The organism is Streptomyces vietnamensis (assembly GCF_000830005.1).
Taxonomy (GTDB): domain Bacteria; phylum Actinomycetota; class Actinomycetes; order Streptomycetales; family Streptomycetaceae; genus Streptomyces; species Streptomyces vietnamensis.
The window spans coordinates 1,455,001-1,512,187 of the sequence record NZ_CP010407.1 but is presented as its reverse complement, the minus strand read 5'-3'; the positions used below and the strand labels follow the sequence as shown (position 1 = coordinate 1,512,187).

Genomic DNA, 57,187 nt, shown 5'->3' with positions numbered 1-57,187 from the left:
CCCCGAGGGCTTCCACTGGCTCTGGATCCCGATGCGCTTCGAGGACCGCTTCCTCATGGTCATCGCCCAGGAGGACGCCGACGGCTACCGCACCCTCAACGAGGCCCTGCTCGTACGGAACGGCCACCGCGACACCCAACTCGGCTGGCCCCGCACCGACATCACGTACCGGCCCGGCACCCGCCACCCCGAGAGGGCGTCCGTCCACCTCGCCGACCCGGCCGGGAAACCCCTGGAGATCGGCGTCGAGATCCTCGCCTCCTCCCCGCTCGCCGTCGGCTCCGGCTATCCGCCCGCCACCGACTGGCAGCACGGCACCTGGCAGGGCCGCGGCTGGACCGACCGCCGCGTCTACGACCTCTCCGACCCGGCCGCCCACCCCATGGCCGCCTACGGCGTCACCGACCACGCCGCCCGCTTCACCCTCGACGGTCGCACCGGCTACGGCATCTTCGAGCACGGCTCCTTCGGCCGCCACGACCCCAGCGGCTTCGCCGACCACACCTCGACAGCCAACTGAGGAGCGTCCTTTGGCCACCGCGCCCCGCCCCCGCACCACCACCCGTGACCCCGAGGAGCTCGGCCGGCGGCTCACCGCCTGGCTGGACCGGTACCTGCCCGGAGCCGGGGTCACCGACCTCGCCGTCCCCGGTTCCAACGGCATGTCCAGCGAGACCCTGCTCTTCGACCTGGACCACCCGGACGCCCCCGTACGCGGCTGCGCCCTGCGGCTCGCCGCCGACCCCGCCGCGTACACCGTCTTCCCCGTCTACGACATGGCGCGCCAGCACCGCGTGATGCGCCTCGTCGGCGAGCACACCGACGTCCCCGTGCCGCGCGTGCTCTGGCTGGAGGAGGACCCGGAACCCCTCGGCGCCCCCTTCTTCGTGATGGCCCGCGCCGAGGGTCGCGTCCCGCCGGACGTCATGCCCTACACGTACGAGGGGAACTGGCTGCACGCCGCCACCGACGCCGAACGCGCCCACCTGGAGGCCGAGTCCGTCGCCGTACTGGCCAGGCTGCACGACCAGTTCCCCGCGAAGGAGGCCGAGTTCCTGCTGCCCGAAGGCACCGGGAGCCCGCTGCGGCGTCACGTCGACGCCCAACGCGCCTACTACGCCTGGGTGGTGGAGGGACTCGCGCCCTCGCCGCTCATCGAGTCGGCCTTCGACTGGCTCGAGGAGCACTGGCCGGCCGACGAGGGCCCCGCCGTCCTCGGCTGGGGCGACGCCCGCATCGGGAACATCGTCTACGACGGATTCACGCCCGCCGCCGTCCTCGACTGGGAGATGGCGGCGTACGTCCCCCGCGAGGTCGACCTCGGCTGGACCGTCTACCTGCACCGTTTCTTCCAGGACCTGACCGTGGGCTTCGGCCAGCCCGGACTCCCCGGCTTCCTGCGGCGCGACGCGATCGAGCGGCGGTACGCCGAACTGACCGGGCACACCCCGCGCGACATGGAGTTCCACACGCTCTACGCGGCGCTGCGGCACGCGATCGTGATGCTCAGGATCGCGTACCGCCAGGCCCACTTCGGCGAGGTCGAGGTGCCCGGTGACCCCGACGGCCTGATCCTGCACCACGCCACGCTCGCGGCGATGGTGCGGGGAAGCTACTGGTAGCCGGAAGGCTCAGGGCCTGTCCGGCGGATCGGGGTCGGACAGGCTCCTAGGCCGCGCGCCGCATCTGCGGCACCCGGATCGGACGCGAGCCCGGACCGCCGACGTGCGAGAAGGGCTGCGTGCGCCAGTCGAGTCCCTGGGGGAGCGTCAGGAGCAGTGCGGTGTCCTGCTCCTGGACCCCCAGGACGTCGTCGGCGGGGCGGGCCTCGGAGGCCGAGAGCCCCGTGCCCGGGCAGACCGTCAGGACGAAGGGGTTCCACGGCGTCGGGCAGAGGGCGTGCTCCGGCAGCGCGTCCTCGTCCGCGAGCAGCGCGATGGGCTGCACGCACTCCGGGCAGACCACCCGGAACATCTCAAAGGTGTCGTACGCGTCGAGCTCGTCGGACGTGTCGACCGATTCAACAGGCTCCTGCATTGGGATTCTCCCCCTCGGCTGGGTCGGCCGGATCTGTGCGGCCTCGACCACAGCAAGCACTTCCCATGCGGAACTCCGCATAACCGTGAGGCGGTGGTCCAGGCCGGGCGCAAACCTGTGGCGTTCGTCACATGCCCGTCGCAGGTGCCCCGTGACAGCCCATAGCGCCCTATACGGAGCGCCCCCGGCTGTGCCCGAGTCGCTCCGGGGCCATAGGGTCACCGCATGGAGGAGCTGGATCGTCAGATCGTGGAGTTGCTCGTCAAGGACGGGCGCATGAGCTACACCGACCTGGGCAAGGCCACCGGCCTGTCCACGTCGGCGGTGCATCAGCGCGTCCGCCGTCTGGAGCAGCGCGGTGTCATCCGCGGCTATGCCGCCGTCGTCGACCCGGAGGCCGTGGGCCTGCCGCTCACCGCGTTCATCTCGGTCAAACCCTTCGATCCCAGCGCCCCCGACGACACCCCCGACCGGCTCGCCGACATCCCGGAGATCGAGGCCTGCCACAGCGTCGCGGGCGACGAGAACTACATCCTCAAGGTCCGGGTCGCCACCCCGCTGGAGCTGGAGCACCTGCTCAGCCGCATCCGCTCCCAGGCGGGGGTCTCCAGCCGCACGACCGTCGTCCTGTCCACCCCGTACGAGGCCAGGCCGCCGCGCATCTGACGCACCCGGCCCACCGAAGGGGGGACCTGCCGGACAAACCGGGTTCCGGCAGGTCCTAGCCTGGTGGGCATGAGCGAGTCCATGCCTCCTGCGTCTCCCGGCGACCACCGCACCGTGCTGCTGCGCGGTGGAGAAGTCCACAGCCCCGCCGACCCCTTCGCCACCGCCATGGTGGTGGAGCGCGGTCACGTCGCCTGGGTGGGCTCCGAAGGCGCGGCCGACGCCTTCGCGTCCGGCGTGGACGAGGTCGTCGACCTGGAGGGCGCGCTCGTCACCCCGGCGTTCGTCGACGCGCACGTGCACACCACCGCCACCGGCTTCGCCCTCACCGGGCTCGACCTGTCCTCCGCCGCCTCGCTCGCCGAGGCCGCCGAGCTGATCCGGGCCCACGCCGCCGCCCGCCCCGAGGACCGCATCCTCATCGGCCACGGCTGGGACGCCTCCCGCTGGCCCGAGCGCCGCCCGCTCGCCCGCGCCGAGCTCGACGAACTCACCGGCGGCCGCCCGCTCTACCTGACCCGGATCGACGTCCACTCGGCCGTCGTCACCACCGCCCTCCTCGACCTCGTGCCCGGCGTCCGTGACCTGGACGGCTTCCACGACGGGCAGCGGCCGCTCACCGGGGACGCCCACCACGCCGTGCGCGCCGCCGCCTTCGCGGCGGTCTCTCCCGGCCAGCGCACCGAGGCCCAGCGCGCCGCCCGCGCCCACGCCGCCTCCCTCGGCATCGGCACCCTCCACGAGTGCGGCGGACCGCAGATCTCCTCCGAGGAGGACTTCACCGGCCTCCTGGACCTCGCGCGCGAGGAGGCCGGGCCCCGGGTCGTCGGCTACTGGGCCGACCTCGACGTCGAGCGGGCGCGGGCCCTGGGCGCCCTCGGCGCGGCCGGCGACCTGTTCGCCGACGGCTCCCTCGGTTCCCACACGGCCTGCCTCCACGAGCCGTACGCCGACCACACCGGGCACCGCGGCTCGGCCCACCTGGACGCGGCCACCATCGCCCTGCACGTCGTCGCCTGCACCGAGGCGGGTCTCCAGGCCGGCTTCCACGCCATCGGGGACGCGGCGGTGACCGCGGTCGTCGAGGGCGTCAGGGCCGCCGCCGAGAAGCTCGGCCTGGCCCGGATCCGGGCCGCCCGGCACCGCGTCGAGCACGTCGAGATGCTCACCCCCGAGACGATCGCCGCCTTCGCCGAGCTGGGACTCACCGCCTCCGTGCAGCCCGCCTTCGACGCCCTCTGGGGCGGCGAGGACGGCATGTACGCCGACCGGCTCGGCGCCGAGCGGGCCCGCACCCTCAACCCGTACGCGGCACTGCTGCGCGCCGGCGTGCCGCTGGCCTTCGGCTCCGACAGCCCGGTCACCCCGCTCGACCCCTGGGGCACCGTCCGCGCCGCCGCCTTCCACCGGACCCCCGAGCACCGGATCTCCGCCCGCGCCGCCTTCACCGCCCACACCCGGGGGGGCTGGCGGGCCGTGGGCCGGGACGACGCCGGGACGCTGGTCCCCGGCGCCCCCGCCGACTATGCGGTCTGGCGCACCGAGGAGCTCGTCGTCCAGGCGCCCGACGACCGGGTCGCCCGCTGGTCCACCGACCCCCGTTCCGGAACGCCCGGTCTGCCCGATCTGTCGCCCGGCGTCGACCTCCCCGTCTGTCTGCGCACGGTGGTGTACGGGCAGACGGTCTTCGAGCGACCGAACGAGTGATATAGGGACATTTCGCACCCTGGACCGTCGCCCCGCACGCTTGTCCCCGACCTGCGGATCTTCCCCTCCGGCCTGGCCTTTTGAGGAGTCTTCGCAGGTCAAGCGGGTGTTGACAGTCGCCGGTCGGTGGCGGGTAGGTTCACCGCGTCCACCACAGGACGTCCGACCGGACCGCACCCCCACGTCGTAGCCGAACGCCGCCCGCGCCTCGGTCGCGAGGGAAGGTTTCTCCGGCGGAAGGTGCGACCCGGGTGGGGCCCGGACGTTCAGTAGACAACGGCTCTCGGGCGATCCGCAGCCAGCGGATCCCGGGTCGGACCGAAGGACGCCCGGCCCCGCACCGCACGTCACCCGTCCCGGTGGTCCCTTCCGTCCGGTCTGTCACCCGGGCCACTCGACCCGCCACGCCGGAGCACCCCGGGGACCTCGCTATGGTGGGGTCCTGCGTATGTATCCGAAGGGGCAGTAGTGAACGACGGTGGCCAGAGGCGTTACGGTCCGCTCGGCAAGGCCTTGGTGATCATTCCGACCTACAACGAGGCGGAGAACATCAAGCCGATCGTCGCGCGGGTGAGGGAGGCCGTACCCGAGGCGCACATCCTCGTCGCCGACGACAACAGCCCCGACGGCACGGGCAAGTTCGCGGACGAGATCGCGTCCGAGGACGACCATGTGCACGTGCTGCACCGCAAGGGCAAGGAGGGGCTCGGTGCCGCCTACCTCGCCGGCTTCCGGTGGGGCATCGAGCAGGGCTACGGCGTCCTCGTCGAGATGGACGCCGACGGCTCCCACCAGCCGGAGGAGCTCCCGCGGCTGCTCACCGCCCTCAAGGGCGCGGACCTGGTCCTCGGCTCCCGCTGGGTGCCGGGCGGCCGGATCGTGAACTGGCCGAAGTCCCGCGAGTTCATCTCCCGGGGCGGCAGCCTCTACTCGCGCGTGATGCTCGACGTCCCGATCCGCGACGTCACCGGCGGCTACCGGGCCTTCCGCAAGGAGACCCTGGAGGGCCTGGGGCTCGAGGACGTGGCCTCGGCGGGCTACTGCTTCCAGGTCGACCTGGCCCGTCGCGCGATCGCCGCCGGCTTCCACGTCGTCGAGGTCCCGATCACCTTCGTGGAGCGCGAGATCGGCGACTCGAAGATGAGCCGCAACATCGTCGTCGAGGCGCTGTGGCGGGTCACCGGCTGGGGTCTGACGGCCCGTGCGGAGAAGGTCGGCAAGCTGCTCGGCCGCAAGTCCTCCTGACGTCCGGCCGACTTCCGTACCGATCCTTCGCACTGATCCTTCCTTTACGACGTTCCGGCGGGGCGCCAGGCACACTGGGGACCATGACGACCGGCGCACCGCCTCCCCTCGCCCCGAAGCGCTCACGCGCGCGTACGTTCCTTCCGCTCGGCGTCGCCGCCTGGCTGGTCCTGGAGATCTGGCTGCTCACGGTGGTGGCGAACGCGGTGGGCGGACTGACCGTCCTCCTCCTGCTCGTCGGCGGTGCCGTGCTCGGCGCCGCCGTCGTCAAGCGGGCGGGCCGCCGCGCCTTCCGCAACCTCACCTCGACCTTCCAGCAGGCCCAGGCGGCCGCACAGGGCGGCGTGGCGCCCTCGCCCGCCGACCGGGCCGGCGCGGACGACCGCAACGGCTTCCTGATGCTGGGCGGCCTGCTCCTGATGATTCCCGGCTTCCTCTCGGACGCGGCCGGTCTGCTCCTGCTGATCCCGCAGGTCCGCTCGTTCCTCGGGCGGTACGCGGAGAAGGCCGTCGAGCGCCGGATGAGCGCCGCGCCTCCCGGCAGCCTCCAGGACGCCTTCCAGCAGGCCCGTATCCACCGGCCGGACGGGAAGGTGGTCCAGGGCGAGGTCATCCGCGAGGACGCGCCCCAGGGCCCTCGCCGGCCCGAGGAGCCCCGCCCGCCGCTGATGCCCTGATCCGTACGCGCGCCACGGGCGCGCGCGAACGCCGCGGGGCCCGGTACACGATTTGTGTACCGGGCCCCGCGGCGTTGTGCTCTTGCGGCGGTCCGCTAGGCGGACTTGCGGCTGTCGCGCGGATGCACGGCGATGTTCATGGCGCCGGAACGCAGGACGGCCAGCCTCTCGGCGAGGACCTCCTCCAGCTCCTCGCGGGTGCGACGCTCCATGAGCATGTCCCAGTGCGTACGCGCAGGCTTGCCCTTCTTCTCCTCAGGTCCGTCCCCGTCCACCAGGAGTGCCTGGATTCCGCAGACCTTGCACTCCCACTCCGGCGGAATCTCCGCCTCGACCGAGAAGGGCATCTCAAAACGATGTCCCTTCTCGCATGCGTACTCCACCGCCTGGCGCGGGGCCAGATCGATGCCGCGGTCGGTCTCGTAGCTCGTCACCACGAGGCGCGTGCCGCGAAGAGCTCGCTCACTCATGAATCGTGCCTCCCGGGCTTGTCGCCCACAGGACAGGTGTCGCTGTCGTCGTTATCCGGTCAACGTCCGGTCGGCGGTAAAGATTCCCGTGCCGGGTCATGCGTCGCCCGTCGTGCCGCCCCTTGTTGTACCCACCAGTGCCCGTTTTGTCACATCTGACGGCAGATGTGACCCGGTGTCTTCACCAAAGCAGCACGCAGTAACGGTCCGCCTGGCAGGCCAAACGCGTACACTACCGCCCTTTCACCGCCACGTCTAAATACGGTCGGGTATCGGGTTCCCCGCGGCCGCCACCGCACGCCGGACCGGGACCCGGGCGAGCAGCGTGAAACCGACGGCGAAGAAGATCACCAGGGAGATGATGGCATCCCGATAGCTTCCGGTCAGCTGATACGCGAGACCGAACACCAGCGGACCCAGCCAGCTGAGCCCGCGGTCGCTCATCTCGTACGCCGAGAAGTACTCCGCCTCCTTGCCGCGCGGTATCAGATGCGAGAACAGCGAGCGCGACAACGCCTGGCTGCCGCCCATGACCAGGCCGATGGCGGCCGCCAGCCAGTAGAAGAACACCGGCGAGTTCGCCGGCAGGAAGTAGCCCGCCGCCAGGATCAGCGTCCAGACCGCCAGCGAGCCCAGAATCGTCCGCTTGGCGCCGTACACCCGGGCGAGTCGTCCCATCCCGAGGGCGCCCGCCACCGCGAGCACCTGGACGAGCAGGACCGCCGTGATGAGCGTCGTCTGGTCGAGCTTCAGCTCCTCGGAGCCGTAGATCGAGGCCTGCGAGATCACCGTCTGGATGCCGTCGTTGTAGATCAGGTACGCGAGGAGGAAGGAGAGCGTCAGCGGATGCCGGCGCATGTCCTTCAGGGTCGCCCGCAGCTGGCCCCAGCCGCTGCCGACCGCGCCCTCGCCGGACCGCCCGGCTCCCTCCGGGCGGACCTGCCGGTCGCGCAGCCGGCGCAGCGGCACGAGCGTGAAGGCGCCCCACCACAGACCGGCCGAGGCCAGGCAGATGCGGACCGCCTCGCCCTCCGAGAGGCCGAAGGAGTCGTGCCCCGAGTAGAGGACCAGGTTCAGGACGAGGACCAGCGCGCCGGACGTGTACCCGAAGGCCCAGCCGCGCGAGGAGACCGCGTCCCGCTCGTCCGGCTCGGCGATCTGCGGCAGATAGGCGTTGTAGAGCACCATCGAGACCGACAGCGAGGCGTTCGCCACGATCAACAGGAAGGTGCCGAGCAGGTAGTGCTCGCCCGCCAGGAAGAACATCCCCGTCGTGGCCGCCGCTCCCAGGTACGCCGACGCCGCGAGCAGCGGCTTCTTCCGGCCCGCACGGTCCGCCACCGCGCCCACCAGCGGCATCACCACGACCGCGACCACGATCGAGGCGGACACGGCGTACGCGAAGAGCGAGCCCGCCCGCACCGGGATCCCCAGCGGGTGCACGTACCCGTGGGCGTCGGCGGCCGCCTCGGCCACCGAGGTCAGGTACGGCCCCAGGAACACGGTGAGCACGCTCGTCGAGTACACCGAGCACGCGAAGTCGTAGAAGTACCAGCCCCGCTGCTCGCGCTTCCGCTCGGCGGGATCGGAGGCGTACTCCTCCGGCTCGATGGTGTCTGCGGTCAAGGCCACGCCCCCCTCGTTCGTTCCCGTGGCCGGGACGCGGCTCAGATCCACGCTCCCCGGTCGGTGAGCACGCCGCGCAGCGTCTCCAGGTGATCGGTCATGATGCCATCGACCCCCAGGTCGAGGAGAGAGTTCATCCGGGCCGGATCGTTCACGGTCCACACGTGGACCTGGAGCCCGCGCGCGTGCGCCTCCCGTACGAACCGCCGGTCGACCACCGGGACCCCTGCCTGGCGCTCCGGGACCTGCGCCGCCACGGCGCCCGCCCGCAGCGCCGCCGGGATCCCCCAGGAGCGCAGCCGCAGCCCGACCACGCCGCGCACCCCGTACGAGGTGGCGAGCCGGGGACCGGCCAGGCGCTGGGCCCGCGCGATCCGGGACTCGGTGAAGGAGCCCACGCAGACCCGGTCCCAGGCGCCCGTCCTGCGGATCAGGTCGACCAGCGGGGCCAGGGCCGACTCGGCCTTGAGGTCCACGTTCCAGCGGGCCTCGGGGAACTCCTCCAGGAGGTCCGCGAAGAGCGGCAGGGGCTCGGAGCCGGCCACGCGGGCCTCCCGTACGGCCGCCCACGGCAGGTCGCCGATCCGGCCCGAGGTGTCCGTCACCCGGTCGAGGGTCGCGTCGTGGAAGGCGACGAGCACCCCGTCGGACGTCGTGTGCACATCGGTCTCGAAATAGCGGTAGCCCGCCGCGGCGGCCCGGCGGAAGGCGGCCGCGGTGTTCTCCAGGCCGTTCGCCGTGCCGCCGCGATGGGCGAACGCGAGGGGGGAGGGGTGGTCGAGGTAGGGGTGGCGTACGCGAGTCACGGGCGCAGTATGGCGCCTTCCGGTGTCCGCGTGGCGACCGAGGAGGGGACGGAGTCCGGCTCGGGGGTTTCGGGGGCCGCCTCCGGGACGGCGAACCAGCGCAGGAAGAACTGGGCGAGCGGACCTATCGCGAGGGCGTAGAGGACGGTGCCGACGCCGACCGAGCCGCCGAGCAGGAAGCCGGTGGCGACCACCACCACCTCGATCGCCGTCCGCACGAGCCGGATGGACCGGCCGGTCAGCCGGTGCAGACCGGTCATCAGGCCGTCGCGCGGGCCGGGGCCCAACCGCGCCGCGATGTACAGGCCGGTCGCGACCCCGTTGAGGACGATGCCGAGCAGGAGCAGCGGCACCTGCCCGGCCAGACCGTCGACGTCCGGGACCAGGGCCAGGGTGCCGTCCGTCGCCAGACCGATCGCGAACACGTTGGAGACCGTGCCGAGGCCGGGCCGCTGCCGGATCGGGACCCACAGCAGCAGCACCACCGCACCGACGATGATCGACACCACGCCGATGGTGAGCCCGGTCTTCTCGGCGAGACCCTGGTGGAGGACGCCCCAGGGCTCCAGGCCGAGCCCGCTGCGCACGAGCAGCGCCGAGCTGACCCCGTACAGCGTCAGCCCGACGTACAGCTGGACGAGCCGGCGGGTGAGGTGCCGGCCGTGGAGACCGGAGGCGATGGACAAGGAACTGCCCCCCAAGGTGGTGGTAGTGGACTGACTCATGACACTCTGTGGCGGGGGATCGGATGTCAACCATGGCCAATTCGAGGAAGGTGGACTGATTTCCATGGCTCAGTGGACTTCGGCGGTGGGACCGGCTCAGCTCGCCCGGCAGCTCCAGGCGCAGCAGCCCCGGCCCGCCGGACCCGGCGCCCGCAAGCCGCCCGCCTACCGCGCCCTGGCCGACGGCATCCGGCTGCTCGTCCTGGAGGGCCGCGTCCCGGTCGCCGCCCGTCTGCCCGCCGAGCGGGAACTCGCCCTCGCGCTCACCGTCAGCCGCACGACGGTCGCCGCCGCCTACGAGGCGCTGCGCACCGAGGGCTTCCTGGAGTCCCGGCGCGGCGCCGGCAGCTGGACCGCCGTGCCCGCCGGGAACCCGCTGCCCGCACGCGGCCTCGAACCGCTGCCCCCCGAGGCCCTCGGCTCGATGATCGACCTCGGCTGCGCCGCCCTGCCCGCGCCCGAGCCCTGGCTCACCCGGGGCGTCCAGGGCGCCCTGGAGGAGCTGCCGCCGTACGCCCACACGCACGGGGACTACCCGGCCGGGCTGCCCGCGCTGCGGCAGATGCTCGCCGACCGGTACACCGCGCGCGGGATCCCCACCATGCCCGAGCAGATCATGGTCACGACCGGCGCCATGGGCGCCATCGACGCCATCTGCCACCTCTTCGCGGGGCGCGGCGAGCGGATCGCCGTCGAGTCGCCCTCCTACGCCAACATCCTCCAGCTGATGCGCTCGGCGGGCGCCCGGCTCGTGCCCGTCGCCATGGCCGAGGGCCTCGGCAGCTGGGACCTGCCGCGCTGGCGGCAGGTGCTGCGGGACGCGGCGCCCCGCCTCGCGTACGTCGTCGCCGACTTCCACAACCCGACCGGCGCGCTCGCCGACGAGGACCAGCGGCGGCAGCTCGTCGAGGCGGCCCGCTCGGCCGGCACGGTGCTCGTCGTCGACGAGACCATGGCCGAGCTGCACCTGGACGAGGGCCTGGAGATGCCCCGGCCGGTCTGCGCCTTCGACCCGGCGGGCGCCACCGTCCTCACCGTCGGCTCGGCCAGCAAGGCCTTCTGGGCGGGCATGCGGATCGGCTGGGTCCGGGCCGCGCCCGACGTCATCCGTTCCCTGGTGGCCGCGCGCGCGTACGCCGACCTCGGCACCCCCGTCCTGGAGCAGCTCGGCGTGAACTGGCTCATGCGGACGGGCGGCTGGGAGGAGGCCGTGAGCCTCCGCCGCGAGCAGGCCAGGGAGAACCGGGACGCGCTCGTCGCCGCGGTCCGCCGGGAGCTCCCGGACTGGGAGTTCTCGGTCCCGCGCGGCGGTCTGACCCTCTGGGTCCGCACCGGCGGCCTCTCCGGCTCCCGGCTCGCCGAGGCGGGGGAACGGGTCGGCGTCCGCGTCCCCTCCGGGCCCCGCTTCGGCGTCGACGGCGCCTTCGAGGGCTTCGTCCGGCTGCCCTTCACGGTCGGCGGCCCGGTCGCCGACGAGGCGGCCGCCCGCCTCGCCGCCGCGGCCCGCCTGGTCGAGTCCGGCCTCGGCAGCGGGGGAGCGGAACCGCCGAGGTCGTTCGTGGCGTAGCCCGGTCACGCGCATGTACGGAGGGTCCCCACGCGCGCGCGGGGACCCTCCGTACATGCGCGGCCGGTCTCAGCCCTCCGCGGGGACCGGGGTGTGGAACGGGGCCGGGCCGGGCTCCGGTTCGGCACGGGGCGCCGGGGCCGGTTCGGGGGCCGAGCCGGGGGCCGCCTCGACCGCGGCGACCGGGAGCGCGACCGTGTCCGGGGCGGTGAGCGCGGCCGTGTCCGGGGCGGTGACGGCGACCGGGGCCGGGGTCTTGACGGTGACCGTGTCCGAGGCGGTGACGGTGGCCGGGGCGGTGACCGGACTCTTGACCGTGATCGCCGGCGGGGTGGTGACCGGGGTCTCGACCGTGATCGCCGGCGGGGTCGTGGGTGCGGCCGGGGCCGTGATCGCCGGGCGCTCCGGGAGGAGCTCGAGGACCGCCCGGCGGTGCGCCTCGCTCGTCGCGTCGTCGTACGGGTCGGGCGTCGCCGGCACCTGGAGCCGCAGGACCGGACCGGTGCCCAGGCGCGCGTAGCCGCGGCCCGCCGGGACCTCGGGCGTCGGCGTGGTGTGCGGCTGGGCGCCGAGGACGGCCGTGATCTGCTCCGCGGTGGCGGGGCCGAGGACGATCCGGGCCCGGGTGTGGGTCCGTACCGCCTCGCTCAGCGTGTCCACGCTGTCGAACTGCTCGGCCACCACCACCGTGACGTGCGCCGCGCGCCCGTGCCGCAGCGGCACCTGGAGCAGCTCCTGCGGGTCGGGGCGGCCGTCGGCGGCGGCCAGGTGGCCGAGGACGCCCGGCCGGTCGAGCAGGATCCACAGCGGGCGGCGGGTGTCCTCCGGCGCGGGCAGGCCGGCCTGCCGGGCCCGGTTCGCGGCGATCAGCCGCCGCTCCGTCTCGTGCGCCGCCCACTCCAGGGTGGCGAGGGCGCCGGAGAGCCCGCACTCGACCGCGAGGACGCCGGCGCGGCCGGTCAGGCACGCGTACTCGCCGGTGCCGCCGCCCTCGACGATCAGCACGTCGCCGTGGGGGAGGGCCTGGAGGGCGATCGAGCGCAGCAGCGAGGTGGTGCCGCTGCCGGGCTGGCCGACGGCGAGCAGATGCGGCTCGGTGGAGCGGGGGCCGGTGCGCCAGACGACGGCCGGCGCGTCCTCCGTGCCGTCCGCCGAGACGACGGGCACGGTCCGCTGCACGGCGTCGGCGTCGGTGAAGCCGAGGACGGTCTCGCCCGGCACCGTGACGAAGCGCTGGGCGGCGATGGTGGTGGGCAGGGCGGGCAGCACGCTCATGACGAGCAGGTTGCCCTCCTCGTCCCAGTCGAAGAGGTACTCGCGGCCGCGCCCCGACTTGGCGTGCAGCAGCTGCTCGATGCGCGCGCGTGCGGCGGGCTCGCCGTCGGTGAAGTAGGGGGGATAGGCGATCCGCAGCCGGGTGAGCCGGCCGTCCTCGTCGAAGGCGTACTCGGTGAAGGCACCGCTCCAGTCGCCGCCGTGGGCGAACAGCGGGGAGGGGTCGTCGGGGACGGAGAAATACGGCACGAGGGCCTCGTACAGGCCCTTGAGCCGGGCGATCTCCGCGTCGTCGGGCCCGGTCTTCACGACCGGGCGTTCACGTCCCTTCCACGCGGCCGCGGCCATGAGCAGGACGAGCGCGAGGAGCGGCCCGTACGGCATGAGGGCGACGACCAGGACGCAGGCCGCGACCAGGAGCAGCGTGGGACCACGCCGCTCCTTCGGGGTCGCGGCCCACTTGGCGCGCGCGGTCGCGGCCAGTTTCCGCAGACCACGGGAGATCGTGATCAGGGGATGGAGCACGTCGGTGGCGCTGTCGGCGGCCGAGCGCGCGATCTCTCGACTGCGAGCGATCTGTGCGCTGCCGCTGCTCAGAATGCGGGGGAGTGGTCGCCGGGCCACGAAGTACTCCTGAATCGGTGGAAGGGACTGAAGGGCGTCAGAACTTGATCCCGCCCAGGAGGCCGGCGAGGCTCTGGCCACCCGCCGTGATGCTCGGGGCGATGGCGGTGCCCGCGAGGTAGAAGCCGAACAGCGCGCTGACGAGGGCGTGCGAGGCCTTCATCCCGTCCTTCTTGAAGAACAGGAAGCAGATGATGCCGAGCAGGACCACGCCTGAGATGGACAGGATCATTGGTTGTTCTCCTGGTTGAGGGGACAGTCACCATGAGTCCTTCCAAGTTCACAGCAAGTATCTATGTGACTAAAGGTGCATTCGGGTGAAAAACGGGTGATTTCACTTGACCGGCGGACGCCGAACGCCGCGCCGGGTGGCGAAAAACCCGGCGTGCGCTAGAGGCGGGTCCCCGGGCGGGATGACGTGATCTTTGCCTCGGCCGGGCGCGGTCATGTCGCCGGACGGGCAGTACCCTGTCGATTCACTCGTACGGCCGCGCTTGCCGTGCACAGGCCAACAACGCAGGAGAGAGGCGGTCCACCCGATGAGCGAGACTCCGGACCCCGAGGTCATCGAGCTGGCGTCCAAGGTCTTCGACCTCGCACGCACGGGTGACGCCGACGCCCTGGCCGCCTACCTCGACGCGGGCGTCCCCGCGAACCTCACCAACGACAAGGGCGACACCCTCGTCATGCTCGCCGCCTACCACGGCCACGCCGCCGCGGTCACCGCCCTCCTGGAGCGCGGCGCCGAGGCCGACCGCGCCAACGACCGCGGCCAGACCCCGCTCGCCGGCGCCGTCTTCAAGGGCGAGGACGCCGTCGTCCGCGCCCTCCTCGCCGCCGGCGCAAATCCGGAGGCAGGGACTCCGTCCGCGCTCGACACCGCCCGCATGTTCGGCAAGACCGAACTCCTGGAGCTCTTCGGCGCCAGGTGAACGGCGGTTGAACCCCAGGTGGGAGCGGGGTCGTAAATGTGGTCGCGGTGGCGAAATGGGTGGGTCATCATGACGTCGGGCCCGGCAAAACGGGCCACCGACGAGAGGCTGAGGAAGATGGTCACTGGCAGGCGAATCACGACGACGGGCGGCCCCGAATGTTGCCGCACGGCCTAGGCGTACGGGCGATGTACCGCCCGACCGGGCTCTCCCCGGTATCCCCCGGTCGTGTCGACAGCTTGATGTGAGGCGTCTTCCATGTTCGATCCAGTCATAGCGCCGAGCGGCACCCTGCTCGGCCTGCTGCAGCGGGGCCGCGGCGACGGCACCCTGCACGCCCTCGCCGCGCCACGCGCCGAGGCCCTCGCGGCCCTCAACCACTGCGTTCTCGACGACCCCCGCCACGACTGGCAGGTCGAGAACCGCTCCCTCTACTACGCCCGTCTCTACCTGGACCTCCACGGAGGCCTGGAGCAGATCGAGGCGCACCTCTTCGATGCCGAGGACCACCTCGACACCGAGGAGTCCAGGACCGGGCTCGCGCTCGCCGTCCTCGGGCACCTCGCGTCCTACGGACGCCAGGACGCCCTGCTGCTGCTCCGGCGGTACGCGGCGACCGGCGCCAACTGGGCCTGGGCCCTCGACGAGCTCGCCCTCCGCGACGACGACGCCGGACTCCGCGCGCTCGCCCTGCCCGTACTGGCCCGCTTCCCGGCCGACGCGGAGGGCGAAGCCGAGCTGGCGCGCACCGTCCGCGACGCCTTCGAGCCCCGCCCCTGGCGGCTGTGGGCCGAGGACCCGCGCGAGGCCGTCGGCGCCCGCGTCAGGGCCGCCGGGGAACAGGGCTCCTTCGACCGCTGGCAGCGCCAGATGCGCCCCACCGGGCCCCGCCCCGGCTGGAGCGTCAAGGCCGTCCTCGACTGGGCGCAGGAGGGGTACGAGCGCGGAGCCGTGCTGTACGGCCCCGCCGCCCGCTGCCTGACCGCCGTCGCCGGGCCCGAGGACCGGCCCGAGCTCCTCGCCGCCGCCCGGTACGGCGCGCCGGGAGCCCGCGGCGCCGCCCTGCACCACCTCGCCGAGTCACGGGACCCCGCCGTCCTCGACCTCGTCGAGGCCGCGGCCGACGGCGACTCCCGCGAGGTCGCCGACGCCGCCGTCGCCGCCTACCGGCGGATGTGCGGCGACGACGCCGTCGCCCGCGCCCGCGCGTGGGTCCGGCGCACCGACGCCCTCGGGACCGCCGCCGCCGAGGTCCTCGCCTGCCGCGGCACCGCCCAGGACGCCCCCCTCGTCCTCGGCGCCCTGCGCGGCACCGTGCGCTCCGCGGGCCCCGACGCCCCCGAGCTCGCCTGCCTCGTCGACGGCGCCGGACGCCTCGGCATCGCCTGCGCGGCCCCCGTGCTGCGCCACGTCTACCGCGAGACGACCTCCTCCCAGCTGCGCGGCCGCGTGGCGTGCGCCCTCGCCACCACCGACCCCACCTTCGCGACCGGCTTCGCCGTCGAATGCCTCTGGGACTGCGAGGAGACCACCCGCGAGGTCGCGGCCCAGCACGCCGAGACCGGTGACGTGCGCGTCGCCGAACGATTGCGCCGCCTCGCCGCGGACCCCGCCGAAGAGGTCGAGGTCCAGACGGCGGTACGCAACCGGATAGGGCCGGACCTCCAGGTCTGACCCCGGCTCCGGGGCGGCGACAGGTCCGGCCAACCCCTCCCGGCCCGACCTCGCACCCCCCAGCCACCCGCCACCCGGCCCCCGGGACGGCGCGGCCTGCGGCGGAAACCCCGCCGACCGTGGCCCCGCCCCGGGGGCCGGTGCGTTTCCCGGCTCCACCGGCGTGCTTCCCGGCTTCACCGGTGTGTTTTCCCGGCTTCACCGGTGTGTTCTCCCGGCTCCAGGGGAAACGCTCATGGGACGTTCCCTCCCCCTTCAGATCCACGTCGGCAGGTACACGCCGGACGCGACGACAACACCCGTATGCGTGTCGTCATCGTCACCGAATCCTTCCCTCCCGACGTCAACGGTGTGGCGCACTGCGCCCTGCAGACCGCGCGCCACCTCGTCCGGCGGGGGCACACCCCGCTCGTCATCGCCCCCGCCGTCGCCGACCCGGCCGCGGACGCCGACGCCCCCTGCGCCGTCGTCCGGGTGCCCTCCCTGCCCCTGCCCGGCTATCCGCAGGTACGGGTCGCCCTGCCCAGCCGCCGGGTCGCCGCCGCCATCGCCGCCCACCGCGCCGACCTCGTCCACCTCGCCGGACCGTTCGTCCTCGGCGTCCGGGGGATGACCGCCGCCGCCCGGCTCGGCATACCCGCCGTCGCCGTCTACCAGACCGACCTCGCCGGCTACGCGCGCACGTACGTCGGGACCGGCGAGGGCGCCGCCTGGCGCCGCCTCCGGGCCGTGCACGGCGCCGCCGACCGCACCCTCGCCCCGTCCTCCGCCGCCGTACGCGACCTGGAGGCCCACGGCATCGGCCGCATCCGGCTCTGGGGACGCGGCGTGGACACCGTCCGCTTCCGCCCCGAGCTGCGCGACACCGCCCTCCGCCGCGAGCTCGCCCCCGACGGGGAACTCCTCGTCGGCTACGTGGGCCGCCTCGCCCCCGAGAAGCGGGTGGACCTGCTCGCCGGAGCCTGCGCGCTCCCCGGCGTCCGGGTCGTGGTCGTCGGGGACGGGCCGAGCGGGCCCGCCCTGCGCGCCGCCCTGCCGGGCGCCCGGTTCCTGGGCCGCCGCACCGGCGCCGACCTCGCCCGGATCTTCGCCTCGCTCGACGTCTTCGCCCACACCGGCCCGCACGAGACCTTCTGCCAGACCGTCCAGGAAGCCATGGCCAGCGGTGTCCCCGTCGTCGCCCCGGCGGCCGGTGGCCCCCTGGACCTGGTCGACCACGGGCGCACCGGGCTCCTCGTACCCCCGGGCGATCCGGACGCGCTCCGCGAGGCCGTCGCCGCGCTCGCCGCCGACCCCGGGACGCGCGCCGAGTACGGCCTGGCCGGCCGGGCCGCCGTCGAGGGACGCACCTGGGAGGCGCTCGGCGACGAGCTGATCGGCCACTACCTGGAGGTGCTGCGCGAGCGCACGGCGGTGGCGGCATGAACGGCGCACGCGCGGGCGTCCCCGGCACGGGGGACGGCGCCGGACTCCGGATCGTGCGGCTCGCGAACTTCGTGACCCCCACCTCGGGCGGCCTGCGCACCGCCCTCGACCGGCTCGGCCGCGGCTACCTGGCCGCCGGCCACGAACCCGTCCTCGTCGTCCCCGGCGAGGTCGCGAGCGACCACCACACCGAACAGGGCCGGATCATCACCCTCCCCGGCCCCGTCCTGCCCGGCACCGGCGGCTACCGGGTCCTCACCGACCGGCACCGGGTCCGCCGGCTCCTCGACGGACTCGCCCCCGACCGGATCGAGGTCTCGGACCGCACCACCCTCCGGTGGACGGGGGAGTGGGCGCGACGCGCGCGCGTGCCGTCGGTCATGGTCTCCCACGAGACCGCCGACGGGGTGCTGCGCACCTGGGGCGTGCCGCCCGCGCTCGCGGCCCGCACGGCGGACCGGCTCAACCGCCGCACGGCGTGGGCCTTCGCGCGGATCGTGTGCACGACGGAGTGGGCGGAGCGCGAGTTCGTACGGATCGGGGCGCGCAACGTCGTACGGGCCCCGCTCGGCGTGGACCTGGAGCGCTGCCGGCCCGGCCGCCGCAGCACCGCGCTGCGGGCCCGGTACGCCGACGGGGAACGGGTGCTGCTCCTGCTGTGCTCGCGGCTCTCGGTCGAGAAGCGGCCGGGCACGGCCCTGGACGCCCTGGAGGAGCTGCGGGCGGACGGGACCGCGGCGGCGCTCGTGGTCGCGGGAGAAGGGCCCCTGAGGGGCGCCCTGGAGCGCCGGGCGCGCGAGCGGCGCCTCCCGGTGCGGTTCCTCGGGCACGTGGCCGACCCGGAGGCCCTGGCGGACCTCCAGGCTGCGGCCGACGTGTGCCTGGCTCCCGGGCCGGCGGAGACGTTCGGGCTCTCCGCCCTGGAGGCCCTCGCCTGCGGGACCCCCGTCGTGGTCAGCGCCTCCTCCGCCCTGCCCGAGGTCGTGGGCACGGCGGGGGCCTCCGCCGCCGACACCCCGGCCGCCTTCGCCGCCGGGGTACGGGAGCTCCTCGCGGCCCCGGAGAGCACCCGCCGGCGGGCCGCACGCACGCGTGCGGAGGTCTTCTCCTGGGACCGCGCGGTCACCGCCTTCCTCCGCGCCCACGACACCCTGCCGACGGCCCGGCCGCAGGTCCCCGAGGAGGTGCGGCGATGACACCGGAGACGGCGGGGGCGGCCACGGCCGCTCCGGCAGAGCCCGTGCCCGGGGTCCCGGTCCCCCGCGGTCCCGTCGAGGACCGTGACACCGGCCCCCTGCGGTTCGTCGTGCTCGGCGACTCGTTCAGCGAGGGCGTCGGGGACAGGGTGGCCGGGGCCTGGCGGGGGTGGGCGGGGCTGCTCGCCGAGGGGCTCGCGGCCGAGGGGCGGGGGGCGGCCTTCCTCAACCTCGCCGCCAGCGGGGCGCTCAGCGCGGACGTCGCCGACACCCAGGCTCCCCGCGCCCTCGCGTTCCGGCCGCACCTCGCCTCCGTCGTCGTCGGGGTGAACGACACCCTGCGCCGCGGCTTCGACATCGTCCGGCTCGCCCGCCGCCTGGACCGGGTCTGTGCCGATCTCGACGCCCTCGGAGCCGTACTCCTGACGGCCTGTCTGCCCGATCCGGGCCGGATGCTCGGCCTGCCGCCGCCCCTGGCACGCCCGCTCGCCCGCCGCCAGCGCTCCGTCAACGCGGTCGTGCACGCGCTGTCCGCCCGGTACGGGGCCGTCCACCTGCACCTCGCCGACCCCGCCTGGACCGAGGACCGCGCCCTGTGGAGCGCCGACCGGCTCCACCCGGGCGAGCGCGGACACCGGGCCGTCGCAGCCGGCTTCCACGGGCTCCTCGCCGCCCGGGGAATCGTCCACGGCGCCCCGCCCTCGACGGAGCCCGCCCAGCCGCAGCCGACCCGCACCGAGGCCCTGCTCTGGCTCGCCACCGCCGGCACCGGCTGGGTCCTGCGCCGCAGCCGCGACCTGCTCCCGCAGCTCCTCCTGCTCGCCGGCGCCGAACTGCGCCACTGGGCCGACGGCACCGGCACCGCACCCCTCGACGCGCGCGCGGAAGACGCCCTCGCGGCGGCGCTCGCGGCCACAATGGGGAGATGACCGGGCGCTGGGAGTTCTGGATCGACCGGGGCGGCACCTTCACCGACGTCGTCGGGCGACGGCCCGACGGCCGGCTCGTCACCCGCAAGGTGCTCTCCCACGACCCCACGCGCAGTCGGGACGCGGCCGTCGCCGGCATCCGCCTCCTCCTCGGCCTCGGCCCGGACGAACCCGTCCCCGCCGACCGGATCGCCGTCGTCAAGATGGGCACCACCGTCGCCACCAACGCCCTCCTGGAGCGGCGCGGCGAACCGACCGTGCTCCTGGTCACCGAGGGCTTCCGCGACGCGCTCCGCATCGCCTACCAGAACCGGCCCCGGCTGTTCGACCGCCACATCGTGCTGCCCGAGGCGGTGTACGCGCGCGTGATCGAGGTCCCCGAGCGGATCGACGCCCACGGCGGCGTCGTCCACCCGCTCGACGAGACCGCCGTCGCCGAGGCGCTCGCCGCCGCGCACCGCGACGGCTTCCGCTCCGCCGCCGTCGTCCTCCTGCACGGCTACCGGCACCCCGAGCACGAGACCCGGGTCGCGGAGGCGGCCCGCGCCGCGGGCTTCACGCAGGTCAGCTGCTCGCACGAGGTCAGCCCGCTCATCAAACTGATCCCGCGCGGGGACACCACCGTCGTCGACGCCTACCTCTCGCCGATCCTGCGCCGGTACGTCGACGAGGTCGCCCGCGAACTCGCCGGAATCCGCCTCATGTTCATGCAGTCCAACGGGGGACTCCGCGAGGCCGCCCACTTCCGCGGCAAGGACGCCGTCCTGTCGGGACCGGCGGGCGGCGTCGTCGGCATGGCCCGCACCTCGGTGCAGGCGGGACACGACCGCGTCATCGGCTTCGACATGGGCGGCACCTCCACCGATGTGTCGCACTACGCGGGCGCCTTCGAGCGTGAACTCGGTACACAGGTCGCCGGGGTGCGCATGCGGGCGCCCATGATGAGCATCCACACCGTCGCGGCGGGCGGCGGCTCCGTCCTCCACTACGACGGCCGCCGCTACCGCGTCGGCCCCGACTCGGCCGGCGCCGTCCCCGGACCCGCCTGCTACCGCCGCGGCGGCCCCCTGACGGTCACCGACGCCAACGTCATGCTCGGGCGCGTCCAACCCGCCCACTTCCCCGCCGTCTTCGGCGAGAGCGGCGACCTTCCCCTCGACGCCGAGGTCGTGCGGGAGCGCTTCACCGCCCTCGCCGAGGAGGTCGGCGGCGGCCGCACCCCCGAGGAGGTCGCCGCCGGCTTCCTGGAGATCGCCGTCCTCAACATGGCCAACGCCGTCAAGAAGATCTCCGTGGAACGCGGCCACGACATCACCCGGTACGCCCTCACCAGCTTCGGCGGCGCCGGCGGCCAGCACGCCTGCGCCGTCGCCGACGCCCTGGGCATCGACACCGTCCTCGTACCCCCGCTGGCCGGAGTGCTCTCGGCGTACGGGATCGGGCTCGCCGACGCGACCGCCATGCGGGAGCGGTCCGTCGAGGCCGAACTCGACGCCGACGGAACCCACGACCGCGTGACCGCCCTCTGCGCCGAACTCGCCGACCGCACCCGCGAGGAGCTGCGCGCCGACGGACTGCCGGACGAGGCGATCACCACGCACGCGCGCGTACTCCTGCGGTACGCGGGCACGGACGCGAGCCTTCCCGTCGACCTCGCACCGCCCGACGAGCTGAAGACCGGGTTCACGGATGTTCACCGTGCGCGCTACGCCTTCACCCTGGACCGGCCGCTCGTCGTCGAGGCCGTCACCGTCGAGGCCGTCGGCACGGCGGGACCGCACGGCCCGGTGCTCGTGGACACCGGAGAGCGGACCGGCGCCCTCGCGCCCCTCGCCACCGTCCGGATGCACAGCGCCGGCACCCCCCACGACGCCCCGCTCCACCGGCGCGAGGACCTGCGACCCGGCGACAGCGTCGACGGGCCCGCGATCCTCGCCGAGGCCGACGCCACGACCGTCGTCGACACCGGCTGGCGGGCCACCGCGACCGACGACGGCCACCTCCGGCTGCACCGCGTCGTCCCCCGCCCCGCGCGCGTGGCCGCCGGCACGGACGTGGACCCCGTCCTCCTGGAGGTCTTCAACAACCTCTTCATGTCCATCGCCGAGCAGATGGGCGTCCGCCTGGAGAACACCGCCCAGTCCGTCAACATCAAGGAACGCCTCGACTTCTCCTGCGCCCTCTTCGACGCCGAGGGCAACCTGATCGCCAACGCCCCCCACATCCCCGTCCACCTCGGCTCCATGGGGGAGTCCATCAAGGAGGTGCTCCGCCGGCGCGGGGACGACCTGCGCCCCGGCGACGTGTACGCGATCAACGACCCGTACCACGGCGGCACCCACCTCCCCGACGTCACCGTCGTGACCCCGGTGTTCGACGACAAGGGGCGGGAACTCCGCTTCCTGGTCGCCTCGCGCGGACACCACGCCGAGATCGGCGGCATCACCCCCGGCTCCATGCCCGCCTTCAGCCGGACCGTCGACGAGGAGGGCGTCCTCTTCGACAACTGGCTCCTCGTCCGCGACGGCCGGCTGCGCGAGACCGAGACCCGCGCCCTGCTCACCGGCGCCCGCCACCCCTCCCGCGACCCGGACACCAACCTCGCCGACCTGCGCGCCCAGATCGCCGCCAACGAGAAGGGCATCGAGGAACTGCGCCGCACGGTCGAGGAGTTCGGGCTCGACGTCGTCCAGGCCTACATGCGGCACGTCCGCGCCAACGCCGAGGAGTCCGTACGGCGCATCGTCGCGCGCCTCGACGACGGCGCGTACCGCTACGAGACCGACGGGGGCGCGGTGATCGAGGTGGCCGTCCGGGTCGACCGCGAACGGCGCTCCGCCGTCCTCGACTTCACCGGCACCTCCGACCAGCTGCCCGGCAACGCCAACGCGCCCACCGCCGTCGTCATGGCCGCCGTCCTGTACGTCTTCCGCACCCTCGTCGACGAGGACATCCCGCTCAACAGCGGCTGCCTGGAGCCCCTGGAGGTCCGCGTCCCGCCCGGCTCCATGCTCGCCCCCGTCCACCCCGCGGCCACCGTCGCCGGGAACGTCGAGACCTCCCAGGCCGTCACGGGCGCGCTCTACGCGGCCCTCGGCGTCCAGGCCGAGGGCTCCGGCACCATGAACAACGTCACCTTCGGCAACGCGCGCGTGCAGTACTACGAGACCGTCGCGAGCGGCTCGGGCGCCGGGGACGGCTTCGACGGCGCCGACGCCGTCCAGACCCACATGACCAACTCCCGGCTCACGGACCCCGAGATCCTGGAGTGGCGCCACCCGGTCCGGGTCGACGCCTTCGCCGTACGGGAGGACAGCGGCGGGCGCGGCCGGTGGCACGGCGGCCACGGCGTGGAGCGGCGGCTGCGCTTCCTGGAGCCGATGACGGTGGCCCTCCTCACCGGCCACCGCAGGGTCCCGCCGTACGGAATGGCGGGCGGCGAGCCGGGCGCCCTCGGCGAGAACCTCGTGGAACGCGCCGACGGCACCGTCGAGCACCTCGAAGGCGCCGCCACCACGGAGGTGGGCCCCGACGACGTCCTCGTCCTGCGCACCCCGGGCGGCGGGGGCTACGGCCCGCCACCCCTCTGAGCCGTCGGCCGCCCCTCCGAGCCCTCAGCGCACCGGCACGAACCGCACCGGCGTCCCCGGGACCGCCTGCGCCGCCGCGCCCAGGTCGGCCTCCCGCACGACCGCGACCACCGGATAGCCCCCGGTCGTCGGATGGTCCGCCAGGAACACCACCGGGCGCCCGTCCGGCGGCACCTGCACCGCGCCCAGGACCATGCCCTCGCTCGCCAGCTCACCCGGCACGGCCCGCTCCAGGGAAGGCCCTTCGAGCCGCAGCCCGATCCGGTTGCTCGCCGGAGACACCCGGTACGCGCGCGTGGTGAAGGTGCGCAGCGCCGCACCGGTGAACCAGTCGTCCCGGGGCCCCGGCCGGACCCGCAGGACGAGTTCGTCCGGCGGGCCCGGCCAGGGGGGAGCGTCGACCGACCCCCGTACGGCCGTTGCCGCTCCCAGCGGCAGCACCGCCCCCTCCGCCAGCGGCGCCGGGCCGAGGCCCGACAGCAGGTCGGTGGAGCGGCTGCCGAGCACCGGCGCGACGGCGATCCCGCCGCCGAACGCCACGTACGAGCGCAGTCCGCGCACGGCCGCGCCCACTTCCAGGACCGACCCGGCCGCGACCCGGAGCGTCGTCCCCCAGGCGGCCGGACGGCCGTCCACCCGGACCGGGCAGGGCGCGCCGCCCACCGCCACGGTCACCGCGCACCGGGGCCGCAGCGCGCACCCGTTGACGGTGGTCTCCAGGACCGCCGCGTCCTCGGCGTTGCCGACGAGCCGGTTGACGAGGCGCCCGGCCGCCGGGTCGAGGGCGCCCGAGCGGGGCACGCCGAGGTGCGCGTACCCCGTGCGCCCCAGGTCCTGCACGGTGGTCAGCGCCCCGGCCCGGACGACGGCGAAGGCCCGGTCGCTCATCGCCCGCCCCCTGCCGTGAACCGGACCCGGGTGCCGGGCGTGAGCAGCGCGGCCGGTTCCCGCTCGGCGTCCCAGAGGACCAGGTCCGTGGTGCCGATCAGCTGCCAGCCGCCGGGGGAGGAGCGCGGGTAGACGCCCGTGTACGGCCCCGCCAGGGCGACCGAGCCGGCCGGGACGGCCGTGCGCGGCGTGGCCCGGCGCGGCACCTCGTACCGCTCGCCGAGCCCCGTCAGATAGCCGAAGCCGGGCGCGAACCCGCAGAAGGCGACCCGGAACTCGGCCGCCGTGTGGATCCGTACCGCCGCCTCCACCGACACCCCCCACAGCGCGGCGACCTCCGGCAGGTCGGGCCCGTCGTAGCGGACCGGCACCTCGACGGCCTCGCCCACGCGCGCGTGGAGCGGCGCCGGCTCCCATCCCGTCAGCTCGGACGCGAGCCGCCGCGGATCCTCCACCCCGTCGAGGAGCACGGTCCGCGCCGCCGGCACGATCTCCCGTACGGCGGGCAGCGCACCGGCCGCCCGCCGCCGCAGCAGCTCGGTGTGGAAGGCCTCCGTCGCCCCGCCGTCGTCCAGTTCCACCAGGAGGCCGCGGTCGCCCACCCTCAGCACCCTCACGCGAAGGCCTCCACGCGCACGCCGGAGGCTTCCAGCCGCTCCCGGACCCGCCGGGCGAGACCCACCGCGCCCGGGGTGTCCCCGTGCAGGCAGAGCGACCGGGCCCGGACGGCGACGGAGCTCCCGCAGTGCGCCGTGACGACCCCGAACCGGGCCATGGACACGGCCCGTTCGACGACCTCGTCCGGGTCCGTGACGACGGCCCCCTCCTGCCCCCGTGGCAGCAGGGAGCCGTCCGCCCGGTAGGCCCGGTCGCCGAAGGCCTCGGCGACGACCGGGAGCCCGGCCGCAGCGGCGGCCTCGTGCAGCCGGGACCCCGGAAGCCCGAGGACCGGCAGCGTCCGGTCCGCGAGCAGCACGCCGTCGACGACCGCCGCCGCCTGCTCCACGTCCCGGACCACCCGGTTGTAGAGCGCCCCGTGCGGCTTCACGTACGAGACGCGCGAGCCCGCGGCCCGGGCGAAGACCTCCAGGGCGCCGATCTGGTACGCCACCTCGGCGGCCAGCTCCGCCGCCGGGACGTCCATCGCGCGCCGCCCGAAGCCGGCCAGGTCGCGGTAGGACACCTGGGCCCCGATCCGTACCCCGCGCGCCGCCGCGAGCTCGCACACCCGCCGCATGGTGGCCGCGTCCCCGGCGTGGAAGCCGCAGGCCACGTTGGCGCTGGTGACGACGGACAGGAGCTGCTCGTCGTCGGTCAGCGTCCAGCGGCCGAAGCCCTCGCCGAGATCGGCGTTGAGATCGATCGGGACCCAGGTCATGTGGTGCTTCCTCTCTCACCTGGTGGTGCGGTGGTACGGGTCGGCGTCGTTCAGACGGCGATGCGGTAGTGCTCGTCCCGGACGTCGGTGACGAACATCCGGCCCGGGGCGTGGGTGATCGCGAACGGCGGGCGCGAGGCCATCACGGCCGCCTGCGGGGTGACCCCGCAGGCCCAGAACACCGGCACGTCCCCCGGCTCGTCGACGAGCCGGAGCCGGCCGTCGGCCCCGCCGTCCCGGCCCGGGCACGCGCGCGTGCCTCGCGCGGATCGAGAACCACCGCCTCGCTCATACGAGTTCCCTCCCCCGGGTCTCGGGCAGCCCGAGCAGCGCCAGTACGGCCAGGCCGTAGCCGGCGGCGCCGAAGACAAGGGCTCCGCCCACGCCCCAGCTCTCGGCGAGGAAGCCGACCAGGGTCGGGAAGACGGCCCCGACCGCGCGCCCCGTGTTGTACGTGAGCCCCTGCCCCGTGCCGCGTACCGCCGTCGGGTACAGCTCCGCGAGGAAGGAACCGAAGCCGCTGAAGATGGCCGACATGCAGAAGCCGAGCGGGAAACCGAGCAGCAGGAGCAGGGTGTTCGCCCCGGCGGGGAGGTGGGTGTACGCGAGGACGGACACCGCGGACAGCACGGCGAAGAGAACGATGTTCTTCTTCCGGCCGAGCCGGTCGGTGAGGTATCCGCCGGTCAGGTAGCCGGTGAAGGCCCCGGAGATCAGCAGGGTCAGATATCCGCCCGTGCCGACGACGGTCAGGCCGCGCTCGGTCTTCAGGAAGGTCGGGACCCAGGTGGCGAGCGTGTAGTAGCCGCCCTGGACGCCGGTCGAGAGCAGGATCGCGAAGAGCGTGGTGCGCAGCAGGCCGGGACGGAACACCGCCCGGAACGAGCCGCGCCCCGCGCCGGCCCGGCGGGCCTCGGCCGCCTGCGGGGCGTCCTCCACGTTCCGCCGTACGTAGACGACGAGGAGCGCGGGCAGTGCGCCCGTCCAGAAGAGGATCCGCCAGGCGAGATCCGCCTCGGCCCACTGGAAGACCAGGGTGTACACGAGCACCGCGAGCGCCCATCCGGCCGCCCAGGCGCTCTGGACGGCGCCGAGCGTCCGGCCCCGGTGCTTCGCGGAGGCGTACTCGGCGACCAGGATCGCGCCGACGGCCCACTCGCCGCCGAAGCCCAGGCCCTGGAGCGCCCGGAAGACCAGCAGGGTCTCGTAGTTCGGGGCGAAGCCGCAGAGCACGGTGAAGAGCGCGTACGTGACGACCGTGATCATCAGCGCCTTCACCCGGCCGACGCGGTCGGCGAGGACGCCGGCGAGCGCGCCGCCGACCGCCGAGACGACGAGGGTGACGGTGGTCAGGAGGCCGGTCCGGCCCTTGTCGAGGCCGAAGGAGGCGGCGATGGCCACCATCGACAGGGGCAGGGTGAAGAAGTCGTAGGAATCCAGGGCGTATCCGCCGAAAGCGCCGCCGAACGCGCGGCGGCCGCGCGGCCCGAGGCCGCGCAGCCAGGCGAACGCGCCCGTGTCGTCGGGCCGTTCGCCCTGGGAGTGCTGCCGGGTCTGTGTCGTGCTCATCTGCACCTCGCAGGAGAAGGAGGCGTGCCTGAGAGACGTACCGAGGAACCGTGCGGTGCCGTCAAGGTAGAGGATTGTTGAACGATCCGACAAGAGGCGTGTTGTCGCTTCCCGGTTTCTGCGGTTGACTCGGCCGCGGACGACGGAAGGGACGGGGCGCTGTGGACGTGAGTGGAGCCGGGGGACTGGCGGACGACCGCGCACTGCTCGGGCGCACGAGCACGGCGGAGCGGGTCGCGGACATCCTGCGCACCCGGATCGCCGAGGGCTACTTCCCGCCCGGCGCCCGGCTCTCCGAGGAGAGCATCGGCGGCGCCCTCGGTGTGTCCCGCAACACACTCCGCGAGGCCTTCCGGCTCCTCACCCACGAGCGCCTGCTCGTCCACGAGCTCAACCGGGGCGTCTTCGTCCGCGTCCTCGCCGTCGGTGACGTGGACGACATCTACCGCACCCGCCGGCTCGTCGAGTGCGCCGTCGTGCGGGGCCTGGGGCAGCCGCCGTTCGCCGTCGCCGGCCTGGCCGCCGCCGTCGCCGAGGGCGAGGCCGCCGCCCGCGCCGGCGACTGGAAGGGCGTCTCCACGGCCAACATCCACTTCCACCGCGAGCTCGTCGCCCTCGCGGGCAGCGCCCGCACCGACGAGCTGATGCGAGGGGTCCTCGCCGAACTCCGCCTCGCCTTCCACGTCGTCGACGACCCGCGCGCACTCCATGAGCCCTATCTCCGGAGGAACCGGGAGATTCTGGACGCCCTGCGCGCCGGTGAACGGGCCTCGGCGGAGCGGCTCCTCGCCCGCTACCTCGACGACTCACGCACGCGCGTGGCCGCCGCCTACGCCCAGGCCGTCGACGATCCGGCGGACCCCGCCGGCTGACGGCACAGCCCGTACGAGGCTACCGAGAGGGCCGGTCGTATCTGCGCCGTTTCGACCGTTGTCAGGGTGAGGACCTAATCTGTCCACCGTGACTTCGCCTGCCTCGACGGACCTCGCTCCGCCCCAGCTCAGCGCGGGGCCGCGCCCCGCGCAGGGCCCGGCCGCCGACGAAGGGCTCGCGCGGCGGCTCCGCGCGCTCGCGTGCACCGCCCCGCTGCACGACCTCGACGCGCGCAAGGCCAATCTGGCCGGCGAGTACACGGTCTACGCGATGGCCGAGGTGGCCCTCGCCGCGATCGACCTCATCACGCTGAACATGGACTTCGACACCGGCGCCGACCACGAGCAGATCGTCGCCCGACTGCTGCCCCGCGTCGCCGCCCAGGCCCCCACCCGCCCCGCCGCCGAGCACGAGCGCGTGGCCCGCTGGGTCCTGGAGAACCTGATCAACGTCGGCAGCGTCGACCGCGGCTTCCGCGCCGTCTACGGCACCTTCGGCACCGACGGGGTCTACGTCCGCCGCGACTACGACTTCAAGCTCATCGAAGAGGTCCCGGGGTACGGCGGCGGGGTCTACCTCCGCACCACCGACGAAGCGGTCAACGTCCTGGTCGGAGCCCTCGACACCGACGTCACCAGCGCCCAGATCGCCGCCGAGGTGAAGCTGGAGGTCCTCATCAACCGGGGCCGCCTCGCCGACGCCCAGCTCGCCGCCGAGCAGGCGCGCTACCGGACCGTGCAGTACGCCGAGACCCTCCGCAAGACCCTGGAGGCCACCCGGCGCAACGTCCGCGCCGTCGACTGGCTCCACACCGTCCCCGACATGATCGCCGAGGCGCTCGACCACGTGGCCGACCGCTATCGCCACGAGAACGCGATCCTCACCAACATCCGCAGGGCCCGCGACGAGGCCGAGGCCACGTCCGACGCGAAGACCGCCGAGCACAAGCGGCGCGCCGCCGAACTCGTCGACATAGTCAAGGACTGCATCCGGCGCCATACCCAGCTGCAGTCCCGCCTCCTGGAGGCCGGCCCGCTCTTCCGCGCCGAGCAGGACCGCCAGGCCTTCGCCGCCCCCACCGCGTACACCGGACTCGACCTGTACGGACAGCTGGTCGCCCCCGTCCTGCCGCTCCCCGTCGAACAGGCCACCCGCGTCACCGACGCCTTCTTCGCCCACGGCACCGGACTGCGCACCCCCGCCTCCGTCCGCCTCGGCGACCTCGTCGACCTGCTCCTCACCCCGCCGGTCGAGCGCGAGCACCTCGGTGCGGAGATGCCCGAGCCCGATCTCATCGCCACCCCCGACGACTCCCGCTTCAGCGAGGAGCAGCTCGCGAGCGCCATGCGCCTGCTCGACCTGGAGCACGACGCCCCGCGCCGCCTCTCCGGCCTGCTCGCCGAGGCCCGCCGCCTCGACCCCGACCTTCCGTACCTCGTCGCCCTCCTCGCCGTCCACGCGGCGAGCCCCCCGGTCGGCACCGCCTACCGCCAGGGCGAGGAGCGCCTCCTCTTCGCCGTCGACGACGGCACCCCGCTCGACGACCCCGAGTTCGGCGGCGCCGACCTGATCGTCGGTACGGCGCTGCTCGACGCGGCGGGCATGGCAGCGGACCGCACGGAGGCCTCGTGACCCTCGCCCCCCAGGCCCCGGCGAGCCCTGCCGACCCCGCACTCCCGGCTGCGCCGGCGTCGACCGCGGTACCCGCCGAGGCACCGGACACCGATGCCGTACGCGCGTCCGTACCGGCCCCCGCCGTTCCGGCGGACGCCGCCGTACCACAGCGGGAACCCGTGGCGGGAGCGGATTCCGTACCGGAGCCCGCCGCCGAGTCCGTACCGGAGCCCGAGTCCGTACCGGAGCAGGAGCCTGTGGTCGAGCCGGAGTCCGTACCGGAGCCTGCCGCCGAGTCCGTACCGGAGTCGCAGGCCGAGTCCGTACGGGAGACCGGCGCCGGGCTTCTTCCGGAGCCGGACGCGGAGGCCGTCCCCGAGCCGGACCGGGAGGCCGTCGAGGCCGTCCAGGACGACCTGACCGTTCCGGGCGCCCCGGGTGATCCGGCCGTTCCGGGCGACCGTCCGCGCCTGCGGGCCGTGCCCGTGGAGCCGCCGACCGGGGTCCGGGGCGACGACGAAGCCCTGCCCCGGAGCGAAGCGGCCGCCGGCCGCCCCCGGTTCGGGACCGTGTCGGTGCCGGAGCCGGCCCGTACCCCGCCCGCGCGGCGCCGGGACCTCCCGGCCGTGCGCGCCGTGCGGCTCACCGACGAGCCGCCCGCGCCCGCTGACCGCCCCCGCCCCGCCGCCGTCACCCCCGTCCCGCTGCCCGTACCCCGCGCCGTACCGACCGAGAGCCGTACCGAGGAGCCCCAGCCGTGAGCGAAACCCACGCCGAGTACACCGACGCGTGGAGCGAGCAGGAGTCCCCGCAGCCCCCGGCCGCCTCCACCGCCTCCGCCGTCACCCCCGCGGACGCCGCCGACGCGGCCCGGCTCGTCTCGTTCGGACTCCAGCCCAAGCTGCTCCCGGCCCGCGACGCCGAGTACACCGAGCTCCTGCGCCGCTACCGCGAGGACCCCGCCTTCGCGCGCCTCGCCGACGCCGTCGCCACCGGCCTCGGACTCGTCGTCCTGGAGGTCTCCCCGCGCGCGGGGATGGCCGTCACCGCGGGCGAGGACTCCGTCTTCGCCGTCCGCATGGGCGACTACGCCCGCCGCGCCAACACGGACTCCGCCGACCGCTTCCTGCACGGCCTTGCCCACCTCGCCGTCGCCGCCATGGCCTTCCCCCGGCCCGAGGACCTCGCCGACGACGCGTACATCGGCCGGCTCACGGTCAACGGCGTCGACGCCTTCGTGCGCCAGGCCTGTCTGCGCCTGGAGCAGCGCGCCGAGGAGCAGGGCGAGAACACCGACCCGGCCTCCGACGCCCCCGGCCTGGAGGCCGCCTGGCGGACCTACGCCCGCCGCAGCGCCACCGGAGCCACCAAGGACGCCCGCCGCCTCGCCGGTTCCACCACCGGCATCGTCGGCAAGGCGGCCGCGTTCCTCACCGACTCCGGCTTCCTCCAGCGCACCGGCGACGAGGGCGGCGGCTCCTACCGCACCACCGCCCGCTACCAGCTCCAGGTCCGCGACATGGCCGGCTCCGCCGCCATGGCCGAGCTCCTCGAACTCGGCGTCGTCCCCGTCAGCGACGGCTCCGCGACCCTCCTCCCGCCGCCCGAGGGCGACGACCTGGAACTCGCCGCCGACGCCGGCCTGCCCTTCCACGCGTAACCCGCGCACCACCCGAACGAGACGACGAGAGTCCGCCGCATGTACGAGCTGTCCCGGGTCCGCCTCTACTCCATCGGTCCCGCCGGTGCACGCTACGCCGACACCGTCCTGGACCTGCGGGGAGTCGGCGCACCCGTGCCCCATCCCGCCCCCACCCAGGCGGAGTTCTTCGAGGAGGAGCCGGTCGGCCCGCCGCGCCGCCCGGCCCCCGCGGGCGTGCTCTTCCTGGAGAACGGCGGCGGCAAGTCCGTCCTCCTCAAGCTGATCTTCTCGGTCATGCTCCCCGGCCACCGCAACACCCTCGGCGGCGCCAGCTCCGGCGTGCTGCGCAAGTTCCTCCTCGCCGACGACTGCGGCCACGTGGCCCTGGAATGGCAGCACACCCTCACCGGCGAACTCGTCGTCGTCGGCAAGGCCAGCGAGTGGCGCGGCCGCCAGGTCTCCAACGACCCGCGGAAGTTCGCCGAGGCCTGGTACTCCTTCCGTCCCGGCCCCGGACTCAGCCTGGACAACCTGCCCGTCGCCGAGGCGACCTCCGTCCGCCCGCCCGTCGAGGGCGCCTCCGGCGCGACCGGCCGCCGCCGCACCATGAAGGGCTTCCGCGACGCGCTCACCGAGGCCGGAAAGGCGTACCCGCACCTGGAGGTGGTCTGGGAGGAGATCCACGACCGCTGGAACGAGCACCTCGGCGACCTCGGCCTCGACCCCGAACTCTTCCGCTACCAGCGCGAGATGAACGCCGACGAGGGCGAGGCCGCCGGCCTCTTCGCGGTCAAGAAGGACTCCGACTTCACCGACCTGCTGCTGCGCGCCGTCACCGACACCCGCGACACCGACGGCCTCGCCGACCTCGTCGGCGGCTTCGGCAACAAGCTCGGCCGCCGCGCCGAACTGACCGCCGAGCGCGACTTCACGGCCGGTTCCGTCGACCTCCTCGGCCGGATCGTCGAGGCTGCCGAAACCCGTGCCCACGCGCGCGAGGTCCACGCGGGCGCCGAGCGCCGCACCCGTACCCTCGCCCGCCGGCTCTCCGCCCGCGCCGCCGAGGAGCGCGGCCGCGCCGCCGAACTCGCCCAGCAGGTCACCTCCGCCGGGCACGCCGTCGCCGAGGCCGAGACCGCCCGCAGCCGCAGCTCCCTGATCGCCGCCGAACTCGCCTACCGGCACGCCTCCCTGGCGCTGACCGCCGCCGAGAAGGGCGCCGCCGCCCAGCGCCGCGAACTCACCGACGCCCGCACCCTGCACTCCGCCTGGCAGGCGGCCGAGGCGGTGCTGCGCCACCGGGCCGCGGGCGACCGCTCCGCGCGCGTGGCCGCCGCCATCCGCGAGGCCGAGCGCGACGCCGCCCCCGCCCTGGCCGCCCGCGCCAAGGCCGCCGCCGATCTCGTACGGGCCCTCGCCGCCGCCGCCGAGGAGGGCGAGCGCCACGCGGCGGAGGAGGAGGAACGCTCCAGCGCCCTCCAGGACGCGAGCGAGACCGCCCACCGCGACGCCACCGCCGCCGCCACCGAGGCCCAGCGGGCCCGCAGCGAGGCCGGCCATCTGCGCCAGCGGCTCGCCGAGGTCGAGCAGGAGACCGCCGAGGCCGTACGGGCCGGCTGGCTCGACGACACCGCCCCCGACGCCGACCCGGCCCGCGCCGCCCTCGCCGCGAGCGACGCCGAGAAGACGACCGTCGCCGCCTGGGACACGGCCCGCGAGGCCGCCCGCACCGCGACCGAGCGCGCGCGTGAGGCCGCCGGCGCCGAGTCCCGCGCCGAACTCGCCGCCGCCCGCGCCGCGGACGCCGCCGAGGCCGCCGGGAACGCCTACGACGCGGAGCGCCGCGCCGCCGAGTCCCTCGCCTCCGAGGAGCGCCTCGCCGAGCTGCTCAGCCTGCCGTCCTCCTCCGGCTCCCCGCTCCCGGGCCAGCGCGCCGTCGGCCCTGGCGGCGAGGCCTCGGGCACGGGCTCCACCGCGGACGACGACCCCGCTGCGGACGCCGCGTCCGGTGCCGCCTTCGGGCTCGGCGCCGGCGACGGCGCCGGGGCGTCGGGCCCGCTCACCGTCACCGAGTTCGACCGGTACGCCGACGAGCTGCGCGGCCTGCTCGACCAGGCCGTCGCCTCCGCCGAGAGCCGGCTCTTCGAACTGCGCACCGCCGCCGCCGACGACTCCCGCATCCTCGGCGCCCTCGGCGACGGCGGCCTGCTGCCGCCCGGCCCCGACGTCCTCGCCACCGTCGAGTACCTCGGCGAGCACGGCATCCCCGCCCTCCCCGGCTGGCGCTACCTCGCCCAGGCCGTGGACCCCGCCGACCACGCCCGGGTCCTCGCCGCCCGCCCCGAGCTCGTCGACGGCGTCGTGATCACCGACCCCGTTTCGTACGGACGCGCGCGCGAGGTCCTCGGCACCGCCGCCCTGCTGCCCCGCTCCGCCGTCGCCGTCGGCACCGCCGCCGCCCTGCTCGCCCCCGTACCCGCCCAGGAGACGGCCGAGGACACGGGGGTCTTCCTCGTCCCGCCGAACCCGGCCATGCACGACGAGCACGCGGCGGACGAGGAGCGGCACGCGCTGCGCGCCCGCGCGACCGCCCGCGACGAGGAGATCCGCGGCCTCGCCGCCCGCCTCGCCGGCGACCGCGCCCTCGCGTCCCGGATCGGCGCCTGGCGCGCCGACTGCCCCTTCGGGATGCTCGCCGAGCTCGCGTCCGTCGCCACCACCGCCCGCGAGACCGCCGAGGCCGCCGCCGCGGCCCTGGAGGAGGCCCGCACGGTTCGTACGGAGGCGGACGAGGCCGCCGCCGAGGCCGCCCGGCTCCGGGACGAGCGCCAGGAGGCCGCCCAGCGCGCCCGCCGGGTCGCCGACGCCCTCGCGGGCCTGGCGTTCCGGCTGCGCGAGCGGTCCGCCTGGCAGGCCAAGCTCCGCGAACTCGCCGACGACGCCGCCGAGTCCGAGGCCCGTGCCCAGACCTGTCTGGAGCGCGCCCGCGCCGCCGACGAGGACCGGCGCGCGGCCCAGCGCGCCGCCGACGACGCCCACCGCACCGCCCGCGCCCTGCGGGCCGAGCGCGCCGAGATCGCCGGCGCCCCCGACACCCTCCCCGAGGAGGACCCGGCCGCGCCCCGCACCGCGCTCCCCACCCTCCGCGAGGCCTACCGTGCGGCCTCCCAGGTGTACGAGAAGGTCGGCGTCGGCGCCGACCTGCGCGCCGAGCAGGCCCGCGCCGAGAGCGACGAGTCCGCAGCCCTCGCCGAGCTCGACCGCCTCACCAACAAGGTTCGCACCCGCGCCGAACAGCTCCTGGAGTCCACCGACGGCGCCGACGGCCCGTCCCGGCAGGCCGCCGCCGCCCGCGCAGAGGCCCTGGTCCAGATGCTGGAGACCCGCGCCTCCGAGGCGAGCGAGAAGCTCGGCCGGCTCCGCGGCGAGGCCGAGCGCCTGGCCCCCGAGGACGGCGAGGCGCACACCGAGCTGCCCGAGGAGCTCGTCCCCGCCGACGCCGAGCGGGCCCAGGCCCTGCTCCGTACCGCCACCGGCGAACTCGCCTCCCGCACCGACGCCCTGGAGGCGGCGCGCGCCGCCCACGCCGGACTGCTCCGGGACCACCGGGCCGCCGAGGACGCGGCCGGCGGCTTCGACGAGACGGCGGCCCTGCTGCGGGACCTCCTCCGCGACCACGCGGACGAGGAGCGGGAGGAGACCGAGGCGTACGGCGGAACCCTGGAGGAGGCCCGTACGGTGGCGGCCGAGGCGCGGCGCGCGCTGCGCGGCTGCACCGCCGAACTGTCCGCCGCCGACGCCGCCGTGCGCGAGGCGAGCGACATCCTCGTCCGGCACGCCAACTCCACCCGTTACGAGCAGGTCCGCACCCCCGCCCGTCAGCAGATCCGCGAACTGCCGGCGTCCGCGCTGCCCGAGCACGCCGCCAAGTGGGCCGAGGCCTTCGCGCCCCGACTGCGGGTCCTCACCGACGAACTGGAGCAGCTGGAGCGCAACCGGGACTCGATCGTCGACCGGCTGCGCGGCCTCGTGGAGTCCTCGCTCGCGACGCTCCGCTCCGCCCAGCGGCTCTCCCGGCTCCCGGAGGGCCTCGGCGAGTGGTCGGGCCAGGAGTTCCTCCGTATCCGCTTCGAGGAGCCCGACCAGGCCACGCTCGCCGAGCGGCTCGGCGAGGTCGTCGACGAGGCGACCCGCGCCGCCGTCAAGAAGAACTCCGACCTGCGGCGCGACGGCATGTCCCTGCTCCTGCGGGGCGTCCAGGCGGCACTCGAACCCAAGGGCGTCTCGGTCGAGATCCTCAAGCCGGACGCGGTGCTGCGCGCCGAGCGGGTGCCCGTCGGGCAGATGGGCGACGTCTTCTCAGGCGGCCAGCTGCTCACCGCGGCCATCGCCCTGTACTGCACGATGGCGGCGCTCCGCTCCAACGACCGGGGCCGCGACAAGCACCGGCACGCGGGCACGCTGTTCCTCGACAACCCGATCGGCCGCGCCAACGCCACGTACCTCCTGGAGCTCCAGCGGGCCGTGTCGGACGCGCTGGGCGTCCAGCTCCTCTACACGACGGGCCTGTTCGACACGACCGCGCTCGCCGAGTTCCCGCTGGTGATCCGGCTGCGCAACGACGCGGACCTGCGGGCCGGACTGAAGTACATCAGCGTGGAGGAGCACCTGCGGCCCGGGCTGCCGCAGCCCGGCGGGGAGGGCGAGGCGATCCACGGCGAGATCACGGCGACGCGGATGTTCCGCCGCCACCAGTCCGACGAGCCGGACACCCCGTAGGAGTGCGTCGCACGACGCCGAGTGGCCCGGCCCCCTCTCAGAGGGGGCCGGGCCACTCAGCGTCGTTGCTCAGGCCGCTTCGGACAGCGGCGTCGTCTCCGCCCGGCCCTCGTCGCGCCGCGCCCGGATCGGCGGGCGCGCCGTGCTGCTCGGCTCCGACACCACGCCGTTGCGCTGACGCCACACCTGACGGGTGATCCAGACGTCGAGGACGCTCCAGGTCGCCACGACGGTCGAGGCCACCGCGGTGACGGTCATCGGGAACGCCAGCCACGCGCCCGCGACCGAACAGTAGAAGGCCACCACGGCCTGGATGAGTGTCACCGACGTGATCATCACGGCCCGCACGGCGGCGTTGCGCACCGGATCGGGCATCCGCCGCCGGCCCCGCTCGTCCTCCACCCACAACTGCCGGGCCGGCCGCGCCTCGTGTTCCATTGTCCTGTCACTCCCCACCACTGAACGACTCCAGGGTCGGCTGCCCGTCTTGAGCGGCTTTACGCGGACAGAACCCTCCCCGTGCGTATTGACGCACGAGAGAGCGAAAAGGTTTCGCCCGGGTGGGGAGCAACGCACCACAGGTCTCGGCGGAACGAACAGTTCCAGCCATCCGTGCAGGCCGGAGAAAGGGCACATCGCAAGGTGTCCTGCGCCACAGTGGCCAATCCCAACTCCCGTAATACCAGGACATCTCATGATCAACGCTCACTCGACAGGCTGAAAATAGCTCGGACACGCCTTCGGGATGGCCGTGATGCAGTAGTAGGCTCGCGCCGCCGTTTGTTGAAATTCAAGGTTGACGCCGCGTGTTGACGCCGGACGTCACGAACGTGAAGGACCCCCGCGACGCACGGGGGCCGAGCTGGGGGAGGCCATGCGCTTTCGCGGGAAGTCCATCCGCAGGAAGATCGTGGCGTTGCTGCTCGTACCGCTCGTCTCCCTCACCGGACTGTGGGGTTTCGCCACGGTCCTGACGGGCCGAGAGGCCGATCAGCTCCTCGACGTCGGCTACATCGTCGACAAGGTCGGCTACCCCCTGGAGGACACCGCCCGGGTCATCCAGATCGAACGCCGGCAGTCCCTCATCTACCTCGCCGACCCCCGTGGCTCCGACGCCCTCGCCTCCCTGCGCGAGACCCGCAGCGCCACCGACCGGCAGATCGCCCGCATCCGCGCCAACGCCGCCGACCCCGGCGTACGCGAGACCATGCGGCCCGTCACCACCCAGCGGCTCAACTCCCTCCTCGACGCGCTCGACGGCCTCGCCTCGCTGCGCCGCTCCGTCGAGAACCGCGACATCGGCCGCATGCAGGCCCTCGAGTTCTACAACCGGCTCGTCGACCCCTGCTACAGCTTCCTCATCACCCTCCACGCCCTCGAGAACGTGGAGATGGACAAGCAGGGCCGCGCCCTCGTCGGCATCACGCGCGCACGTGAACTGCTCTCCCGCGAGGACGCCCTCGTCCTCTCCGCCCTCGTCGCGGACCGCGTCACCAGCGAGGAGATCCGCGAGATCTCCGACCTCGTCGCCAACCGCGAGCAGTTCTACGAGGTCAACCTCGAACTCCTGCCCACCGCCGAGCGCGAGCACTTCGAGAAGTACTGGCGCAGCCCCAGGACCCTGCCGCTGCGCACCGCCGAGAACGCGATCGTCGAAGAGGGCCCCACCGGCAGCCCGCGCGCCATCACCGCCGCACGCTGGCAGGACCAGGCGAGCCCCGTCCTCGACGACCTGGCCCGCGAGAACACCGCCGCCGGCGACCGCTACCAGGACCGCGTCAAGCCCGCCGCGTACAGCGTCCTCCTCAAGGTCGGCATCGCCGGCGTCCTCGGCTTCCTCGCCCTCATCGCCTCGATCGTCATCTCCCTCCGCATCGGCCGCGCGCTCATCCGCGACCTGCGCCGCCTGCAGAAGGAGGCCCAGGAGGTCTCCGGCGTCCGGCTGCCCAGCGTCATGCGCCGCCTCGCCGCCGGCGAACAGGTCGACGTCGGCACCGAGGTGCCCCACCTGAAGTACGGGGAGGACGAGGTCGGCCAGGTCGGCCAGGCCCTCAACACCCTCCAGCGCGCCGCCGTCGAGGCCGCCGTCAAGCAGGCCGAACTGCGCCGCGGCGTCTCCGAGGTGTTCGTCAACCTCGCCCGCCGCAACCAGGTCCTGCTCCACCGTCAGCTGACCCTCCTCGACACCATGGAGCGGCGCACGGAGGACACCGACGAGCTGGCCGACCTCTTCCGCCTCGACCACCTCACCACCCGCATGCGCCGCCACGCCGAGGGTCTCGTCATCCTGTCCGGCGCCGCCCCCTCCCGCCAGTGGCGCAAGCCCGTCCAGCTCATGGACGTGGTCCGCGCCGCCGTCGCCGAGGTCGAGGACTACGAGCGGATCGAGGTGCGCCGACTGCCCCGCCTCGGCGTGGGCGGCCCCGCCGTCGCGGACCTCACCCACCTCATCGCCGAACTCCTCGAGAACGCCACGGTGTACTCGCCCCCGCACACCGCCGTCCAGGTCCTGGGCGAGCGGGTCGCGAACGGCTTCACCCTGGAGATCCACGACCGCGGCCTCGGCATGAACCCCGACGCCCTGCTCGACGCCAACCTCCGGCTCGCCGAGACCCCCGAGTTCGAGCTCTCGGACACCGACCGGCTCGGCCTCTTCGTCGTCAGCCGCCTCGCCCAGCGCCAGAACGTCCGGGTCTCGCTGCAGACCTCCCCGTACGGAGGGACCACCGCGGTCGTCTTCATCCCGGCCGCGCTGCTCACCGACGCGCCCGAGACCCAGGGCGCCGGATTCCGGCTCGACCGCAAGACCCTGGAGCGCCCGGGGCACACCGGCGACGCGGCCGGCGACGGCGGCACCCTGCCCCTCCGCAGGCCGGCCCTCGCGAAGGTCCCCGACGTGGCCGAGGCGCCCGAACCCCTTGACGGCCCCGTGGAGCTGGAGGCTCCGCTCGGCACCGAGGACTTCGACGTCCTCCTCGACCGGTCCGCGGACCTCCTCGACAGCGACAGCGAGCGCGGCGGCCTCTTCCGGCCCCGCGACCGCCGCCGCACCGGACGCGTACCGGCCGGCGAGCAGCACGAGCAGGCCAAGGACCGTACGGCGGGCCAGGACGCGCCCGCCGACGGCACGCTCCACGGCCCCGTACAGCTGCCGCGCCGCCGCACCCCGACGCTCGTCGTGGACCACGGCCGCCGCCTCGACGAGCCGGACGCCCACGCGCAGCCCGACCGCGCGCACCCGCAGGACCACCGGCCGGACTTCCCGCAGGACGACCGGCGGGGCCTCCTGCCGGGCGCGGGTCCCGTCCTCGTCCCCGTACCGCCGCAGGGTCCCGTACCGCCGCAGGGTCCCGTGCCGCCGGTGGGCTCCGTGCCGCCGGAGGGTTCCGTGCCGCCGGAGGACCCTGATCCGTTCGGCGGGCTGCCCCGCCGCGTCCGCCAGGCCAGCCTCGCGCCCCAGCTGCGCGAGACCGAGGGCCCGGCCGGCCGCGGTACGGGAACCCGCGCCGACGCCCGTACGGGCACCGGAGCACCGTCCGACGGACCCGACTCCTTCGAGCGCGACGCCGAGGAGGTACGCGCGCGCATGGCCGCCATGCAGCGTGGCTGGCAGCGCGGCCGGCGGGACAGCACAGAGCCGGACGATCCGACAGCACAAGGAACGACACCCGAGGGGGACGGTCGATGACCGCACCGAACGCCGCAGCACCCAGCACGACCTCCGGAAACGGACGCGGAAACGGCGAGTTGAACTGGCTCCTCGACGAGCTCGTCCAGCGCGTCGGGTCCATCCGGAAGGCCCTGGTGCTCTCCAGCGACGGACTCCCCACCGGTGCCTCCCAGGAACTGACCCGCGAGGACGGCGAGCACCTGGCGGCCGTGGCCTCCGGGTTCCACAGCCTCGCCAAGGGCGTCGGCCGCCACTTCGAGGCGGGCAAGGTCCGCCAGACGGTCGTCGAGCTGGAGGACGCCTTCCTCTTCGTCACGGCCGCCGGCGACGGCAGCTGCCTGGCGGTGCTCGCGGACGCCGACTCGGACGTCGGCCAGGTCGCCTACGAGATGACGCTGATGGTGAAGCGGGTCGGGGCCCACCTCACGACGGCTCCCCGGACCGGCCTGCCCTCGGGAGGGTGAGTGGGACGGCATGAGTGACGAAGCCGAGCAGAACCAGCGGAAGAGGGGCCAGCCCCCCGGCCACCACCACTGGTTCGACGACGAGGCCGGGCCGGTGGTCCGTCCGTACGCGATGACCCGCGGCCGGACCAGTGCCGCCACCCGCCACCGGCTCGACCTGATCGCGCTGGTCGTTCCCGAGCCTGCCGCCGACGACCCCGGCCGGGACCAGACGCTCTCCCCGGAACACGTGGAGATCGTCGAACGCTGCTCCGAGCAGCCCCAGTCGATCGCCGAGCTCGCCGCCGGACTCGACCTCCCCGTCGGGGTGGTCCGGGTGCTCGTCGGCGATCTCGTCGAGGACGAACTCGTCCATGTGACCCGCCCCGTTCCGCCGGCCGAGCTGCCGGACGTGAGCATCCTTCGCGAGGTGATCAATGGCCTTCGGGCGCTCTAGCCGCACCAAGCCGTACGTCGAGCCGGTGACCCTGAAGATCCTCGTCGCGGGCGGGTTCGGGGTCGGCAAGACGACGCTGGTGGGCTCGGTCAGCGAGATCAGGCCCCTGCGGACCGAGGAGATCCTCAGCGAGGCGGGGCGGCCCGTCGACGACCTGCACGGCGTCGAGACCAAGACGACCACCACGGTCGCCATGGACTTCGGCCGGATCACGCTGCGCGAGGACCTCGTCCTGTACCTCTTCGGCACCCCGGGGCAGGACCGCTTCTGGTTCCTCTGGGACGAGCTGGCCCAGGGGGCCCTGGGCGCCATCGTCCTCGCGGACACCCGCCGCCTGGAGGACAGCTTCGCCGCCATCGACTACTTCGAGCGGCGCGGCATCCCGTTCACGGTGGCCGTCAACTGCTTCGAGGGCGCCCAGCGGTTCCCGGCGGAGAGCGTGCGCGGCGCGCTCGACCTGGACCCCGAGGTGGAGCTGCTGATGTGTGACGCCCGGGACCGCGAGTCCGTGAAGAACGTGCTCGTGGCGGTCGTGCAGCACGCTCTCGTCCTCGCGGACCGGAGCCCGGTCGCCACGTGACCGCACGGGCGGTCAGCGCACCGCCACCACCGCCGAACCGTGCCCGAACAGGCCCTGGTTCGCGGTGATCCCGACCCGCGCGCCCTGCACCTGTCGGTCGCCCGCCGTCCCGCGCAGCTGCCAGGTCAGCTCGCAGACCTGGGCGATCGCCTGGGCGGGCACCGCCTCCCCGAAGGAGCCGAGGCCGCCGCTGGTGTTGACCGGAAGGCGTCCGCCGAGGGCCGTCACGCCCTCCCGCAGCAGCTTGGCGCCCTCGCCCGGCGCGCAGAGCCCGATGTCCTCGTACCACTCCAGTTCCAGGGCGGTGGACAGGTCGTACACCTCCGCCAGGGACAGGTCCTCGGGCCCGAGCCCCGCCTCCTCGTAGGCGGCGCGGGCGATCGAGGCGCGGAAGGCGTGCGGGGCGGGGGAGACGGCCGCCGCCGAGTCGGTCGCGATGTCGGGGAGGTCGAGCACCGCCTTGGGGTACGTGGGGGAGACGGTGGAGACCGCCCGGACCCGGACCGGGTCGGGGTGCCCGTGCCGGCGCGCGAACTCCATGCTGGACAGCACGAGCGCGGCGCCCCCGTCCGAGGTGGCGCAGATGTCGAGGAGCCGCAGCGGGTCGGCGACGACGGCGGAGGCCGCGACTTCTTCGGCCGTCACGCGCGCGCGGTAGCGGGCCAGCGGATTGAGCGCGCCGGCCGCCGCGTTCTTCACCTTCACCCGGGCGAAGTCCTCGGCCGTGTCGCCGTACAGCGCCATCCTGCGGCGCGCGTAGAGCGCGAAGTACGCCGGGTTGGTCGCCCCGAGCACCCGGAACCGCAGCCAGTCCGGGTCGCCGGGCCGCTCGCCGCCGGCCGGGGCGAGGAAGCCCTTCGGCGTCGAGTCCGCGCCGACGACCAGGACCACGTCCGCGAGACCCGCCAGGATCTGGGCCCGGGCGGTCCCGATGGCCTGGGCGCCCGAGGCGCAGGCGGCGTACACGCTGGTGACCCGCGCCCCCTGCCAGCCGAGGGCCTGGGCGAAGGTCGCCCCCGCCACGTACCCCGGGTATCCGCACCGCATGGTGTCGGCGCCGACGACCGAGCCGACGTCGGACCACTCAAGACCGGCGTCGGCGAGCGCGGCGCGGGCGGCGGCCGTCCCGTACGAGACGAAGCTCCGTCCCCATTTGCCCCAGGGATGCATCCCGGCCCCGAGCACGGCGATGTCGTTCACGACCGCTCCTCCCGATCCGCCGTGGTGACCGGCCGCCAGTTCCAGGTGGTCCAGACGTGTTCCTCGTCCTCGTTCAGGACCCCCGGCACCACCTCGACCTCCGTCCCGACGGCGAGGTCGGCCGTCGTCACGCCGGGCGCCGCCTGCCCGAGCACCACCATCGCCTCGGCCGCGAGCTCGACGGCGACCAGGGTGTACGGCTCCCAGGGCGCGTCCGGGTCGGAGACGTACGGGGCGGGCGGACGGTACCGGCCGTCGGTGTACGACCAGACCCGGCTGCGCGGCGAGAGCGGGACCTCGGCCAGCTCGCCGCCGCCCGGGCAGCCGGGGTTGCGGCACCAGTCGTCCTCGCGGGGGAAGAAGACCGACGCGCAGGCCGTGCAGCGGGTGCCGAGCAGCCGGAACTCCGCCTCCGGCACGGTGTCGTCGGTGAACCACCCGGCCACCACCGGTCTGCGCGTCCGTGCCATCGGGACCTCCCGTGATCTGACGAAGCGTCAGAAGTGTGTCATGGGAGGCCGGTACTGAGAAGGGCCCGGTGCCTCAGTGCCCGGCCACCGACCTCCGCGCCACCGGGAAGTCGAAGAAGGTGGCCGGGAACGGCTCGGGCTTGAACGTGAAGTGCCACCACTCCTCGGGCAGGTTCACGAAGCCCTGCTTGCCGAGCGCTCCCCTCAGCAGATCGCGGTTGGCCCGCTGCTCGCCCCCGATCCGCGGATCGTCGGTGTGCGAGAGGGTGTCGAAGCAGTCGAAGCCGGTGCCCATGTCCACGGAATTGTCCGGAAAGCGCTCCTCCTGCGGCGCGGAGCAGTCCACCAGCTCCTCACCCGGTACGTACGCGCGCGTGGGCACCGCCGGAAGCCGCACGATCGTCAGATCCACCGTCGAACCCCGGCTGTGCCCCGACTTCTCCGCGATGTAACCGTCCGCGAACAGCCTCGACTTGTCGACGAGCGGATAGAACTCCTTCTTCATCCGCTCGTCCTCCAGGTCCTTCGCCCAGCGCACGAAGTGGTCCACGGCCCGCTGCGGCCGGTAGCAGTCGTACACCTTCAGCGTGTACCCGCGGGCGAGCAGCCGGACCTGCGCGCGGTGCAGCGCCTCGGCCGCGGGGCGGGTCAGGATGCACAGCGGCTGCCGGTAGCCGTCCACCGGCTCGCCGACGAAGTTGTGCTCGGTCGTGTAGCGCATCTCCTGGAGGATCGTCGGGTCCACGGAGCTCAGGGCCACGAACTCCCGCGGCGCCTTGGGCTCCGGCGCGGCCGAGGCCGGGGGAGCGGGCGCGGCGACGGCGCCGGTGACGGCGAGCAGCCCGGCCGCGGCCGTGACGGCGAGGGTACGGAGGGCGGTTGCGAGTCCAGTCATGCGCACCGTCTACCAGTTCCGGCAGCGCCGGGAAAGGGTGATCGCATACGGTCGGGCCGTGAAGGACTCCCACTGCTCCTCCTGCGGCGCCGCCTACCCGGCCGACGCCGGCTGGCCCCGCACCTGCCCGGCCTGCGGCCACACCGCCTACCGCAACCCGCTGCCCGTCGCCGTCGCCCTCCTCCCCGTCACCGCTGTGACGGGGACGGGCCTCCTCGTCATCACCCGCACCATCGAACCCGCGCGGGGCGGAGTGGCCCTGCCCGGCGGCTTCATCGACCACGGCGAGGACTGGCGCGCCGCCGTCGCCCGCGAACTCCGCGAGGAGACCGGCATCCCGGCCTCGGCCGAGGAGGTCCGCCTCGCCGACGCGCTGAGCTCCCCGGCCGGCCACCTCCTCCTCTTCGGCCTCCTGCCGGCCCGCCCTGCCGCAGAACTCCCGCCGTCGGCCCCGACGGACGAGACGAGCGGCCACCACGTCCTCAAGGCACCGGCGGAACTGGCCTTCCCGCTCCACACGGAGGCGGTACGGAAGTGGTTCGGCGGCGCCTACGGGTGACCGCCCCGCACCACCACCGGCAGCCCCGCCTCCTCCACCCCGTCGTCCGTGACGCGCTCCACCACCACCCGGCCGTCCACGAGCCGCGACTGGTACCGCTCGATCGCGGCCGACTCCCAGCCGTCCCCGGTGTCCCGCACCACGAGCCCGCCACCGGTCCGCCCCGCGGCCGGCGCCCACACCTCCAGGACCAGGTCGTCCCCCTCGCCCCGCACGGGGAGCACGGCCCCCGCCCGGGCCAGGACCGGCACCCGGGAGAGCGGCGCGTCGAGCAGGACCTGCCCCGGACCCTCGTACGCCCGCCCCGTCGCCGTGTCGTACCAGCGCCCGCGCGGCAGCCGTACCGCCCGGCGGTCCGCGCCCCGCGTCAGGACCGGGGCCACGAGCAGCGCGTCGCCGAGGAGGAACGCGTCCTCGCAGTCGCGCAGCACCCGGTCCTCGGGCGTCCCCCACCACACCGGACGCACATACGGCGCGCCCGTCATCCGGGCCAGCCGGGCAAGGGTCGTGAAGTACGGCCGCAGCCGCTCCCGTTCGGCCAGCGCCACGCGCGCGTGCTCCAGGACCTCGGGCCCGAACTCCCAGGGCTCGCGCCGCCCCGCGTCGATCGCCGCGTGCGTACGGAAGAGGGGGAGCCACGCGCCCAGCTGGTACCAGCGCAGGAACAGCTCCGGCGACGGACTGCCGTCGAAACCGCCCACGTCAGGACCCGAATAGGGCACCCCGCACAGCCCCAGGCCCAGGACCAGGGAGAGCGAGGCCCGCAGCCCCGGCCACCCCGTCGACACGTCGCCGGACCAGGTGCCCCCGTACCGCTGCATCCCCGCCCAGCCGGAGCGCGAGAACAGGAACGGCCGCTCGTCCGGCCGCAGCCGGCGCAGCCCCTCGTACCCGGCCCGGGCCATCGCGAGCCCGTACACGTTGTGCGCCTCCCGGTGGTCGCCGCCCCGGCCCTCGAGCGCGTGCCGCGCCGAACGCGGCAGCGTCGGGTCGCCGAAGGGGACGAAGGACACCGGCTCGTTCATGTCGTGCCACACCCCGGCGAAGCCCTGCCGCAGCCGCTCCTCGTACAGGCCGCCCCACCACTCCCGTACCGCCGGATCGGTGAAGTCCGGGTAGGCGCACTCGCCGGGCCACACCACCCCGCGCACCTCCTGCCCCCGCGCGTCCTTGACGAAGGCGTCGACCGCCGACCCGCCGTCGTACACCGGGTCGCCCGGTTCCGCCTTCACCGCCGGGTCCACGATCGACACCAGGCGCACGCCCTGCTCCCGCAGCTCCTCCGCGAGCCCCGGCAGATCGGGGAACCGCTCCCGGTCGACCGTGAACACCCGGTGCCCGTCGTAGTGGTCGATGTCCAGGTGGACGGCGGACAGCGGCAGCCCACGCTCCCGGTACCCGGCCACCACCCGCCGCACCTCGCGCGCGCTGCCGAAGCCCCAGCGCGCGTGCTGCGGCCCGAGCGCCCAGGACGGCGGCAGCGCCGGCGCGCCCGTCAGCGCCGCCCAGCCGTGCAGCACGCGCGCGGGGGTGCCGACGACCACCCAGCAGCGCAGCGGCCCGCCCGTCATCCGCACCTCACTGGTGCCCGGCCGGTCGTGCCCGGACCCGGCCCCCTCCTCGCCCTCGGCCAGGGTGACCCGGCCGTCCCAGGAGTTGTCGTGGAACGCCAGGTGCGTACCGGCGTCCGAGACCACGAACTGGACGGGCATGGTGATGTAGAGCGGATCGTCCCCGGGGCCGAAAGCGCCCTTGGGGTCGGTGTTCCACAGCCGGTACGAGCCGTCCCGCAGGCGCGGCCCCGCCGACCGCCCGCCGAGCCCGAAGAACCGGGCGTCGGCCGGCACCTCGCTGCGCTGCACCCAGCGCGCGGCCCCCGGGGAGACCGCCCCGGCGCCGTCACCCGCCACCGCGCCGTCCTCCGGGCCCGCCACCGGCTCCCACCAGCGCGGCGGCAGGTCCCGGCGGAGCAGCACCCCGCCCGGAGTCCGGAGCTCCACCGTTCCGTGCCGGGAGACCGTCACCGTCACCCGTTCCGACACGATCCGCCACCCGCCGTCGGTGTCCGGTTCGAGGGAGGCCCGCGGATCCGCGTCGGGCGCCTCGCCGGCCAGGGCGTACGAGGGGAGCGGTTCGGCCCCGTCCCACCCCCAGAACACCGTCCCGCCCGACGACACGCGGATCAGGAGCGAGGACCGGGCGAACCGGACGGTCCCCCCGCCCGGAGCCGCCTCCGCCTCCACCGCGAGCCCCGGCACCCTGGCCCGCTCCGCCCCCCGGGGCGGCAGCCCCCACGCATCCGTACGGCGCTGCCGCCACGCCGACCGCACCGCCCGCAGACCCTGCACCGAACCGAACACCTTCATCGAACGCACCAGTTCCCGACCGTTCATGCAGCTCACCCTGCCATCCGCCGGAGGCCGAACCGGCTCCGTTCAGCTGCCGTTCACCCGTGGTGGGAGCACATGTTCAACTGCCTGACCATGGGCGGGCAGACCTGGTGCGAATGACGATCACATGGCATCGTCCTGTCAGCCGCGTCACGCGCACACCCCAGCACGTGCGCAGGACACACGCAGACCCGCGTACAGCCAGGGAGCAGCCCCAAATGACATCAGCAGCGCCGACCGAGCCCCTCTGGCAGCCGGACGAGGAACGCATCGCCACGGCAGCCGTCACCCGCTTCCAGGCCTGGGCCGCCGAGCACCACGGCGCCCCCGCCGAGGGCGGGTACCCGGCGCTCCACCGCTGGTCGGTCGAGGAACTCGAAGCCTTCTGGCAGGCCGTCGTCGAGTGGTTCGACCTCCGCTTCTCGACCCCGTACGAGCGGGTACTCGGCGACCGCTCCATGCCCGGCGCCGACTGGTTCCCCGGAGCCACCCTCAACTACGCCGAGCACGCCCTGCGCGCCGCCGACGAGCGCCCCCATGACACGGCCCTGCTCCATGTGGACGAGACACATGAGCCGACGCCGATCACCTGGGGCGAGCTCCGCCGCCAGGTCGGTTCCCTCGCCGCCGAACTGCGCGCCCTCGGCGTGAACCCCGGCGACCGCGTCAGCGGCTACCTGCCCAACGTCCCGCAGTCCGTCGTCGCGCTCCTCGCCACCGCCGCGGTCGGCGCCGTGTGGACCTCCTGCGCCCCGGACTTCGGCGCCCGCAGCGTCCTCGACCGCTTCCAGCAGGTCGAGCCGGTCGTCCTCTTCACCGTCGACGGCTACCGCTACGGCGGCAAGGAGCACGACCGCCGCGACACCGTCGCCGAACTGCGCGCCGAGCTCCCCACCCTCCGCGCCGTCGTCCACATCCCGCTCCTCGGCACCCCGGCCCCCGAAGGCACCCTCGCCTGGGACGACCTGGTCGCCGCCGACGTCGAGCCGGTCTACGAGCAGGTGCCGTTCTCGCACCCGCTGTGGGTCCTGTACTCCTCCGGCACGACCGGCCTGCCGAAGGCGATCGTCCAGTCCCAGGGCGGCATCCTCGTCGAGCACGTCAAGCAGCTGGGCCTGCACTGCGACCTCGGCCCCGAGGACGTGTTCTTCTGGTACACCTCCACCGGCTGGATGATGTGGAACTTCCTCGTCTCCGGCCTCCTCACCGGTACGACCGTCGTCCTGTACGACGGCAGCCCCGGCTACCCCGACACCGCGGCCCAGTGGCGGGTCGCCGAACGCACCCGCGCCACCCTCTACGGCACCTCCGCCGCGTACGTGATGGCCTGCGCCAAGGCGGACGTCCACCCCGGCCGGGACTTCGACCTCTCCGCCGTGAAGTGCGTCGCCACCACCGGCTCCCCGCTGCCCCCCGACGGCTTCCGCTGGCTCCACGACGAGGTCCGCGAGAACCTGTGGATCGCCTCCGTCAGCGGCGGCACGGACGTCTGCTCCTGCTTCGCGGGCGCCGTCCCCACGCTGCCCGTCCACATCGGCGAGCTCCAGGCCGCGGGCCTCGGCACCGACCTCCAGTCCTGGGACCCCTCCGGGAAGCCCCTGATCGGCGAGGTCGGCGAACTCGTCGTCACCAACCCCATGCCGTCCATGCCGATCCACTTCTGGAACGACCCCGACGGCAGCCGCTACCGCGACAGCTACTTCGAGATGTTCCCGGGCGTCTGGCGCCACGGAGACTGGATCACGATCACGGACCACGGCTCGGTCGTCATCCACGGCCGCTCCGACTCCACCCTGAACCGCCAGGGCGTCCGGATGGGGAGCGCCGATATCTACGAGGCCGTCGAGCGCCTCCCCGAGATCCGCGAGTCCCTGGTCATCGGCCTGGAGGAACCGGACGGCGGATACTGGATGCCGCTCTTCGTGCACCTCGTGGAGGGCGTCACCCTGGACGACGAGCTGATCGACCGCATCAAGCGGACGATCCGCAGCGAACTCTCCCCGCGTCACGTCCCCGACGAGATCATCGAGGTCCCGGGCGTCCCGCACACCCTCACGGGCAAGCGCATCGAGGTCCCGGTCAAGCGCCTCCTCCAGGGCACCCCCCTGGCCAAGGCCGTCAACGCCGGCTCGGTCGACGACCTCGGCCTGCTCCACTTCTACGAGACCCTGGCGGCCAACCGCCGCGGCTGAACCGCGTCATGAGAGGGGCCTGCCGATCCGAACCGGATCGGCGGGCCCCTCGTTCGAGCTAGCCCTTCGGCAGCTCGCCCGGCGCGGGGGCGGCGGCCTTGGCGAGCACCGCCGAGACCCCCAGGACCGTCCCGGCCCGCCCGGCCGACGTGGTCTCGGTGAGGACGGTGCGCTCACCGAGGAACGCCGACGTCGTCCGGTCGAAGATCCACTGTGTCTGCTCGCCGTGGGCGGTACGGGCCACGGCGACGCCCTCGCGACCGGCCGCGTCCTTCGCGGACGGCAGGACGGTCACCCCGGGGATCCGCGCCGCCGCCTCGTACAGCGCGGCGGTGACCTTCGGCGGAGCCCAGGTCTCGGCGAGGAGGGTCCCGATCGCGGTGAACGCCCGCTGATCGGCGTCGCCCTCGCCCGCGCGCGTCTGGTCCCGGACCAGACGCAGCAGCGCTTCGGGATCGGTGGGGAGCGTCGCCACGTACGCGTGGGTCGGGTTCGTGACGGAGGGCGGCGCCGTCTCCAGGGTGGTCTTCCGGGGGGTGGCCCCGGGACCGTCCAGCTCGTACACGGGCGCCTCGGCGCCGAGTTCCGTGTCGGCGGCACCCGGCTCGCGCAGCAGCCCCGGCCGGCTGCCGTCGACGGAGAGCCACACCTCGCGCTGATGCGCGGGCGGCAGCGTGGCGCGACCGCCGGCCGCGCCGCGCCCCGCGTGGGCGACGAGGCTCTTGACGTAGACGTACTCCCCGGGCCGGGCGTCCGGGGCGGGAGCGGCGGCCGCGGCGAGCGCGGCACCGGACAGGACCTGCACGGCTTCGGGCGAGGTGGACTGCCCGGCCGAGACGTGGCCGGGGGACCCGCCCGGCGCGTCCCGGGGGGCGAGCACGGCGACTCCGGCGACGACCGCGCAGGCGGCCATCGGCGCGGCGATCCAGCCGAGCCGGAGCCCCTGGCGCGGCCGGTGCGCCCGCACCGGGCGGGCGGCCGCGCCGTCCCCCGCGGCCAGGGCGGTCCGCAGGACGGCGTGCCTGAGGTGCTGGTTCCGCTCCGCCGTCAGATCGGGCACCGGCGGCGGAGGCAGCAGCTCGGTCAGCTCGGCGCGCAGGAGCTCGTCCGCGTCGGCGTGCGGCGGGCGGGGGGCGAAGGCGTTCATGCCTGGTTCTCCGGGGTGGGTCGGGGCGCGAGGGCCGGGCGGACGGCGACAGAGCCGGGTACGGCGAGGGGCTGGGGCGCGGAAGCGGGGGAGTCCAGGGGGTGGGGCGCGGCGGTGGCCCGCCCGGTCGAGCGGACCGCCGCAGCGGCGGACCGCTCCCGGCGCCGCCCCGCGCGCAGTTCGGCCTCGGCGAGCTTCCGGAGCCGTTCACGGGCCCGGGACAGCCGGGAGCGGACGGTGCCGACCGGGATGCCGAGGGCCTCCCCGGCCGCCGCGTAGTCCAGACCCGCCCACACCACGAGCGTGAAGACCTCGCGCTCACGCCGCCTGAGCCTGCCGAGCGCCACGCGGGCGGCACGGATCTGCTCCCCGTCCGTCATCCGGGCGAGGACGTCGTCGGCGAAGTCCGGCAGGACACCGCGCTCGGGGATCCTGGCCAGCGCCGCGTCCCGTCGGCGCGCCTCGCGGGCCGCCCCGCGCATGATGTTGGTCGCGATGCCAAGGAGCCACGGGCGCAGGCTGCCGCCGTCGGCGTGCACCTTCCCGCGGCAGCGCCAGGCCTCGAGGAACGCGGCGGACACGACGTCCTCCGCGGCCGCCCGGTCCCCGCACACCCGGTAGGCGTAGTGGTACAGCACGCGTGCGTGCTCGTCGTACGCCTCTCCGAGCGCCGCGGGGTCCCCGGCGCGGAAACGATCTCTCATAGGTGATTCCACATCTGGCACTGGGCGCCGGTTCGCCTGGGTTCCCGTGACCTGGACCACAGCCCCGCCCGATGTGGCCCAGGTCACGGGAACGCCCCGCCCGCCGCGAGCAGTGCTGGGCATGAACGATTCCTCGACATCAGGCGGCACGCCCTGCAACACCGTCGGCCGCAACGCCCTCGGCCGCTGCACCGTCCTGCGCACCCTCGCCCTCGCCGGAGTCCTCGCCGGCACGACCCTCTCCGCCCTGCCCCCGACCGCCGTGGCGGCGAGCGGCGCCCCCGAGACGTACGCCCTGACGATCCGGCACCTGGACCGCGCGGGCGCCGCCACCGGCGGCTACAGCACCCACGTCACCGGCATCTCGGGCCCCGGCGCGCAGCAGGAGGCCGCGCCCTACGACGCGTCCGGCACGGTCACCGTCCGCCTGCCCAAGGGCCGCTACCTGCTCGACTCCACGCTGTACGGCTCCGATCCGGCCACCGGCACCGACTGGGTCGTCCAGCCCCGCCTGGACCTGAACGGCGACACGACCGTCACCGTCGACGCCCGGACGACCGCCCCGGTGGACGTCCGCCCGCCCGAGTCGGGCGCCCGCTACCTGAACAGCATCGGGTTCGTCGAGGTCACCCACGAGGGGACCACCCGCTCCGCGAACATCATGACGGCCCGAGAGGGCCTGCGCGTGGCCCACCTCGGCCCGGCCTCCGAAGCGGGCTCGGTCAAGGAGTGGTTCGACACCTACTGGTCCGGTGCGCGCGCCGACTACGGGCTCGGCTACACCTTCACCTCCGACCGCGCCCTGACCGGCCTCGTCCGCCACCCGGCGGCCGGCGGGCTGGCCACCGTCAAGATCCGCGGAGCGGCCGCCGAGGGCGCGACCGGAACCGGGTTCGTCTCCGTCCAGCCCAGCGCGGGCCCCACCGTCGGTCTCGCCCAGCCCCTCGAGCCCTCCGCCACCGCGACCGTCATGGTCAATCCGGAGCGGGGCCGCTGGGACGTCGAATACACCGGCCCGGCCGCCCCCGAGACGCCGCCCAACCGCTACGTCGCGAACGGAATCGCGGTTCACGCGGGCGCGACCACCACGCGCACCTTCGACAACGCCGTCTTCGGCCCCGCGCTCGACACCACGCCCGGCGCCCGTCCGGCCGGCGTCCGCGACGGCAACAGGATCGCGCTCGACGTCCCGCTCCTCGCCGACGGGGACGGCCACGCGCCGAGCGCACCGCGCTTCCACAGCGCGACCACCACGCTCCACCGCGACGGCGTCCTGATCGGCACCCGCCGGGGCGAGCCCGGCCGCGCCGAGTTCACCACCACCCCCGGAACGGCCTCGTACCGGCTGACCGCCTCGGCGACCCGGGGCGACGGCACGGCGTCGAGCGGGCGCGTCACCGCCGCCTGGACCTTCACCTCGGCCGCCACCACCCGGCCCACCGCCCTGCCCCTGAGCACCGTCCGCTTCGCCCCGGACCTCGCCCTCGACGGCACCGCCCCGGCGGGCACCCTGCTCCGCGTGCCGGTCACCGTCCAGGGCGCGGCCGCCGGGACCGGCGTCCGGTCCCTGACGGTGTCGACGTCCGTCGACAACGGCACCACCTGGACCCGCGTCCCCGTCATCGACGGCCAGATGGCCTTCCGCACCCCGGCCTCCGGCCGGACCGTCTCGCTCCGCGCCGAACTCACCGACACCCGGGGCAACACCCTCACCCAGACCCAGCTGGGCGCCTTCCGCACCCGCTGACCCCTCCGTCGGACGCTCCGGGGCAGGCCCACGCCCGCCCCGGAGCGTCCGCACGTCACGACGTCACGCACGCGCCCCACCAGCGGGGCCACCCGGCGCCGCACCGGCCCGGCCCGTCACCCGCCGTACGTCGCCTGCGCGTCCCCCAGGACCTCGGCGAAGTCCGCCGCAAGGCGCAGGGCGTCGGCCGGCGCGAGCGTGGCCGTCGTGATGCGTACCGCAGGCGGAGCCGCGATGCGGAACCGCGCCCCCGCGGCGACCCACCAGCCCTGCGTCCGCAGCCCGTTGACGACCGCGGACTCGTCCCGCACGGGCACCCACACGTTCAGGCCGCTCGCCCCGACCGCACGGATCCCGTACGAGCCGAGCGCGCCGAGCAGCGCCGAGCGCCGTTCCGCGTACGCCTCCTCGCCCGCCGCCACCAGGTCCCGTACGGCCCCGTCGGCGAGCAGGTCGGCCACCGTCTCCTGCAGGACGTGGCTGACCCAGCCCGAGGTCATCACCATCCGCCGGTCGTGCCGCGCCAGCGTCACCGCGTCGCACGCCACCCCGGCCCAGCGCAGGTCGATGCCGAGGTGCTTCGAAGCGGTCCGCACCTGCGCCCACCGGTCGAGCCCGGCCGCGGCGAGCGTGTACGCCGCGGCCCCGCCGACCTCCGCGTTGTGGTCGTCCTCGACGACGAGCACCTCGGGGAACTCCCGGAGCACTTCCACCAGTTCGTCCCTCCGCGCGCGCGTGAAGAACGCCCCCGTCGGACACTGCCCGCGCGGGCTGCACACCACCGCGCGCACCCCGCCCCGCAGCGCGGCCCGCAGCGACTCCGGTACGAGCCCCTCGCCGTCCACGGCCACCGGGACCGCCCGCAGCCCCAACGCGGGCACCAGGTCGAGCACATGGTGGAACCCGGGGTCCTCCACCGCCACGGAGTCGCCGGGCCGCAGCTCCGTCGAAAGGAGTCGCGCGATGCAGTCCAGGGCGCCGTGGGCGAACGTCACATGCTCCGCCGGCACCCCGTCCCGCTCGAACCACGCCCGGGTCAGCGCCTCCAGGTGCGCGAGCCGCGGCGCGGCGCGATGGGACCCGTACACCGGGGCGACGGCCGCCGGGGGCCGGAGCACGGGGAGGAAGGCCGGGTCGGGAAACCCGGCGGACAGGTCCACCAGACCGGCGGGCACGCGCGGCGGCCGCCGGGAGGCCATGGACGGCACCTCGGCCACCACGGTCCCGCCACGCCCGCGCGTGACGATCAACCCCCGCTGCCGCAACTCCTTGTAGGCCGTCGCGACGGTCCCCGGACTCACCCCCAGCTCCTCGGCGAGCCGCCGCACCGGCGGCAGGGCATCGCCCGGGGCGAGCCCGCCCTCGGACACGCCCCGCTCCACGGACGCGGCAATCCCCTTGGCCGTCGCCCCTTCGATCGCATATTGTGCTGCCACGTAGTCAATTATGTATCAATACAAAGAAGTTCGCAAGGGGGACCCATGAGCCGCAGCACCACCCGACCCGCCCGCCCACCCCTCAAGGACCGCATCCCCGGCGGCACCGACGGCCGCCGCATGCTTCTCGTCACCTTCATCGACAAGTGCGGCACCGGACTCTGGTCCACGGCCATGGCCCTCTACTTCACCTACGTCACCGGCCTCGGCCTCGGCCAGGTCGGCCTCCTCATCGCCCTCTCCGGCGCCGCGGGCATCGCCGGCGCCCCCCTCGGCGGCCGCCTCGCCGACCGCTTCCCCCTCGTCCGCGTCATCATCTGCACCCAACTCCTCCGCGCCGCCGCCCTCCTCGCCCTCCTCACCACCGACAACTACCTGCTGCTCGTCCTCTTCTCCGCAGCCGGCGCCCTCCCCGACCGCGCCACCAACGTCCTCACCAAGCTCTACGCGGCCCGCGTCGCCGGCCCCGACCGCGTCCGCTACCAGGCCATCAACCGCACCGCCTCCAACCTCGGCTGGACCCTCGGCGGCCTCGGCGCCGCCGCCGCGCTCGCCGTCGGCTCCACCACCGCCTTCCAACTCCTGCTCGTGGGCGACGCGCTGTCCTACCTCGTGATGGCCACCCTCACCCTCCGCTGCGCCGAACCCCCGGCCCCCACCACCTCCCGCGTCGCCGCCGCCTCCACCGACCCGACCCCCACCGCCAAGCCCGCCAACCCCTGGCGCGACCGCGGCTTCCTCGCCTTCACCGCCGGCGAGGCCGTCTTCTTCCTCCACGACTCGCTCATCCAGGTCGCCCTGCCCCTCTGGCTCGTCCACGCCACCGAAGCCCCGGTCGGCCTCGCACCCCTCCTGATGGTGGTCAACAGCGCCCTCGTCGTGCTCTTCCAGGTCCCGCTCTCCCGCTTCGGCGCCACCACCGACGCCGCCCGCCGCCTCCTCGGCCCCCTGGCAGCCCTCTTCATCGTCGCCACGCTCGCCCTCGCCGTCTCCGCCCTCGGCGGCCGCACCCTTGCGATCGCCGCCCTGATCACGGCCACCGTCGCCCTCACCTTTGCCGAGATGGTCCACACCATGGCCTCCTGGGAGCTCTCCGTCGCCCTCGCCCCCGGCGACGCCCAGGGCGCCTACCTCGGAGTCCACGGCCTCGCCCAGTCCACCCAGCGCTTCGCCGGCCCCCTCCTCGTGACCGGCATCGTCTCCGCGGGCCCCCTCGCCTGGCCCCTCCTCGGCGCCACCCTGGTCGCCACCGCCGCCGCCCAGAACCGCCTCGTCCGCCGCCGCCTCACCGAACCCGGACCGTCACTGTCAGTGCCGAAGGTTACGGTGAGTGAGCACTGATCGGAGCGTCACCAGGGGGAGACATGACCCGCACCGGCACCACCACCGCACACCTCCGCCGCGCCCTGCGCCGCGAGGTCCCCAGCACCGTCGGCCTCCTCGCCGACGAACAGGACTTCGCCGCCATGCGGCAGTACCGCACCTTCGCCTTCGACGACCACACCACCTACCTGCGGCAGATCGAGGCCCTCCTCAAGACCCTCGCGACCCAGGGCGGCCACACCACCGTCACCCTCTTCGACCCCGAGGAGTACGCGGCCTGGTGCGCCGAGACCGGCACCGACCCCGACCACCCCACGAGCCGCAGCCGCTTCACCGCCCACCTGGCCACCACCGGCGCCCGCGTCACCTACACCGGCCAGCCCCTCACCACCCTCCTCCCCGAGCTCGTCGACACCGCCGTCCGACAGGCCACCTGGGAGTACGCCACCACCGTCCTCGCCACCGCCGGCGACTGCGCCGGCTGCGGCAAGGACATCGGCAAAGCCGCGTACGAGCGGGCGACCGGTCTGCTCCTACGACTCCTCGAAGCCGCGGGCCCCGGCACCCACCACCTCGTCTGCAGCGTCCAGGCCGCCGACGACCAGCTCCTCGCCGTCCTCCACACCCACGGCACCACACCACCCGACGACGCCACAGGACCGGAGTTCACCGCCGTCCTCGCCACCGGCATCGCCCTCGCGTCACCCGGCGGAGTCGTCCTGCGCACCACCACCCCCGGCGCCCCCGACCGGCTCCACGGCTGGCGCCTCACCGACGGCATCCTGACCCCCCTCACCGAGGCCGAGGTCTTCGCCGCCTACTGCACCGACGCCCGCACCGGCGAACCCCTCTCCCCGGAACCGGGCGTCGAGTACCGAGCCGGCCTCCCCCTCGCCCCCGGCCCCGACGACGACTGGACCACCCACCACTGACCCCGACACGACGAAGGGGCTCCCCGCCACCACGTGACGGAAAGCCCCTTCATCGACCACCTCGGGGAATCACTCCCCGGACAGCACCGCCTGCGCGGCAATGCGCGCATCGTGCGCCGTGTCCGCTGCACGAGCCGCGGCCGCGGCCCGCTCGCACTGCGCCAGCGTGTACTTGGCCAGCGTCGCCCGCACATACGGAATGGACGCCGCACCCATGGACAGGGAGGTGACCCCCAGACCGGTCAGCACACAGGCGAGCAGCGGATCCGAAGCGGCCTCGCCACAGACACCACAGCTCTTGCCCTCGGCCTTGGCCGCCTCGGCGGACAGCGCCACCAGGTCGAGCAGCGCCGGCTGCCACGGGTCCTGGAGCCGCGACACCGCACCGACCTGACGGTCGGCCGCGAAGGTGTACTGCGCCAGGTCGTTCGTGCCCAGCGACAGGAACTCGACCTCCTGCAGGATCGAGCGCGCCCGCAGCGCGGCCGAGGGAATCTCGACCATCGCACCGAACTTCGCCCGCAGCCCCGCCTCACGGCACGCGTCGGCGAACGCCTTCGCGTCCGTACGGTCGGCCACCATCGGCGCCATGACCTCGAGGTACACCGGCAGCCCCTCGGCCGCCTTCGCCAGCGCGGTCAGCTGCGTCCGCAGCACCTCCGGGTGGTCGAGCAGCGACCGCAGACCCCGCACACCGAGCGCCGGGTTCGGCTCGTCCACCGGAGTCAGGAAGTCCAGCGGCTTGTCGGCACCCGCGTCGAGCACCCGCACGACCACACGGCCCTCGGGAAACGCCTCGAGAACCTTGCGGTACGCCTCGACCTGCTTCTCCTCGGACGGAGCCTTCTTGCTGTCGTCCAGGAAGAGGAACTCCGTACGGAACAGACCGACACCCTCGGCACCGGCCTCCACCGCCGCCGGCACGTCCGCCGGACCGCCGACATTGGCGAGCAGCGGCACCTTGTGCCCGTCGGAGGTCGCACCCGGACCGCTGGACGTCGCCAGCGCGGCCTTGCGCTCGGCGGCCGCCTTCGTCAGCGCCGCCTTCTTCTCCTCGCTCGGGTCCACGAAGAGCTCACCGGTGGAACCGTCGACCGCGATGAGCGTGCCCTCGGCCAGCTCACCCGC

At 74.4% G+C, this 57,187-nt stretch carries 47 protein-coding genes and 1 pseudogene (2 of these 48 running past the window's edge); 27 read left to right on the top strand and 21 right to left on the bottom strand.

Annotated features, from left to right (window positions below; all coding sequences use genetic code 11):
• Both SVTN_RS06530 and SVTN_RS06525 read left to right on the top strand, forming a co-directional pair.
• A protein-coding gene (locus SVTN_RS06530) for an Rv3169 family protein (RefSeq protein WP_425429044.1) crosses the window boundary here: on the top strand, positions 1-520 show its end. Its footprint begins 542 nt before the window's first position; 520 of the gene's 1,062 nt are visible here — the last part of the coding sequence; the start codon falls outside the window, past its left edge; it ends in the stop codon at positions 518-520.
• A gap of 10 nt (positions 521-530) precedes the next feature.
• Positions 531-1,622, top strand: coding sequence for a phosphotransferase family protein (locus tag SVTN_RS06525; RefSeq protein ID WP_041128193.1), 1,092 nt, complete (start codon positions 531-533; stop codon positions 1,620-1,622).
• Between the two features lie 46 nt (positions 1,623-1,668).
• Here SVTN_RS06525 and SVTN_RS06520 read toward each other — a convergent pair whose 3' ends face one another.
• Positions 1,669-2,037, bottom strand: a complete 369-nt coding sequence (locus tag SVTN_RS06520; protein WP_078908239.1) for a hypothetical protein — start codon at positions 2,035-2,037, stop codon at positions 1,669-1,671.
• Positions 2,038-2,262: 225 nt separating this feature from the next.
• Between SVTN_RS06520 and SVTN_RS06515 the strand changes: the two genes are divergently transcribed.
• The 4 genes from SVTN_RS06515 (at position 2,263) to fxsA (ending at position 6,332) form a co-directional block, all read left to right on the top strand.
• A complete protein-coding gene (locus SVTN_RS06515; RefSeq protein ID WP_017242178.1) occupies positions 2,263-2,703 on the top strand; it encodes an Lrp/AsnC family transcriptional regulator in 441 nt (146 codons plus the stop codon).
• 69 nt (positions 2,704-2,772) lie between these two features.
• The gene (locus tag SVTN_RS06510; RefSeq protein WP_041128192.1) at positions 2,773-4,410 is read left to right on the top strand and encodes an amidohydrolase; all 1,638 of its coding nucleotides are present in this window, start codon (positions 2,773-2,775) and stop codon (positions 4,408-4,410) included.
• A 468-nt stretch (positions 4,411-4,878) separates the two neighbouring features.
• Complete coding sequence (locus SVTN_RS06505) at positions 4,879-5,655, top strand: polyprenol monophosphomannose synthase (RefSeq protein WP_041128191.1); 777 nt, start codon at positions 4,879-4,881, stop codon at positions 5,653-5,655.
• An 83-nt stretch (positions 5,656-5,738) separates the two neighbouring features.
• Positions 5,739-6,332 carry an FxsA family membrane protein gene (fxsA, locus tag SVTN_RS06500; RefSeq protein WP_041128190.1) on the top strand — a complete coding sequence of 198 codons (594 nt, stop codon included), beginning with the start codon at positions 5,739-5,741 and terminating at the stop codon, positions 6,330-6,332.
• A 95-nt stretch (positions 6,333-6,427) separates the two neighbouring features.
• Here the strand turns inward: fxsA and SVTN_RS06495 are convergent, their stop codons facing one another.
• The 4 genes from SVTN_RS06495 to yczE form a co-directional block, all read right to left on the bottom strand.
• Positions 6,428-6,802, bottom strand: a complete 375-nt coding sequence (locus SVTN_RS06495) for an RNA polymerase-binding protein RbpA (RefSeq protein WP_015032218.1) — start codon at positions 6,800-6,802, stop codon at positions 6,428-6,430.
• Positions 6,803-7,057: 255 nt separating this feature from the next.
• Positions 7,058-8,428 (bottom strand): MFS transporter, encoded by a 1,371-nt coding sequence (locus tag SVTN_RS06490; protein WP_041133661.1) that lies wholly within the window; start codon positions 8,426-8,428, stop codon positions 7,058-7,060.
• 41 nt (positions 8,429-8,469) lie between these two features.
• Positions 8,470-9,234 (bottom strand): glycerophosphodiester phosphodiesterase family protein, encoded by a 765-nt coding sequence (locus SVTN_RS06485; RefSeq protein WP_041128189.1) that lies wholly within the window; start codon positions 9,232-9,234, stop codon positions 8,470-8,472.
• Positions 9,231-9,920, bottom strand: coding sequence for a membrane protein YczE (gene yczE, locus SVTN_RS06480; RefSeq protein WP_041128188.1), 690 nt, complete (start codon positions 9,918-9,920; stop codon positions 9,231-9,233). The genes SVTN_RS06485 and yczE overlap by 4 nt, the downstream gene beginning before the upstream one ends.
• Positions 9,921-10,023: 103 nt before the next feature.
• Here yczE and SVTN_RS06475 point away from each other — a divergent pair, with 103 nt between their 5' ends.
• Positions 10,024-11,526 (top strand): SCO1417 family PLP biosynthesis transcription factor, encoded by a 1,503-nt coding sequence (locus SVTN_RS06475; RefSeq protein WP_041128187.1) that lies wholly within the window; start codon positions 10,024-10,026, stop codon positions 11,524-11,526.
• Positions 11,527-11,595: 69 nt separating this feature from the next.
• Here SVTN_RS06475 and SVTN_RS06470 read toward each other — a convergent pair whose 3' ends face one another.
• Together SVTN_RS06470 and SVTN_RS06465 are read right to left on the bottom strand one after the other, a co-directional pair.
• Positions 11,596-13,425 (bottom strand): membrane protein, encoded by a 1,830-nt coding sequence (locus tag SVTN_RS06470; RefSeq protein ID WP_041128186.1) that lies wholly within the window; start codon positions 13,423-13,425, stop codon positions 11,596-11,598.
• Positions 13,426-13,462: 37 nt separating this feature from the next.
• Complete coding sequence (locus SVTN_RS06465) at positions 13,463-13,657, bottom strand: hypothetical protein (RefSeq protein WP_015032212.1); 195 nt, start codon at positions 13,655-13,657, stop codon at positions 13,463-13,465.
• Positions 13,658-13,964: 307 nt separating this feature from the next.
• On the opposite strand from SVTN_RS06465, the gene SVTN_RS06460 reads away from it, so the two are divergent.
• From SVTN_RS06460 to SVTN_RS06435, 6 genes are all read left to right on the top strand, one after another.
• The gene (locus SVTN_RS06460; RefSeq protein ID WP_041128185.1) at positions 13,965-14,357 is read left to right on the top strand and encodes an ankyrin repeat domain-containing protein; all 393 of its coding nucleotides are present in this window, start codon (positions 13,965-13,967) and stop codon (positions 14,355-14,357) included.
• A gap of 258 nt (positions 14,358-14,615) precedes the next feature.
• Positions 14,616-16,031 carry a hypothetical protein gene (locus tag SVTN_RS06455; RefSeq protein ID WP_041128184.1) on the top strand — a complete coding sequence of 472 codons (1,416 nt, stop codon included), beginning with the start codon at positions 14,616-14,618 and terminating at the stop codon, positions 16,029-16,031.
• A gap of 303 nt (positions 16,032-16,334) precedes the next feature.
• On the top strand, positions 16,335-17,456 hold the full coding sequence (locus tag SVTN_RS06450) for a glycosyltransferase family 4 protein (protein WP_041128183.1): 1,122 nt from the start codon (positions 16,335-16,337) through the stop codon (positions 17,454-17,456).
• Positions 17,453-18,652, top strand: coding sequence for a glycosyltransferase (locus SVTN_RS06445; protein ID WP_052499006.1), 1,200 nt, complete (start codon positions 17,453-17,455; stop codon positions 18,650-18,652). Before SVTN_RS06450 ends, SVTN_RS06445 begins: the two co-directional genes overlap by 4 nt.
• Positions 18,649-19,581: an SGNH/GDSL hydrolase family protein gene (locus tag SVTN_RS06440; protein WP_078908237.1), complete on the top strand. Its 933-nt coding sequence runs from the start codon at positions 18,649-18,651 to the stop codon at positions 19,579-19,581. The genes SVTN_RS06445 and SVTN_RS06440 overlap by 4 nt, the downstream gene beginning before the upstream one ends.
• Positions 19,578-23,171 (top strand): hydantoinase B/oxoprolinase family protein, encoded by a 3,594-nt coding sequence (locus SVTN_RS06435; RefSeq protein ID WP_041128182.1) that lies wholly within the window; start codon positions 19,578-19,580, stop codon positions 23,169-23,171. The genes SVTN_RS06440 and SVTN_RS06435 overlap by 4 nt, the downstream gene beginning before the upstream one ends.
• Before the next feature lie 24 nt (positions 23,172-23,195).
• Here SVTN_RS06435 and SVTN_RS06430 read toward each other — a convergent pair whose 3' ends face one another.
• From SVTN_RS06430 to SVTN_RS06415, 5 genes and pseudogenes are all read right to left on the bottom strand, one after another.
• On the bottom strand, positions 23,196-24,059 hold the full coding sequence (locus tag SVTN_RS06430; RefSeq protein WP_041128181.1) for a 5-oxoprolinase subunit C family protein: 864 nt from the start codon (positions 24,057-24,059) through the stop codon (positions 23,196-23,198).
• Positions 24,056-24,676 (bottom strand): 5-oxoprolinase subunit PxpB, encoded by a 621-nt coding sequence (gene pxpB / locus SVTN_RS06425; RefSeq protein ID WP_041128180.1) that lies wholly within the window; start codon positions 24,674-24,676, stop codon positions 24,056-24,058. Before pxpB ends, SVTN_RS06430 begins: the two co-directional genes overlap by 4 nt.
• The gene (locus SVTN_RS06420) at positions 24,673-25,437 is read right to left on the bottom strand and encodes a LamB/YcsF family protein (RefSeq protein WP_041128179.1); all 765 of its coding nucleotides are present in this window, start codon (positions 25,435-25,437) and stop codon (positions 24,673-24,675) included. Before SVTN_RS06420 ends, pxpB begins: the two co-directional genes overlap by 4 nt.
• A gap of 50 nt (positions 25,438-25,487) precedes the next feature.
• A pseudogene (locus tag SVTN_RS41905) lies at positions 25,488-25,637 on the bottom strand (D-glutamate cyclase family protein); the annotation flags it as partial.
• Positions 25,638-25,725: 88 nt separating this feature from the next.
• Positions 25,726-27,006, bottom strand: a complete 1,281-nt coding sequence (locus SVTN_RS06415) for an MFS transporter (protein WP_041128178.1) — start codon at positions 27,004-27,006, stop codon at positions 25,726-25,728.
• A gap of 161 nt (positions 27,007-27,167) precedes the next feature.
• Between SVTN_RS06415 and SVTN_RS06410 the strand changes: the two genes are divergently transcribed.
• The 5 genes from SVTN_RS06410 (at position 27,168) to SVTN_RS06390 (ending at position 35,914) form a co-directional block, all read left to right on the top strand.
• Positions 27,168-27,878 carry a GntR family transcriptional regulator gene (locus SVTN_RS06410; RefSeq protein ID WP_052499005.1) on the top strand — a complete coding sequence of 237 codons (711 nt, stop codon included), beginning with the start codon at positions 27,168-27,170 and terminating at the stop codon, positions 27,876-27,878.
• Between the two features lie 88 nt (positions 27,879-27,966).
• Positions 27,967-29,511 (top strand): hypothetical protein, encoded by a 1,545-nt coding sequence (locus tag SVTN_RS06405; protein ID WP_041128177.1) that lies wholly within the window; start codon positions 27,967-27,969, stop codon positions 29,509-29,511.
• On the top strand, positions 29,508-30,254 hold the full coding sequence (locus SVTN_RS06400; RefSeq protein ID WP_041128176.1) for a hypothetical protein: 747 nt from the start codon (positions 29,508-29,510) through the stop codon (positions 30,252-30,254). The genes SVTN_RS06405 and SVTN_RS06400 overlap by 4 nt, the downstream gene beginning before the upstream one ends.
• Positions 30,251-31,153, top strand: coding sequence for a membrane protein (locus tag SVTN_RS06395; protein WP_041128175.1), 903 nt, complete (start codon positions 30,251-30,253; stop codon positions 31,151-31,153). Before SVTN_RS06400 ends, SVTN_RS06395 begins: the two co-directional genes overlap by 4 nt.
• 39 nt (positions 31,154-31,192) lie before the next feature.
• Positions 31,193-35,914 (top strand): hypothetical protein, encoded by a 4,722-nt coding sequence (locus SVTN_RS06390; RefSeq protein WP_041128174.1) that lies wholly within the window; start codon positions 31,193-31,195, stop codon positions 35,912-35,914.
• Positions 35,915-35,983: 69 nt separating this feature from the next.
• On the opposite strand, the gene SVTN_RS06385 is transcribed toward SVTN_RS06390, so the two are convergent.
• Positions 35,984-36,352 carry a hypothetical protein gene (locus SVTN_RS06385; protein WP_245727458.1) on the bottom strand — a complete coding sequence of 123 codons (369 nt, stop codon included), beginning with the start codon at positions 36,350-36,352 and terminating at the stop codon, positions 35,984-35,986.
• A 436-nt stretch (positions 36,353-36,788) separates the two neighbouring features.
• Between SVTN_RS06385 and SVTN_RS06380 the strand changes: the two genes are divergently transcribed.
• Genes SVTN_RS06380 through SVTN_RS06365 form a run of 4 tightly spaced genes read left to right on the top strand, consistent with a single transcriptional unit; the run spans position 36,789 to position 41,064 of the window.
• Positions 36,789-39,602: a sensor histidine kinase gene (locus tag SVTN_RS06380; RefSeq protein ID WP_052499004.1), complete on the top strand. Its 2,814-nt coding sequence runs from the start codon at positions 36,789-36,791 to the stop codon at positions 39,600-39,602.
• Positions 39,599-40,048 (top strand): roadblock/LC7 domain-containing protein, encoded by a 450-nt coding sequence (locus SVTN_RS06375; RefSeq protein WP_041128171.1) that lies wholly within the window; start codon positions 39,599-39,601, stop codon positions 40,046-40,048. Before SVTN_RS06380 ends, SVTN_RS06375 begins: the two co-directional genes overlap by 4 nt.
• Before the next feature lie 10 nt (positions 40,049-40,058).
• The gene (locus SVTN_RS06370; protein WP_041128170.1) at positions 40,059-40,484 is read left to right on the top strand and encodes a DUF742 domain-containing protein; all 426 of its coding nucleotides are present in this window, start codon (positions 40,059-40,061) and stop codon (positions 40,482-40,484) included.
• Positions 40,465-41,064 (top strand): GTP-binding protein, encoded by a 600-nt coding sequence (locus SVTN_RS06365; protein ID WP_041128169.1) that lies wholly within the window; start codon positions 40,465-40,467, stop codon positions 41,062-41,064. The genes SVTN_RS06370 and SVTN_RS06365 overlap by 20 nt, the downstream gene beginning before the upstream one ends.
• A 12-nt stretch (positions 41,065-41,076) precedes the next feature.
• Here the strand turns inward: SVTN_RS06365 and SVTN_RS06360 are convergent, their stop codons facing one another.
• The 3 genes from SVTN_RS06360 to SVTN_RS06350 all read right to left on the bottom strand — a co-directional run bounded on the left by SVTN_RS06360 (position 41,077) and on the right by SVTN_RS06350 (position 43,629).
• Positions 41,077-42,234: a lipid-transfer protein gene (locus SVTN_RS06360; protein WP_041133657.1), complete on the bottom strand. Its 1,158-nt coding sequence runs from the start codon at positions 42,232-42,234 to the stop codon at positions 41,077-41,079.
• 26 nt (positions 42,235-42,260) lie between these two features.
• Positions 42,261-42,734: a Zn-ribbon domain-containing OB-fold protein gene (locus SVTN_RS06355; RefSeq protein WP_041128168.1), complete on the bottom strand. Its 474-nt coding sequence runs from the start codon at positions 42,732-42,734 to the stop codon at positions 42,261-42,263.
• 73 nt (positions 42,735-42,807) lie between these two features.
• Positions 42,808-43,629, bottom strand: a complete 822-nt coding sequence (locus tag SVTN_RS06350; RefSeq protein WP_041128167.1) for a M15 family metallopeptidase — start codon at positions 43,627-43,629, stop codon at positions 42,808-42,810.
• Between SVTN_RS06350 and SVTN_RS06345 the strand changes: the two genes are divergently transcribed.
• Positions 43,628-44,188, top strand: coding sequence for an NUDIX domain-containing protein (locus tag SVTN_RS06345; RefSeq protein ID WP_052499003.1), 561 nt, complete (start codon positions 43,628-43,630; stop codon positions 44,186-44,188). The genes SVTN_RS06350 and SVTN_RS06345 overlap by 2 nt on opposite strands.
• On the opposite strand, the gene SVTN_RS06340 is transcribed toward SVTN_RS06345, so the two are convergent.
• The gene (locus SVTN_RS06340) at positions 44,179-46,581 is read right to left on the bottom strand and encodes a glycoside hydrolase family 31 protein (RefSeq protein ID WP_041128166.1); all 2,403 of its coding nucleotides are present in this window, start codon (positions 46,579-46,581) and stop codon (positions 44,179-44,181) included. The two genes, SVTN_RS06345 and SVTN_RS06340, sit on opposite strands and share 10 nt — an antisense overlap.
• Before the next feature lie 215 nt (positions 46,582-46,796).
• On the opposite strand from SVTN_RS06340, the gene SVTN_RS06335 reads away from it, so the two are divergent.
• The gene (locus SVTN_RS06335; protein WP_041128165.1) at positions 46,797-48,770 is read left to right on the top strand and encodes an acetoacetate--CoA ligase; all 1,974 of its coding nucleotides are present in this window, start codon (positions 46,797-46,799) and stop codon (positions 48,768-48,770) included.
• A gap of 58 nt (positions 48,771-48,828) precedes the next feature.
• Here SVTN_RS06335 and SVTN_RS06330 read toward each other — a convergent pair whose 3' ends face one another.
• Together SVTN_RS06330 and SVTN_RS06325 are read right to left on the bottom strand one after the other, a co-directional pair.
• Complete coding sequence (locus SVTN_RS06330) at positions 48,829-49,917, bottom strand: CU044_5270 family protein (RefSeq protein ID WP_041128164.1); 1,089 nt, start codon at positions 49,915-49,917, stop codon at positions 48,829-48,831.
• A complete protein-coding gene (locus SVTN_RS06325; protein ID WP_078908236.1) occupies positions 49,914-50,621 on the bottom strand; it encodes an RNA polymerase sigma factor in 708 nt (235 codons plus the stop codon). The genes SVTN_RS06330 and SVTN_RS06325 overlap by 4 nt, the downstream gene beginning before the upstream one ends.
• Positions 50,622-50,742: 121 nt before the next feature.
• Between SVTN_RS06325 and SVTN_RS06320 the strand changes: the two genes are divergently transcribed.
• Positions 50,743-52,368 carry a serine protease gene (locus SVTN_RS06320; protein WP_099055169.1) on the top strand — a complete coding sequence of 542 codons (1,626 nt, stop codon included), beginning with the start codon at positions 50,743-50,745 and terminating at the stop codon, positions 52,366-52,368.
• Between the two features lie 116 nt (positions 52,369-52,484).
• On the opposite strand, the gene SVTN_RS06315 is transcribed toward SVTN_RS06320, so the two are convergent.
• Complete coding sequence (locus SVTN_RS06315; RefSeq protein WP_041128163.1) at positions 52,485-53,804, bottom strand: aminotransferase class I/II-fold pyridoxal phosphate-dependent enzyme; 1,320 nt, start codon at positions 53,802-53,804, stop codon at positions 52,485-52,487.
• Between the two features lie 45 nt (positions 53,805-53,849).
• On the opposite strand from SVTN_RS06315, the gene SVTN_RS06310 reads away from it, so the two are divergent.
• Positions 53,850-55,145, top strand: coding sequence for an MFS transporter (locus tag SVTN_RS06310; protein WP_281192303.1), 1,296 nt, complete (start codon positions 53,850-53,852; stop codon positions 55,143-55,145).
• A 23-nt stretch (positions 55,146-55,168) separates the two neighbouring features.
• Positions 55,169-56,059 carry a hypothetical protein gene (locus SVTN_RS06305; RefSeq protein ID WP_041128162.1) on the top strand — a complete coding sequence of 297 codons (891 nt, stop codon included), beginning with the start codon at positions 55,169-55,171 and terminating at the stop codon, positions 56,057-56,059.
• 69 nt (positions 56,060-56,128) lie between these two features.
• On the opposite strand, the gene ptsP is transcribed toward SVTN_RS06305, so the two are convergent.
• Positions 56,129-57,187, bottom strand: partial view of a phosphoenolpyruvate--protein phosphotransferase gene (gene ptsP, locus SVTN_RS06300; protein ID WP_041128161.1) — the 3' portion only. 612 nt of this gene lie beyond the right edge of the window; 1,059 of the gene's 1,671 nt are visible here — the last part of the coding sequence; the start codon falls outside the window, past its right edge — the gene reads right to left on this strand; the stop codon is at positions 56,129-56,131.

Excerpts from the sequence above, each read along its gene's own strand:
- SVTN_RS06520 (WP_078908239.1), bottom strand. The coding sequence starts at position 2,037 with ATGCAGGAGCCTGTTGAATCGGTCGACACGTCCGACGAGCTCGACGCG.
- SVTN_RS06515 (WP_017242178.1), top strand. The coding sequence starts at position 2,263 with ATGGAGGAGCTGGATCGTCAGATCGTGGAGTTGCTCGTCAAGGACGGG.
- SVTN_RS06510 (WP_041128192.1), top strand. The coding sequence starts at position 2,773 with ATGAGCGAGTCCATGCCTCCTGCGTCTCCCGGCGACCACCGCACCGTG.
- fxsA (WP_041128190.1), top strand. The coding sequence starts at position 5,739 with ATGACGACCGGCGCACCGCCTCCCCTCGCCCCGAAGCGCTCACGCGCG.
- SVTN_RS06495 (WP_015032218.1), bottom strand. The coding sequence starts at position 6,802 with ATGAGTGAGCGAGCTCTTCGCGGCACGCGCCTCGTGGTGACGAGCTAC.
- SVTN_RS06475 (WP_041128187.1), top strand. The coding sequence starts at position 10,024 with ATGGCTCAGTGGACTTCGGCGGTGGGACCGGCTCAGCTCGCCCGGCAG.
- SVTN_RS06465 (WP_015032212.1), bottom strand. The coding sequence starts at position 13,657 with ATGATCCTGTCCATCTCAGGCGTGGTCCTGCTCGGCATCATCTGCTTC.
- SVTN_RS06460 (WP_041128185.1), top strand. The coding sequence starts at position 13,965 with ATGAGCGAGACTCCGGACCCCGAGGTCATCGAGCTGGCGTCCAAGGTC.
- SVTN_RS06455 (WP_041128184.1), top strand. The coding sequence starts at position 14,616 with ATGTTCGATCCAGTCATAGCGCCGAGCGGCACCCTGCTCGGCCTGCTG.
- SVTN_RS06450 (WP_041128183.1), top strand. The coding sequence starts at position 16,335 with ATGCGTGTCGTCATCGTCACCGAATCCTTCCCTCCCGACGTCAACGGT.
- SVTN_RS06445 (WP_052499006.1), top strand. The coding sequence starts at position 17,453 with ATGAACGGCGCACGCGCGGGCGTCCCCGGCACGGGGGACGGCGCCGGA.
- SVTN_RS06440 (WP_078908237.1), top strand. The coding sequence starts at position 18,649 with ATGACACCGGAGACGGCGGGGGCGGCCACGGCCGCTCCGGCAGAGCCC.
- SVTN_RS06435 (WP_041128182.1), top strand. The coding sequence starts at position 19,578 with ATGACCGGGCGCTGGGAGTTCTGGATCGACCGGGGCGGCACCTTCACC.
- SVTN_RS06430 (WP_041128181.1), bottom strand. The coding sequence starts at position 24,059 with ATGAGCGACCGGGCCTTCGCCGTCGTCCGGGCCGGGGCGCTGACCACC.
- SVTN_RS06420 (WP_041128179.1), bottom strand. The coding sequence starts at position 25,437 with ATGACCTGGGTCCCGATCGATCTCAACGCCGATCTCGGCGAGGGCTTC.
- SVTN_RS06415 (WP_041128178.1), bottom strand. The coding sequence starts at position 27,006 with ATGAGCACGACACAGACCCGGCAGCACTCCCAGGGCGAACGGCCCGAC.
- SVTN_RS06390 (WP_041128174.1), top strand. The coding sequence starts at position 31,193 with ATGTACGAGCTGTCCCGGGTCCGCCTCTACTCCATCGGTCCCGCCGGT.
- SVTN_RS06385 (WP_245727458.1), bottom strand. The coding sequence starts at position 36,352 with ATGGAACACGAGGCGCGGCCGGCCCGGCAGTTGTGGGTGGAGGACGAG.
- SVTN_RS06380 (WP_052499004.1), top strand. The coding sequence starts at position 36,789 with ATGCGCTTTCGCGGGAAGTCCATCCGCAGGAAGATCGTGGCGTTGCTG.
- SVTN_RS06375 (WP_041128171.1), top strand. The coding sequence starts at position 39,599 with ATGACCGCACCGAACGCCGCAGCACCCAGCACGACCTCCGGAAACGGA.
- SVTN_RS06370 (WP_041128170.1), top strand. The coding sequence starts at position 40,059 with ATGAGTGACGAAGCCGAGCAGAACCAGCGGAAGAGGGGCCAGCCCCCC.
- SVTN_RS06365 (WP_041128169.1), top strand. The coding sequence starts at position 40,465 with ATGGCCTTCGGGCGCTCTAGCCGCACCAAGCCGTACGTCGAGCCGGTG.
- SVTN_RS06360 (WP_041133657.1), bottom strand. The coding sequence starts at position 42,234 with ATGCATCCCTGGGGCAAATGGGGACGGAGCTTCGTCTCGTACGGGACG.
- SVTN_RS06355 (WP_041128168.1), bottom strand. The coding sequence starts at position 42,734 with ATGGCACGGACGCGCAGACCGGTGGTGGCCGGGTGGTTCACCGACGAC.
- SVTN_RS06345 (WP_052499003.1), top strand. The coding sequence starts at position 43,628 with ATGCGCACCGTCTACCAGTTCCGGCAGCGCCGGGAAAGGGTGATCGCA.
- SVTN_RS06350 (WP_041128167.1), bottom strand. The coding sequence starts at position 43,629 with ATGACTGGACTCGCAACCGCCCTCCGTACCCTCGCCGTCACGGCCGCG.
- SVTN_RS06340 (WP_041128166.1), bottom strand. The coding sequence starts at position 46,581 with ATGAACGGTCGGGAACTGGTGCGTTCGATGAAGGTGTTCGGTTCGGTG.
- SVTN_RS06335 (WP_041128165.1), top strand. The coding sequence starts at position 46,797 with ATGACATCAGCAGCGCCGACCGAGCCCCTCTGGCAGCCGGACGAGGAA.
- SVTN_RS06330 (WP_041128164.1), bottom strand. The coding sequence starts at position 49,917 with ATGAACGCCTTCGCCCCCCGCCCGCCGCACGCCGACGCGGACGAGCTC.
- SVTN_RS06325 (WP_078908236.1), bottom strand. The coding sequence starts at position 50,621 with ATGAGAGATCGTTTCCGCGCCGGGGACCCCGCGGCGCTCGGAGAGGCG.
- SVTN_RS06320 (WP_099055169.1), top strand. The coding sequence starts at position 50,743 with ATGAACGATTCCTCGACATCAGGCGGCACGCCCTGCAACACCGTCGGC.
- SVTN_RS06310 (WP_281192303.1), top strand. The coding sequence starts at position 53,850 with ATGAGCCGCAGCACCACCCGACCCGCCCGCCCACCCCTCAAGGACCGC.
- SVTN_RS06305 (WP_041128162.1), top strand. The coding sequence starts at position 55,169 with ATGACCCGCACCGGCACCACCACCGCACACCTCCGCCGCGCCCTGCGC.